Raw genomic sequence first — 57,671 nt, 5'->3', positions numbered from 1 at the left:
TGCATGAGCATTTAACGGATGGGATCATACGCAGCGAAAATATTGCAGGCAAGCAAATTACAGCCGGGCATTTAACAGGTGATTCGGTTCTTTCAGAACATATTAAGGATGGCTCTGTAACTTTAGAGAAGCTGGCAAAGCATTCAGTTAATGGTGTGCATTTGCAGGAAGGGACTATAGAGAAGCGGCATATCCAACAGCATAATGTGGAAACACGCCATTTGGCCGAAGGAGCAGTAACAATAAGTAAGCTTGCCGCGCAAAGTGTGAATACTCAACAGCTTGGAGAAGCAGCTGTAACTTCTGCTAAACTGGCTGATCTATCAGTCACTTCAACGAAGATTGTGAAGAAAGCGGTAACCGCTGAGCATTTGTCTGCCGCGTCTGTATCAAGCAGTCATATAGGTGAAAAAGCGATACTTTCCGCACATCTCAGTCCACTCATAGTAGGGAAGGAGCATTTGCAGGAGCAATCGGTCGTAACAGCTAAGCTGCAGGACCGTGCTGTGACTTCTGAGAAGCTGGCATTAGGTTTGATTCAGCAGCAGCACATTCAAGATGGGGCCGTATTGTCAAGCGCGCTTTCAAATCAGAGTGTGACCACATCGAAGCTGGCTAGTGAATCGGTATCTACCGATAAGATGACCAATTTGGCAATCACTTCAGCTAAGTTGGCACAAGCAAGTGTGACAAGCGACAAGCTCGGACGCAAAGCGGTGCTTGCTGAGCATTTAACAGAAGGCGCGGTGCAATCTGCACATTTAGCAAAGGGTGCGGTACAGGGCATTCACTTGGCTTCGGATGCGGTAAGCAGTGAAAAGATTGCCAACGGCGCAGTGACTTCTGAGAAGCTCGCCGATGGGGCTGTAAAAACGGCGCAAATAGCGGCAGCGGCAGTGCAGTCTAACCAGCTCGCTATAGGCGCAGTTGACTCGGTGCATCTAGCACCCGGAGCGATAGGCGCCGATCATTTGTCAGAGCGAGCTGTAACCGGGGCGAAGCTGGCTGCTGGAGCGGTAGTGACTGAGCATATCGCTCAAGGCGCCGTTCGAAGCGAGCAATTGGCAGCTAAGGCCATAGGAACAGCGCAGCTGGCAGAGCAATCGGTGACGGGAGCGAAACTGGCCGCATCGGCGGTAGAAGCAGAGCACATTGCTCCTGGCGCAGTGCGGATCGAGCAGGTGGCGGCACTAGCAATAGGGACAGCGCAGCTGGTAGAACAATCGGTGACAGGAGCTAAACTGGCAGCAGGAGCGGTAGAAGCAAAGCATATCGCTTCAGGAACTGTGCAAGGCGAGCATGTGGCGGCCGAAGCAATAGGTACAGCGCAGCTGGCGGATCAGGCCGTTACGGGGGCAAAGCTTGCTGCAGGCACTGTAGAGGCAGAGCATATAGCCATTGGCGCGGTGCGAGGTGAGCAGGTGGCCGCGGAGGCGATAGGCACATGGCATCTTACGGAGCAAGCTGTGACGGGAGCTAAGCTGGCCGTAGGAACGATTGAAGCATGGCACATCGCACCAGGCGCGGTGCGAAGCAAGCAGATAGCGGCGGAAGCGGTAGGTACAGCTCAGCTGGCGGAACAATCAGTGACAGGAGCGAAGCTTGCGGCAGAAGCTGTGGAGACGGGACATATTGCATCAGGCGCAGTGCGAAACAAGCAGATAGCCGCGGAAGCGGTAGGAACCGATCAGTTGGCGGAGCAGGCGGTGACGGGAGCAAAACTGGCAGTGGAAGCTGTGGAGGCAGAGCACATAGCAGAAGGCGCAGTGCGAAGCAAGCAGGTAGCGGCAGAAGCAATAGGAACCGATCAGTTGGCAGAGCAGTCGGTGACGGGAGCGAAGCTTGCCATAGGAGCAGTAGCTTCCGAGCATATTGCCGAAGGTGTGGTGCAAGGCGAGCATGTGGGGGCCGAAGCAATAGGCACGTCACAGCTGGCGGAGCAAGCTGTGACGGGAGCAAAGCTTGCCGTAGGAGCTGTAGCGGCTATCCACATCGCTGAAGGAGCGGTGCGAAGCGAACAGGTAGCCGCAGAGGCAATAGACACGGCACAGCTGGCTATGCATGCTGTGACAGGAGCGAAGCTCGCCATAGGAGCAGTGGAAGCGGTGCATATTGCACCAAGCGCGGTGCGAAGCAAGCAGGTAGCGGCTGAAGCGATAGGTACGGCACAGCTGGCGAAGGAGTCGGTGACAGGAGCGAAGCTTGCCGTTGGCGCAGTGGAGACGGAGCATATTGCCGAAGGAGCGGTGCGAGGCGAGCAGGTGGCCGCGGAAGCGATCGGAACGGAGCAGCTGGCGGAGCAGGCGGTGACGGGAGCTAAGCTTGCGGCAGGAGCTGTAGAGGCGTTCCACATTGCCGAAGGAGCGGTGCGAGGCGAGCAGGTGGCCGCGGAAGCGATCGGAACGGAGCAGTTGGCAGAGCAAGCGGTGACGGGAGCTAAGCTTGCGGCAGGAGCTGTAGAGGCGTTCCACATTGCCGAAGGAGCGGTGCGAGGTGAGCAGGTGGCCGCGGAGGCGATAGGAACGGAGCAGCTGGCGGAGCAGTCTGTGACGGCAGCGAAGCTCGCCGTAGGATCCGTAGAGGCGTTCCACATTGCGGAAGGCGCGGTGCAAGGCTTGCATATAGCGGAAGAAGCGATAGGAGCAGAGCAGCTGGCAGAGCAGGCGGTGACGGCAGCAAAGCTTGCCATAGGATCCGTAGAGGCAGCGCATATTGCCGAAGGCGCGGTGCGAAGCTTGCATATAGCGGAAGAAGCGATAGGAGCAGAGCAGTTGGCAGAGCAGTCGGTGACGGGAGCGAAGCTTGCCATAGGATCCGTAGAGGCAGAGCATATAGCCGAAGGAGTGGTGCAAAGCTTGCATATCGCGGAAGAAGCGATAGGAACGGAGCAGCTGGCAGAGCAGTCGGTGACAGGAGCGAAGCTGGTTATTGGAGCGGTGGAAGCAGAGCATATAGCCGAAGGAGCGGTGCAAAGCTTGCATATCGCGGAAGAAGCGATAGGAACGGAGCAGCTGGCAGAGCAGTCGGTGACGGGAGCGAAGCTGGCGAAAGACGCCGTGGAAGCAGTGAACATTGCACCAGCGGCGGTGCGGAGCAAGCATATAGCTGCAGAGGCGATCGGAACGGAGCAGCTGGCAGAGCAGGCCGTGACGGGAGCACAGCTGGCGGCAGACGCTGTAGAAGCGGTGCACATCGCGCCAGGTGCGGTGCGAAGAAAACAAGTGGCTGCAGAAGCCATCGGTACTGCGCAGCTGGCAGAGCAGGCGGTGACGGGAGCAAAATTGGCTGCAGGAGCGATAGAGGCGGAGCACATCGCGATAGGTGCGGTGAGCGGCGAGCATTTGAGCAGTGACTCCATTGATGGTTTGCATGTGAAGCAGGAGTCAATATCTGGCTATCACCTGCTGCCAGGCAGCATATCGATTCTTCATTTGGATTTCAGGCTGCAGGCTCAGCTCCAAACAGCAACGGTAGTGGCAGCCGTGCCAGTTCCAGAGCAAGCTCATAATGATTTGTCCTTGGAATCAGTCGGTGAAACAGAACTTCAGCCTGAGTCTGAGGAAACCATGCATATTGCGCAAGAGGAGGTTACCCCGGCTCACATATCGTTCCAACCGGTCCAGACGTCCCATGCAGCGGCAACTATTCAACAATTTGGACTCTCATCCTTCCAGCTCCGGCTTGAAGAAGAAGCAGTTAAGCTAACTATTATTTTCGACAGTTTATTTGCCAATACAGATTATGTGCTTGTAGCAACAACGAATCAGGAAGCTTGTTACGCTATAATAGAAGATAAACAAGAAGCCAGTGCAACGCTTACAATAGTCAGAAGCAAATATTCACCGGAGCTGCAAGGAGTTGTTAACTGGATAGCTATCGGTTCATTAGCTTAATAGAAATAATGCGGAAGCCATCTGTGATATAGATTGGCTTCTTTTTATTTTTCCAACAAAAAGTAAAAATCACTTTTCAAATAGTTCGAAACGTGATATTATTTCGTGTATGAATATTTCTTATACGAAATATAAAGTGATCAAATGATTTTTTACAATTCAAAGAAAGGGTGATTTTGGCCGATTTATCGCATAGTTATTGTTCAGCCTTCTGACATATGATATATTTTTTTGTATTGATATTTCGCTTACGAAATAATTAGGGGGTTGAGTGTAATGAGTCGCGCAATGGAAATCGGACATTCGATACGAAAGCTAACGAAAATTTTCAATCTTACAATGAAAGAAGATTTAAAGGAACTTGGTCTTACGAATCCACAGATCATGACGCTGGGCACTGTGTATCTGGAACGTAAAACGATTGGACAAATTTCAGAGCACACAGCGCTGTCTTATAGCACAGTATCAGGAATTATAGACCGGTTGGAGAGAGATGGATGGATTGAAAGAGTTCGTGATGAAGCGGATCGTCGTATTGTTTGGATAAGCAAGACGGATAAATTTGATTTGTTAAAAGAGAAGCTTCATTTTTTTCAAGAAAGCTTTTATGAAAAGATGCTGTCGGATCTTTCTGAACAAGAGCTTGATACTATTATTCATTCACTGGCATTACTAACTACTTATTTGGAAAAGAAGGTTGAGGAAAAGCTATGAAAAGGAAACCAGTATTGTATTTGATCCTTGGGATCGCATTGCTTGGAGCCATAGGTGGAGGTTACTCCTTCTGGTACCAATCGCACTATTACATTAAATCAGAGGATTCTAGGATTGCCGGTGATATTTATCGAGTTATGCCTCGTATTTCCGCTAAAATGACTTCCCTACAGGTCGCAGAGGGCGATACTGTAATTTCGGATCAAATTGTTGGTCAGCAAGATAACACGAACCTGTCAACCAGCCTTCTGGATCAAGCTGCTCTTCGCTCACCGATTAGCGGGACAGTCATCAAAACGATGGCGAAAGCAGGAGAAGTGGTATCCCCGGGACAGACGATTGCCATGGTTGTAAATAAGAAGGATCTTTACATTACAGCTAACATTGAAGAAGGCGACATTCATCGGGTAAGCGTTGGACAGACGGTTGAATTTACGGTGGACACTTTTTCAGGCAGCACGTTAGTCGGTAAGGTAAAGGAAATTGGCGAAGCTACGGCTGCTACTTTCTCATTGCTTCCAGCAACGAATACTAGCGGCAACTTTACAAAAGTGACCCAACGTATTCCGATCAAAATATCGATTGATGATCAACAAGGGCTATCATTAGCTCCAGGTATGAGCACAACTATAAAAATTCATTTAAAAGGCTAGGGGACATATACCATGAGAAGAAAACAATTGACATGGATCCCTGTGATCCTTTCATTATGTGCAGTTATGGTTTTACCGGCATGCGGAGCAGCTGTTTCACCGCAAGCTAACGCGGCACAAGCCATTTCTGTTAAGGCAATCAAGCTTGGACAAACAAACGAATCCGGACTAAGCGGTAAAGTTATACCAGACCAGGAAGTGAAGGTTGTCTCCAAAGCTTCAGGCAAGGTTCTGGATGTTAAGGTTAATGAAGGCTCTGTCGTGAAAAAAGGCGATGTGCTTGTGCAACTGGAAACCGATGACTTGTCACAGCAATTAAAGCAGGCTGAATCGGGAGTGATTGCCGCTCAAGCTAAGCTGGCTGATACACAGGCAGGGGCGAGAAGCCAGGAAATTCAAGGCTTGGAAAGTGCTGTACAAAGTGCAAAAGCTGCTAATGACCAAATTCAAGCAGCAACGGACACAGCTAAATCGGCTTTTGATCTGGCACAAAAAAATTATAATCGTTTAAGAAACATGTACGAAAGTAGTTCTACAGTATCGAAAGACGATATGGATAAAGGTACCTTCGAGTTTGACAAAGCCAAATCCGCTTATGATCAAGCACAAGCGCAGCTGCAGTCGTCAGCCGCACAAGTAACGGCAGCCAAAGCAAAGCTTGACCTGGCACGCAGCGGGCCTACAGGTAATACTGTAGAAGCTTTGCAGGCTGAAGTGAACCGTCTGAACGCAGGCTTGGAGCTTGCATCCAGCGCATTTAACAATGCTGCCATTACAGCTCCAATGGATGGGATCATTGTTAAACGCAGCATCCAGCCTGGAGAGATGGCTCAGCCTGGCGTCACACTGCTCAATCTTGTAAAGATGGATCAAGTGCAAATAGAGCTTAGCGTTCCAGATTCACTGATCGGCAAGCTAAAAAGTGGAGCGGATGTTGATGTTAAGATCAGCAATTTGCCGGATAGGTCTTTTGCAGGCAAGCTGAATTTCGTTAGCCCTGTATCCAACGCGAACAGCAGCACTTTCCCGGTTAAAGTAACCGTCGATAACAAGGATGGCTTGATTCTGGCAGGGATGATGGCTGAGGTTCATATGAAGGAAGCAGGACAAAACCGAATGGAAATACCTAAGGCTGCACTAGTCAAAAAAGACAACAAAAATTACATCTATATGATTCAAGACAAAACGGCCAAGGCAGTTGAGGTTACGACTCAGGATAAAAATCAGGACTGGGTGTATTTGCAGGATAACGCAAGCGTGAAAGCTGGACAACAAATTATTATTAATCCAACGGATGCTCTAACGGATGGCAGCACAGTGAAAGTCGAATAGGGGGCGATGGTGTGTCTGATGATTCTCAAAAAACGGCCGCTCCCGGAATTCCGGCTGAAGAACATAAGGAGCCGAGCTTTTGGCTTCCTCTTGTAGCTATTATTCTAGGTACTTTCGTATCTGTATTAAGCAGCAGCTTGGTGAATGTAGCCCTTCCCAAGCTGTCTACCGTATTTGGTGTACCGACGAGTACAATTCAGTGGGTTGTAACCGGGTTTATGCTGGCTTCAGCTGTTGTTATTCCCGCAAGCGGCTTTCTTGCAACACGATTGGGCAGTAAGAAGGTACTGGTATGGTCAGTAATAGGGTTTACGATTGGCTCCTTATTATGCGGATTAGCCTGGAATGATTCCAGCTTGATTGCCTTCCGTATTTTTCAAGGGTTAACGGGCGGTTTTATTATGCCGGTCGGCATGGCGGTAATTTATACGATAGTGCCTCGCAAGCAGATTGGGCTGGCAATGGGGATCTGGGGGGTAGCAGCCATGGTTGCACCCGCATTGGGACCGACCTTAGGCGGATATCTCATCCAATACTACAGCTGGAGAACTTTATTTTTGCTTAATGTGCCTATTGGTGTAATAGCGGCTGTTGCTTGCTTCTTCTTGCTGAAGGAGTCGCCGGTAAACAAAAATTTAAAATTCGATGTATGGGGCGCCGTATTTTCCGTAACTTTTTTCGGGACGCTTCTCCTTGCATTGAGTAAAGGGCAAACCGAAGGCTGGACGTCTTTGTATATCGTTAGCTTGTTTTTTATATCGGTAGTCAGTTTGGCTTTATTATTGTGGGTAGAGCTTACGACAAAATCGCCGCTTTTGAACTTAAAAATATTCAAGGATATTAAATTTTCGGCGAGCGTGCTGACAGCAGGTCTTATCATGATGGCGATGATGGGCGGAACCTTCCTTATGCCAATTTATTTGCAAAATGTACAGAACATGACGGCATTGGATGCAGGGATCCTGCTGCTCCCTCAATCTGTCGCAATGGCGCTCATGATGCCAATCAGCGGCAAGCTCGTGGAGAAACTCGGAATTGTACCGATATCAGTGATTGGTTTGCTTATACTTGGGGTAACTACTTATGAGCTGCATTCGTTAACAGCCGATACATCCCACTTGTGGATTAACGTGGTGCTTACGATTAGAGGCTTCGGAATCGGACTTTGTATGATGCCGATTTCCACCGTTGGTATGGCTGACATTCCTAAAGAACAGATTCAGGATGCTTCTCCACTCTCGAATGTGTTCCGCCAGGTTATGGCGTCCATGGGGATTGCTGTACTAACAACTATTATGAGCAGCCGACAATATTTGCATTATTTCCGTATTTCTGAGAATGTTCCTTCTACTTCAGAGCCTGCTTCCCAGTATATGTCTGCGATTACCGGGGCTCTGGCCCAGGGTGGAGTAGATGCGGCTACAGCAAGCGGAGGGGCGGCTATGTATTTGGCAGGCCTTATGCAAAAAGAGGCGATGGTCCGTTCCATAGCCGACACTTTCTATATTTCTGCATTACCAGCATTCATATGTATACCTTTAGTGTTTTTATTGCGCTCGAAAAAAAAGAAAAAAGAACAGCCGGCTGAGCAGCCTGCTCCGGTTTCCGAAGAGGCGGCAGCACCTGCGGTGGCGGGTCGACCTGTAAAGGTCGCAGAAACGGTAGAGGCGTAAAGGATTAGATTGGTCTAATATTTGATTTATATGGGGGAATACTCTAATGAAGAAAAGTCTGCCTATAATACTGAGTGCAGCAATGGCATTTTCTATGTTTTCATCCGTCGCTCTAGGCGCGGCTACTGCAAAGTCTTCAGCTGATTTTTACGATTTGAACAACCTGGATGCTGCGTCCAAAATCAAATTCGATGCCATGATTTCAGCAGGCATATTTGATGGAGTCGGAGAGGGCAACTTTGGTTTAAAAGATAAAATGAATCGGGCGCAATTCGCGAAGGTTGCAGCCTTGGTCTTCGGCTTGCCTGTGGATGCGTCTCTGAAATCATCCAGCTTCAATGATGTGAGTGCAGACGATCCGGCTAACGGTTACGCACTTCCATACATTGAGTCGCTTAAAAATGCTAATCTCACCGATGGCTACGGCGCTAATTCTTATAATCCTTCCGGAGAAGTAACCAAGGAGCAGCTTGCTGCGTTCTTGATCCGTGGTTTAAGCAAGGACGCCGAAGCGAAAGCCGCTCAGGGCGTAAATGATAACACCGTATCCGATTGGGCCAAAGGCTATGCTGCTCTTGCCAATCAATTAAAGCTTATGGAAAATGATGCTGACGGCATGTTTGAAGGAAAAACGGCAGCAACCCGTGAACAGTTGGTTACCTCTTCGTATGAAGCGAAGCAGCAATACATTCCAGGATCTATTGTTGTAAAACCGTCAGCGCCATCAACACCGTCTAACTCCGTACAACTATCAACAGGGGAAATGCCGAGCTATACTTTGACGAACAACGTACAGGCTCAGCCCAAGGGATTATTGCAAGAAAAAACAGCCAGCGGCTGGAGGTTCGGAGCTGCTGTTAAGTTAAGCAACACCTCAGGCTCAACTGTTCGTATCCCGGATTATGAGCTTCGTGTTAAAGCCTCCGATGGAACGGTGTATACATTGAAGGCAAGTACGGATAATGTCCGTTCTATTGAGCCGCAAAGCACTGTGGAGTTAAGCTATATGTCAGAAATTGATAAAATTGCTGACTTTAATTTAACTGATCTGTTATGGGTCGATGTGGATGATCAAGTGTATCCGAAGAAGGAAACATTGCTGGCGGATGCTTCAGTTGAATCATTCGTATGGCGTGGTTCTGAAGCAACTATCCAGGATCCTGCATTATTGGGAAATTGGGGCGTTACCTTCACTATTCCTGGTGAGAATTCACCGCTTAAGTATACTGCAACTAATATGACCAAACAGTTTACGGGGCAAGCGCCAACTTACATTGTGCAGGTAAAAGTGGAGAACCCGGCCAGCTATGCTGCAACGGTTCCTAGCTTTACTTTGAGCGGGCAAGCTTCGGGGCGTTCATTTATCGGTACAAGAGTAGAGCAATCTTCCGTTATTTTAAATCCGGGGGAACAGAAATATATTAATTTTGCCATTACAACGGAACCGGACACACAGCTGAATGCTTTCTACGTTCTGTCATCTCATAACTTCCTGAAACAAGGTGCGACTGCACCCGTTCAATATTTCACTGGCAGGATCGGTTTCAAATTACCGACAGCTTCTGAAACCCAAACCGCATTGCCAACGTATGTATTAGGCAAGCCGATTGCGGTTGATTCTTTAAGTAAAGCGGTCAATCCACAAATGGAAGTAGCTTTGCAAAACATTGAATGGTTTGAAAATGATGGAAGAGACTATAAAACAGCTGTAGCCAAAATCAAGTTTACTAATAAAAGCGGCAGCTTAATTCCTGTTCCTAAGCTCGGGGCAGACATCGTCTCAAGTAATGGGGTTAATTATAACGGTGTCCAAAGCACCACATCTGTAAACGACGTGCTTCCGGGCATGGGTGCTGTGCAAATGTACGCTTTCACCGTTCCAAGTTCGGAAAATGCTAATCAATTCACATTGCGTTTGCTTGAACAGCAAGGACAACAGGCTTCGGCTGGCTCACAAACTCAATCTGGCTCACAAGCACAGCAACAGCCAGCTCAAGCAACGCCGGCTCAGCAAGCACAGCCGACCTACAAAACGCCTATTGCACAGGTTAATGTAACGTTGAGTGCATTGACATCTACAGGTAACGAGTTCTCATTCTATCCTTACCAAGTGAAAATGGATAGCTATAATATCACCAACTATGCTGCGAAAAATGCGGTTACCAACAGCTACGGATATACCTACAAGCTGGAGATGGGTCTCGATATTAAAACTACGGATGCGGTGCTGGCTGATCCAGCTAATCCGAAGTTGCTATTCCAATTGGAAGGACCGGATGGCAAACGCTTGGGTTCCAAAACGTATTCACTTTCAGGCGATAGCCGCTTGATGAGCGGTAATCAATCCGTCATGTTTGATAGTGCCTCCGATACACTGGAATCACCGATTTCCATTAAAGTGTATGAATTGGTTACTACGCCATATGGAGACGCCAGACGTTTGCTGACTACGTTGAAGAACTAAGTTAAGATAGAGGCATAATAAAGTGCCTTAGGGATCCGTATTCCTAAGGCACTTTTTTGTTAATATCAGACTTTATAAGTATCTTCCTCGAAAGGGCTTCGATCAGAAGCTTTTCTTATTGATAGGATGTATCATAAGCTTTTTTTGTTCACTCCCTATTATCTGTGCTAGTGCAAGGGGATGTTGCGGCCGATTAAGTTTGATTGAGCTTAACAAAAATAACGCTTTAGTTTAGGAGGTTCTACAATGAATACCAGTCAGATTGAAGTGGAATTACAACAAGTGTTTAGACGGATATTACGAAAAGTGGTTGTTTACGGAAGGTATGTGGATTCACGTTTCTCCGGATCGCAGGTTGCAGCTTTGGAAGTTATCCAGCGACAGGGACCGATCAAGGTTACCCATTTATCGGAGAGCTTATCCTTGTCATTAAGTGCGGTCACTTTGTTATGCGATAAGCTTATCCAAAATGGCTATCTAATAAGAGATCGTGATGATGAGGACCGGAGGGTGGTTTACTTAAATATTACTATGCATGGCCGGGAAGTGCTCGAAAACATTTTGGCGTCGGAGAAGGAATTGGTTAGTCAATGGTTAAACGGACTTTCGGAGCCTGAACTGGAGCAATTCAATAGAACATTCCAACATATAGTGGGAAATGTGCAGCCGCTGGGCACCAAAAAAGCGGAGGACCAAAGCTGCTGTAACTAAAATGATGGAAAGAAGCATAAATTTGATTGAATATGTCAAATGAATCCCCTATAATATCGATGATGGAGAACGGCCCGGCAGGAATTGCTTGGATGTGGTTCTGGTAGGTCCCGTTGGTGAAATAGGGAGGGGAACTTTGATGATGAACTATTTAATTGGTATGGATATTGGCGGTACGAACGTTGTTTGCGGCTTAGTGGATACTAAGGGGAAGCTGCTTCATAAAATAAAGCAACCAACGGAAGCTTCAAAAGGCAGCAGCTATGTATTTGATAAAATCGGACTCATGATCGAGGATTTAGTATTGCAAGCTGGAATTGAAAAGTCTCAAGTATCGGTTATTGGGGTAGGAACACCGGGTTTCATTGATCCAATTAAAGGGATTACCCTATTTGCAGGCAACCTGCGTTGGACGCAGGTACATACAGCTGATGAAATCTCCAGGAGGACTGGCCTCCCTGTATTTATAGATAATGATGTTAGAATGTATGTTTACGGTGAAGCTGTTTGCGGTGCCGCTCGAGGATATGAGCATGTATTGGGTATTACGATAGGCACCGGTTTGGCAGCATCGATGATTAATAATGGACAGCTGTATTATGGAGGCGGCTACATGGCAGGGGAGCTGGGTCATATTCTTATGCCCGAAATCTCCTATCGCTGCGGCTGTGGCATGACAGGCTGCTTGGAAACTGCAGTATCAGGCACCGGAATTGCAAGGCAAGCGAGAGAACAGCTGGAGAACGGCCGGGTAAGCATTATGCAAGAATGGCTGAAGGATAGTTCTCTTGAGGCTCTTACTGCGGCGGATGTATCCAAAGCGTTTGATGCAGGCGATCCTCTTGCAGTGGAAGTGATGAATCATACGGGAATGCTGCTTGGAAAAGGTTTGGCAGCAGCGGTAACGCTCTACAGTCCGGATATTATAGTTATTGGCGGCGGCGGTGCTTTGGCTGGTGAGCGATTGTTCGCGTCTATGCGAGAGCAATTGAAGCAGTCGGTGTACAGCGGGTATTGGGATAGATTAACAATAAAAACAGCTGAGATGCTGGATGATGCTGGAATTGTCGGCAGTGCCCTGGCGGCCTGGGGGCGTCTGGGAATAGCAAGATGATTTAAATGCGATTTAATTCCTGAGCTGCGTCCGAGCACCGAAAAACTAACGTTAATTTACATGGAACTAATTAGCTGTATTTAGAAAAGACGATTCCAATTCACTTGCTGAATTTTGGAGTCGTCTTTTTTTCATTGGGATGAGCGAAGCTTTACGCCACCGCTTTAGCTTTGGAGGAACTGAATGGGACAGCTGTAATTTTTTATCGAAATATGGACGATCTTTTCCTTTATATAGTATATTATAGTAGAAGATTGACGCAATTTAATAGTATATATGTGAAATATAAGTTAAATGCCATAATAATTGTTAAAAAAGATTGAGTATTCTTAATAATCATCTAACATTCGATCGGAAACAGGTGGTAAAGGATGCATAAAGTATTAGTCATTGAAGACGATAGTATGGTCGGCGAAATGTCCATGATGTATTTGTCCGAAGAAGGCTATATGGTGCGCAGAGCCGTAAATGGCAAGGAAGGGCTTCAGCAATTGTCTGAATTTGCTCCGGATATTGTCATTATGGATATTGTGCTCCCTGACATCAATGGAAAAGACCTGTGCAAAGAGTTCCGTAAAACTTCGCATGTACCGATCCTTGCAGTCTCGATGAAAACGGAGGTTCTCGACAGAATCGATGCTTTAACTGCCGGGGCGGACGACTACTTATGCAAGCCATTCAGCATGCGGGAGCTTACAGCTAGGGTAGCTGCAATGATTCGCCGGACAGAAATGAACAGTCCTGAGTCAATGTTAAAGCCAAATCCGGTCTCAGTTCCAGTTCTGCTGCAAGGTGAAGGCAATGATCCGGTTACATTGGATTATGATCGCAGATCCATTTTTGTGAATCATACGTTTGTAGAAACGACTTATTCGGAATTTGAGCTAATGAAGCTTTTGGTTAACAACAAGGAGAAGGTTTTTACCCGGGATCAATTGATTAATACACTTCGTGGAATTGATTCTTTTGTGAATGATCGATCTATCGATGTACATATTGCCAACCTCCGTAAAAAAATAGAGAAAGACCCGAAGGAGCCCAAGTTAATCAAAACAGTTTGGGGCATAGGGTACAAGTACGTAACTAACTCTTAAGGAATGCTCCTTAAGAGTTTTTATTTGCAGAAGCGATGGGGGGACGATAGATGAGGGAGTTGTCGCTGCGTTTTAAAATGATGGTTGTCGTTGTATTGATTTCCGGAGGGGCCCTGTTTGTTGTAGGAATTAGCAATTACAGCTCCGCCAAGCAGCGGATAATGGATTCACTGAAGGAAACTGCAAACGAGAAGGTACAGTTATCCTCATATAATTTGTCAGCGTGGATAAGGAACCGAATGGCGGAAGTGGAGATCATGAGCCGGTCAGAGCAGGTGCGATTCGGAACCGATGCGGAGAGGATTGATTATTTCGGCAAGGAAGTGGAGCGTTCCAAGGGAGAGTATAAAAGAATAGGGTTCGCCGATTTAAAAGGGGACATGGACATAAGCTTGGGAGGAAAGGTTAACTTCCATTCTGAGGATATATTCACGAGAGTGATGAAGGGGGAGAGCATTGTCTCTGATCCTTTTGTCGAGAAAGCAGCCAATCAACGTCTGATCACACTGCAAGTGCCTGTATTTAATGAAAAAAATAACATCATCGGACTTGTCCATGCAGAAATTTTATTGGATAAGGCTTTCAAGAAGCTGATTAATCATCATGCAGGTAATATGGGCAAAATCATGCTGTCCACGGCAGACGGGACGGTATTCTATTTAAGTGAAGTCTCAGAAGCAGATTCTATTAATAAGGAAGCGATAGGGTCGATTTTAGCAGAGATTGTGACTAAGCCGTTGGAGTCCAGGCATGGTTTCCGGGACTTGTCTGAGAGGAAAAATCCTCTGCTGCTCTTTTTCTCAGCTGTAGAAGATACGGCTTGGTATGTAGTGCTGCAGGTTCCGACGGATGAAATGGAAAAACCGCTTCACTCATTATTTTGGAAAACGGTGCTCTCCATTGCCGCTACAGAGGTGATTATGATATGGCTTCTAACGGTAGTTTATAACCGACAAATTGTCAGGGTAAAGGAAATTTTATCCGTTACAGAAACAGTGGCCGAAGGAAATTTCAATCTGTCTCCTATTCCAATCAGTAATAATGATGAAATAGGAGCTTTGGCACAATCTGTTAATGTTATGATGGACCATTTGAGGACCTTGTTTGAGCGATTGGATACGATTATAAATCATAATGATTTTTTAATGATCGCCTTGGATGCGGATTATAAGATTACTTATTTTAGTAAAACAGCCGAGAACATGCTGGGATATACGGCGGATGAAGTGCTGAACAAGGAGACACCGCTGCTGTATATCGCTCCAGAAGAAATAACTGAGGAGGCCGAGAGACTATCCAAGCTGCTGGGACGCACCGTAACTCCAGACGTGGCGGTATTCCATGAGCTCAGGCTGCTTGAATTTTCATATGACCGGGAATGGACCTTTGTTCACAAAGACGGCAATCGATTTCCCGTGACCCATAATTCGAATGGCTTGAGTGATGGTGAGGGCAACTTCTTGGGCGTTGTAGCAATTGCAAGGGATATTACCGAGCAAAAGAGAGTTCGTCAGGAGCTTATCCAAGCGAAGCTGGAGGCTGACGAAGCGAATCTGGCCAAAAGCAGGTTTCTTGCAGGGATGAGCCATGAGATACGCACTCCCCTTAATGGGATTATCGGACTAACCCAGCTGATGCAGAAAACAGATATGACAGAGGTTCAGAAGGATTACTCTTCTAAAGTGTTGTATTCATCCCAAGCTCTCCTAAGAATTATTAATGACATATTGGATTTCTCAAAGGTAGAAGCAGGCAAAATGGAGCTCGAGAAGATCACGTTCCATCCTGAGGAGCTGATGGACAAACTATCCGGCGTATTGGGCGTTTTTCTTGGCGGTAAAGAGCAGTTTGAGCTGATGATCGAAATGGACGACAGCTTACCGGATGAGCTAATAGGAGACCCGCTTCGTCTGGAACAGGTGCTGCTCAACTTATGCAATAATGCGGTGAAGTTTACGGAAAAGGGCTTCGTTAAAGTAAAAGTGGATGTGGTTAAGAAAAAGGGTACTTCTGTAAATGTTCATTTTAGCGTGGAAGATACGGGGATCGGCATTTCTGCGGAGCAGATGGACAGCTTGTTCAAGCCGTTTACTCAAGCTGACGGTTCAACCAGCCGTAAATATGGCGGAACTGGCTTAGGATTAGTTATAGCAAGCAGGCTAATAAAGTTAATGGATAGTAACCTTGAGGTTCGCAGTGAGCTGGGTCAAGGCAGCGTATTCAGCTTTACCGTTCCCATGATGCTACCTGCTGGAGCCAAGCCAAACGATTGGAAATCGAAAATACACAAAGCTGGATTGCGAGTTATGGTCGTAGAGGATCATCCACTTATGCAGGAGCATATAAGTGCGATGCTGCGTTCCTTTTCCTACGAGCCTGTTATATTCTCAACATGGAAGGAAGCCTTTGCTGAGCTTGGGCAGCATACCTCTGGCAAGCCGTATGACTTGGCATTAATGGATATGGAAATGCCGGATATGTACGGTCTTGAAACATGGGCTGCTTTCAAACGAGAAGCGGATGCTGCGGGTATCATAACGTTAGCACATACAACGGCCTATGGGCGGGACGAAATGTTAAGCGTGCCCATGGAGTACAGGTCGGACGGTATTGTTGTTAAGCCCCTGAGCCGATCGGGCTTCTTTCAAACAATTGAAGCTGCATTAGGCCGCAGGGGTCATTCAGCCATCCAACCGTTCGTTCTGAAGCGTGGGTCGCAGATGAGGCAGGGAAATGGAAGGATGAAGCGGATTCTGTTGGCCGAGGATAATGAAATCAATCAGCAGGTGGCTATGGAGCTGCTTGCTCAGAGCGGCTACTCCGTTGATGTGGCGCGAACAGGCTATGAGGTGCTGGACAAGCTTCATTCCGAGGACTGGGATCTTATCCTCATGGATATTTTTATGCCTGAGCTGGACGGAGTTGAGACCACTCGAAGGATTCGCAGTGGAGACCGTTTAGAGCAAATACCTATTATTGCGTTAACCGCTAATGCTATTTCAAGTGATCATGAAAAGTACCGGACAGCGGGGATGAATGATATCATCACGAAACCGATAGAGCTGCATATGCTGGATTCGGTTATTCAAAAGTGGTTAAATGATGCGGCTGCTTCCTCAGAGGAAGATTGGACTTACAGTCCATCAGCAGCAGGTGTTGGCCTAATTGAGCTGTTATCGGGAAATGAGAATATCAATGTGTCGAAAGCGTTGTTTCAGCTGCTTGGAAAGGAACAAATATTACTCAAAATGTTCTCGATCTTTCTTCGCGATTATGTAGGATACACGGAACGGATAAGAGAGGCTTTGAGTGAGGGACGTCTTCAGGAAGCCCAGCGTTTCGCGCATACGCTCAAAGGTGCCGCCGGAAGCCTTTCGGCTGATCCTCTTTATAAGGCGGCGGCTAAGCTGGAAGAAACTCTTAAAGTAGCATGTATCTCAGGTAATAATAACGTTGAATTGGAGGAGGCTATGAAGGAGCTCGAGCTCTGCTTGGACCGATTAATCACAACATTGCAGGCAATATCCTAATATTTTCCTGATATATTTAGGAAAATTAACGTTTATTACTTATCTTATCTAAATGTTACTAAACAGTTTCCTGCCATAATGAAGATAACAATTCCGCTCCGTGATGTACCCAATGCTTAAGCTTGATTCGACCATCATAGGTAAAGGGGACGCTAATCGGACAAGTTTAAGTGGGGGGTTAGCATCATTATTAATTTGCTGGAAACAGGCTTGTACATGCTGGATTACACGCTGCTGGTTGGACTTTTCCTGATTGTAGAGTATCGGCTTAAACGGCAACAAAATGTGTGGGAATGGATAAAAGTTCATATAGTGACGTTTGTTTTCCTGGGGCTCACCGGAATGGTTCTTAGTCTCCTGCTATTTCAAACGGAAGTCAGAACTTCAATGGATCATGAATCTATTTTAATATTGGCAGCCAGTTTGTTCATTGTTTTTGTGATGTTCGAACATTTGCTAGCTCCTGACCATTCATCAGAAGAAGATAATAAGTCAGCGCTTTTCGTTGTACCACCAATGGAATTGTATTCTCCGAGAAGGGAGAATATCGAAGAGGCGCTGCTGACCGCATTGGAACGAAAGCAATTTACATTGTATTATCAAGCACAATATGATGCAGCCACTCGACAAATACTTGGTTTTGAAGCGTTGCTGAGATGGGAGCATCCCGAGCTGGGAACCGTATCACCGGCGGAATTTATACCTGTTGCTGAAAGCAGCGGCCTGATTGTGGGGATAGGAGAATGGGTGCTTCGCGAAGCCTGCCGTAAAAATAAGGAACTGCAAGCGAGAGGCTTCACAGGATCGGTTATGTCGGTTAACATTTCCGCTTTGCAGCTGCGTAATGTCCAATTTGCCCGTAGTGTCCGCAGTATTCTAAGGGATACTCGTCTTGAAGGAAAGTATCTGGAAGTAGAGCTTACGGAGAGCGCACTTATCCAAAGCTTGGATACATCGGCTTCCATCCTCAATGAGCTGCGAGACATGGGAATTCGAATTGCTCTTGATGATTTTGGTACCGGCTATTCCTCGCTCAGTTATTTGAAGCAGCTGCCGATTCACAACGTAAAGATTGACCGTTCTTTTGTGCAAAATTTATGCAATGAGCCCAAAGGAAAAGTGATAGTCGAATCTATCGTTGCTATGGTTCATAAGCTCGGTCTTGGGGTGGTGGCAGAAGGGATAGAAACGGAGGAGCAATTGGATTGTGTTCGCAGCATTGGCTGCGAATCCGTTCAAGGTTACTTGTTAGGCAAACCACTGCCAGAAGCGGATTTGTGCTATGTAATTCCGTCGTTCCGCAGTGGAACAGGCGCAATTTAATAAAGCCTGAAGAGTCGCATCGCGAACCTTCAGGCTTTTGCTTTATACGAATTCCTGGGGATATATACCTCGATGAGGCATTGTAAAACTTTTGTGGCAAGTTTCCGCAGGAGTTTTTTTGTGTGTGGACAAACGAAGACGATTCCAACAGCAATCGAAATCGATACCTAATTCCTTCATAAAGCATAGGCATATATTCAGATTGTTCTTTTCACCAAAGGTGAGGTATCTAATGTAAAGGTCATTGCAGAGCCCTATATGAGCCTATCCGTGCACTGGTCATCAGCCAATTTTCCGCTAATCGTGGTATTCGTCCACTTGAGGGTAGTAGCGAGCGCATATTATAGCAGCATGGCATTTGTACAGTAAGGCGAATTCCTTAGGGAAAGGGGATATACAATGAAAGGCGTTATATTGGCTGGCGGAACAGGAACAAGATTGCGTCCTCTAACTAATATTATCAATAAACATTTACTGCCAGTAGGGAAGTACCCGATGATTCATTATGCGATTGAAAAAATGGCTGAGGCCGGTATCAAAGAGCTGCTGCTCGTTACAGGAAAGCATTCTGCAGGTTTATATACCGAATACGTGGGAAGCGGTCGGGAGTGGGGAGTCGAGGTTAGCTACAAAATTCAGGAGGAAGCGGGAGGTATTGCTCAAGCCTTAGCTTTGGCGGAGGAGTTTGTTCGTCCGGATGAGAAGCTGCTCGTTATTCTTGGAGATAATTTGTTCGAGGACTCTCTACAAGAAGCAGTTGTTGAATTTAGCGAGATGAACAGTGGTGCGCATGTCTTCTTGAAGCATGTGATGGATCCTCATCGTTATGGGGTTCCAGTGCTGAAGGGCAACCGAATAGAACGAATAATAGAAAAGCCTAAGGTACCTCCATCTGATTATGCAGTGACAGGTATCTATTTATATGATAACCGAGTATTTGATATGATCCGGACGCTCCAACCATCGGAACGAGGCGAATTGGAAATTACGGATGTGAATAATGTTTATGCCGAGCAAGGGTTGTTGACCTACAGTATGTTTACAGGCTGGTGGATGGATGCGGGAACGCATCAGGCATTGGCGGAAGCCGGCGCCAAGCTGCTGGAGAGTGAGAAGCTATGACTGGGAGAACGCTGCTCGTCACAGGTGGTATGGGATTTATTGGAAGTAATTTTGTTCATTATTGGCTGGCTCATCATTCGAAGGATCGTATTGTGAATCTGGATGCTCTAACCTATGCAGGGAATCCGGATAATACGGCGAGCTTGGAGCACTTGCCCAACTACCGTCTTGTTCAAGGGGATATTGCTGATGTGCAGTGTGTACAGCGTGTATTTCAAGAAGAAGCCATTGATATTGTGGTTCATTTTGCAGCTGAATCTCATGTTGATCGAAGCATCGCAGATCCTCAGCTGTTTGTTCGCACCAATGTGCTTGGAACACAAAGCCTGCTTGAGGAAGCACGAAGACAAGGCGTTTCGAAGTTCGTTCATGTATCTACCGATGAAGTATATGGGACGTTGGGCAAGGAGGGACTATTCACTGAGTCTACGCCGCTTGCTCCAAACAGTCCTTATTCGGCTAGTAAGGCAGGATCCGATTTGCTCGCGAGAGCCTACTATGAGACGTATTCTCTGCCTGTTGTTATTACCCGCTGCTCCAACAATTACGGCCCTTATCAATTTCCCGAAAAGCTAATTCCTACTATTATTACGCGTGCGCTTCAGAATCAGCGGATTCCTGTCTATGGAGACGGATTAAATATACGTGATTGGCTCTATGTTGAGGATCATTGTTCAGCGATTGAGTGTGTCATTCAATCGGGTACACCTGGGCATGTTTACAATATTGGCGGAGGCAACGAACGGACCAATCTGGAAATTGTCAGAACTATTCTTGCGGAGATTGGGAAGCCGGAATCACTCATTGAGTTCGTGGCCGATCGGTTAGGACATGATCTTCGGTATGCGATAGACGCTGGCAAGCTGCAGCATGAGCTCGGTTGGAGGCCGCGCTATAAGCTTGAGCAAGGCCTAAAGCTTACTGTTGCCTGGTACCTTGAGCATGAAGCTTGGTGGCGCAAGCTTCTGCCGCAAGCTGCTTCCAATAAAGTGCTGAATGCAGCAGCCGATGAAGGAGATGTCTTATGAATATCCTCATCACAGGTGCTGGAGGTCAATTGGGACGTGATCTCATCAGGGTGCTGAGCAAAAAGCATAAGCTGATAGCCAAAACCCGGAAAGAGCTTGACATTACTAACGAACAATCTGTGAGAGAGGCCGTTCTTAAGTGCCGCCCTGACGTAATAGTTCATGCGGCTGCTTATACTCAAGTGGATTTGGCCGAAAGCCGGATGGAGGAGGCCTACATGGTCAACTCCTTCGGCTCGCGAAACATTGCATTAATGGCCAATGAAATGGGTGCCAAGCTTGTTTATGTAAGCACTGATTATGTGTTTGACGGCACTAAGGGGGCTGCTTACAATGAGCTGGATCGTACGAATCCGATTAGTGTTTATGGACATTCCAAGCTTCATGGGGAAAAATTTGTTCAGTTAATATGCGACAAGTACTTTATCGTTAGGACCTCTTGGCTGTATGGCAAATACGGCAGCAATTTCGTTACGAAGGTGCTTGCCAACGCTCAGCAGCACAGCGAGCTGTCCATGGTGGCTGATCAATTCGGTTCGCCGACATATACGTATGATCTCGCTCGGTTCATCGAGCAAGTGATAGAGAGCGAGAGATATGGCATTTATCATGCCTCCAATCGAGGCATGTGCTCCCGATATGAGTTTGCTGAGGAAATTCTTCGAATTGCTGGGCACAGTGCAGTACGGCTTAATCCAGTAACTGCAGACAGCTTTCCGCTGCCTGCTGCCAGACCGGTGAGATCAGATTTCGATGACAAGGCAATTCGTTATAATGGGTTCCCGAGACTCAGAATGTGGAGGGATGCCTTACAAAGCTTTATTTTGGAGGATCTGAACATCGATTCCGAAAGAATTCAAACAGATGAAATAATGAATGAAACCGATAAGGAGGAGCTCGGTAATGGGTAGTATTCATGGAGTAGTAAAAAAACCTCTTGTTAAGCATTCTGATGACAGAGGGTATTTTATGGAGGTTTTGCGTAAGGATGATGCCATATATGGGAGCTTTGGGCAAGCATCGCTATCCATGTCCTTTCCAGGTGTAATCAAAGCCTTTCATTATCACCAACTGCAGGATGATATTTGGTTTTTTCCAAGCGGACACGCGCAGGTTGTACTCCATGATATGCGCAAGGATTCCCCTACCTTCCGAAAAACAGAAGCTCATTATATGGGGGAAGACAATTCGTATTTACTGTTTATTCCTCGGGGAGTGGCTCATGGATATCGGGTGCTGGGCTTAAAGCCGGTGACGATCGTCTACTTTACCAATATGGCTTACGATGCCAGTCAGCCTGATGAATATCGGTTAGCTTACGATGATCCAGAGATCGGCTTTGATTGGTCAACGAAGTTCCGATGATAAATCACGGTGAACGATAAGGGGGGATTCAATTGCGGCCTGTCAAAAATCGAGGGGCGGCGACTGGCAGAGCCGCCGGTTTAATAGACGGTAGGAGTCAGGGCCTGGAGCACGGTTACCATCTCGGACGCTGTGAAGCGGTTCGCGCGATAGTTCCGCCTGCACCCATAACTTTAAGACAATTAAGGGTGCTCTATATTCCACAAGGATTTCCGGCGATAGACCAGGGTGTGATCAAAGCACTTGGGTCTTTGGTAAGCGAACTGGTTGTTGGTACGCCACCCGAGATGCTGACAGCAGCAGCACAGATGCGTCCCGATCTTGTGCTGGTGTTAAATGGTCTTCATGTATTTCCGGAAAATCATCTTCAGCAAATTGACACCATTCGTGCAATGGGTATTCGTACAGCCATTTGGTTTGCGGATGATCCGTACTTTACGGATGACACGATCCGTATAGCGCAGCATTATGATGTGGTTTTGACTCATGAGCAAAGCTGTGTGCAGCTGTATAAGGAGAATGGCTGCGCCAATGTCGCCTATTTACCTTTGGCGGCGGACACGGATGTGTTCAGGCCTCAGCAGGTAGGTCTGAACTACAGATCGGATGTGTGTTTTATTGGTATGGCGTTCTGGAACCGCGTCGCTGTGTTTGATCGTATTGCTCCATATTTATCCGGTAAAAAGGTAGTTATAGCAGGTGGACTATGGAATCGTATGAAAAACTACAAGCTGCTGCGCCATTCTATTCGAGAAGGCTGGACACCCGTCGAGGAAACTGCTAAATATTACAGCGGGGCCAAAATTGTGATCAATTTACATCGGGGTCATGTACAAGAAATAGACAATAGAAACAGTCGCTCGGTTCCGGGTCAATCTATCAATCCCCGGACTTATGAAATGGCTGGTTGTGGTTCGATGCAGCTTACGGATATTAGGGATGATTTAGCAAGACTCTACACACCGGGTCGAGAAATTGCGGTTTATAGATCACCCGAGGAGCTGATGGGCCAAATCGAATATTATTTAAGCCATGATCAAGAACGGAGAGCTATTGCTTACAACGGATTGAAGCGAACCTTGCAGCAGCATACTTATGTGAGACGGGTAGAACATTTGCTGCAGCTCTTGGGTTACTAAGCCGGATGATGTTGTTATCAATGAACTAGAATAGGAGGAGCAGCATGATTAAGAAAACTGCGCGCAGCCGCGCACGTGTTAGACAACAGCCCCGTAAATGGAGCAAAGGTTGGACGGATGGATACAAATTGGGCAGCGGCTACGGATACCACCACGGACGGTGCGAGGCAATAATGCGAGATTCAGCACCATCTCCTTTGGGATGGTGGAATGTGCGGGTTCTGTATATTACTTCCGGTAAAGGTTTCCCTTACTCGCCCCTCGATCAATCCATCATAGAAGCCTTCCAAGGCTTGGTTCGGGAGCTTGTTATCTTAACGCCGACTCAGGATTTCGTAAGTGCAGCCAAGCAGCTGCGTCCTGACTATGTGCTTGTTCTGGAAGGCTTGAACCTGCCGGTTGAACAGATTGATCTCATTCGTGCCGAAGGCATCCGAACCGCCATTTGGTTTACAGATGATCCTTATTATACGGATATGACAGTCAATCTTGCTTCCCATTACGATTACGTATATACGCTTGAATTGGAGTGTGTGTCTCTATACCAGAAGAATGGCTGCTCTCAGGTGCATTACTTACCCTTCGGAGCGAACTTATCGTTGTTTCGTCCCAAGTTAATCCCGATACATTATCGCAAAGATGTGAGCTTCATTGGTTCAGCCTATTGGAACCGGGTTTCGATATTCGATCAAATAGCCCCTTATTTGGCAACGAAAAACACTTACATTTCGGGTATCTGGTGGGATAGACTAAGCCATTACAATATGCTGACTCCCCATATAGATTTGAACAAGTGGATGGGGGCGGAGGAAACCGCCTGCTACTATAATGGTACGAAAATTGTAATAAATCTTCATCGTGCAACGGATGATGCAACCTTTAACTACAATAGCCGCTTGGTCGGCGCCGTATCGCCCAATCCTCGTACGTTTGAAATAGCGGCCTGCGGTACTTTGCAGCTGACTGATGTACGCAGCGACTTAGCACGTTTCTACACGCCAGGTGTCGATATTGTTACTTATAGCTCTGCCGAAGAGCTTAAGCATAAGATTGAGCACTATTTGCGCCATGAAGATGAGCGTCGGGAGATTGCTCTTAATGCACTGAAGAGAACGATGGAGGAGCATACGTATGCACATCGTGTCGCTCAAATGCTAAGGATTGTGTTTGGATAAAATGGGTATATGCCCTGTGCACCTGCCCTGCTTGCCGCATATTCTATAGGGATGCTAGCGGATAAACAAGGGTTGGCCCTTGAAGCAATCAAGGCTGACTCTGTTTATTTATACAAGCAGCTTTCCCTTGGAAAGCAGTGAGGAGGCTCGGGGATGGCCCGACTTAAAAGGATCCGGAAGATGCGGCCGGTGGCAAAGGCAGGTAGGCGTAAAAAGATACCGGGATCGCGGCTTCGTCCGCTTTCCCGGCGCAAACGCGTAGGCAAGGCTGCAAGAAAAGGTTTGTTATTGCAGCGGCGGAGAAGAAGACGTGCTGGCGGTCTGCCGCGAAGCAGAGGCGTAAAAGGGCAAGGCTTCACGATGGCCTATAATAAGGCGTTTGATCAAGCGTACAACGAAGGCTTCAGTGCAGGATTTGCAAAGGGACTTCAGGAAGGCCCATAGGAGAAAGAGTCGAACGCTATTAAGATCCGCTTAGCTATCAGCTAACATGGGTCTTTTTTAAATGTGTTGGGGTGAGCGAAGCTTACCCCTTATTTTAATTTCAGCACATCTTTAGAAATTCTTAAGAACTTTCCCCCTTAAATCCTTAGATATTTAGGATAACATAGTGACTATCGAAGGAAGATATGAGGGAGTGACTAAGGGATGCTGCTTAATATGATAGAGAAATCAATCGGCTTGGACAGATGGCTTTTTTTAAAGAAATTTTTTCAGAATCCACGTGATATAGGAAGCATCATTCCCAGCTCTACAAGTCTTACCCAAAAAATGCTGGAGCCTGTCAGGTGGGGTGAAATTAATAGCTTAGTGGAGTTGGGTGCGGGTACCGGAGTTTTTACCGAAGCAATTCATGCAAGCAAGCGACCGGATTGTAAGGTTGTCATATTTGAAAAGGATGATGAAATGCGCGGCCAGCTTCAAAGTCAATATAGTGAATTTAATTTTTGCAAAAATGCTGTGGAGCTTAAGAAGAATCTATCGGATTTAGGGATAGACAAGGTAGACTGTATTATTTCTGGCCTGCCATTTGCCAACTTCACACAATCGGATCGAAGCCAAATTATTAGCCAAATCAAAGAAACCTTGCACGAAGATGGGGTTTTCGTAACGTTTCAATATTCTCTGCAAATGAAAAAGATGCTTCAAGAGGAGTTTGCTCACATGAGGATCTATCTGGTTCCATGGAATGTGCCTTCTGCTTTTGTATATGTGTGCAGGTTAAAAACTACATTTGTGAAGCACAGCTAATGCCAAGCGAAGCTTTGCCCAAGCCCAATTCATCAGAAGCATACGGGTCTAGCTTTTTAATGAAAATTTTGGGAGGGGTCTCCAATGTCTATTAACCATCTGATAGAGTATATTCAGCATTTCGGCTATTTTGCTCTGTTTTTTGCTCTGTGGCTAGGGATCGTTGGGATGCCTATACCCGATGAGGTTGTTGTAATGGCAGGCGGTATGGTCGGGTCTTTTCAGCTCCTCCACCCAGTTCCAGCGTTTATTGTTACGTATTTAGGTGTTGTGTCCGGCTTATCCTTAGGTTATGTTTTGGGTAGGATCATGGGGCCTCCTGTTCTGGAGAGGTTGCATCCGAATATAAGTTCTGGTTGTTGAGTGTTGATTAAAAATATGCCAAAAAAGAAGGTGTATACGGATTGAGCAAGGTTGTGCTAGTCATTGATGATGAGCCGGAAATCAGGGATATCATTCATATTTTTCTGAAAAATGACGGGCTTCAAGTACTTGAGGCGGAGGATGGAGTCCGAGGGCTTGAGATTTTGCAAAAGGAGCCTATAGATCTGGTTATTCTTGACGTAATGATGCCCGGACTTGATGGTATTCAGACCTGTCTTAAAATTAGAGAAGGTCTGGACATTCCGATTATTATGCTTTCTGCAAAAAGTGAGGATATGGATAAAATATTAGGATTAACGACCGGGGCTGACGACTACTTGTCCAAGCCGTTTAATCCATTGGAGCTGGTTGCCCGCGTAAAATCACAATTTCGCAGAAGCAAAATGACAGCCGTTCCTGATAAAGAAAAAGAAATTGTCATTGACGATTTAGTCATACACATATCCCGCCATCAAGTTACGCATTGTGGTAAAGAGATTAGCTTAACACCTATAGAGTTTGGGATTTTAGAGCTGCTTGCAACCTACCGGGGGCAAGTTTTTAGCGTCGAGAAAATATATGAATCCATTTGGAAGGACCCCATCATGCAATCCGATAATACGGTGATGGTACATGTGCGCAATCTTCGTGAAAAGCTAAAGGATAATCCCCGCGAGCCTAAATATATAAAAACGGTTTGGGGAGTAGGTTACAAGATTGAATAAATTCAAAATATGGCAGCATTCCCTTCGCATTAAAATATTAGTTACCTTTTTATCCTGCATTATTATGACAGGCCTACTTCAATCAGGTATAGATTTTGTGACGCGGGACTTTAGAAAAGTGTCTTATACCCATTATGAATCTGGCAAAAATTTGATAAACGGAAAGCGGGCTCTCATAGAAACAGAGTTGAAAATTACTCATGATCCGAGCCAAGTGACGGCTCTGTTAAATAAGCATAGCGAGCAGGACCGGTTAAGCCTGTATTTGACGGAACTGGACGGTACGGTTGTATTTCATTCGGATGGGATACAGAAAAGCAGAATCGATTTATTTCAAATATTTTATGAGCAAAAGGAAATCAGCGCAAACCCTGAACCGGGAAGCCTGTATACGTCTATCATGCCTGTGAAATACAACGGTCAGAAGCTGTTTCTAGTCGTTTCAGGGCCGTTGGAAGCGGAGACGGGATACACTTATGAGGATTCTAAAATTTTGAATTTGATTCTTTTTTTCGGATTGTTTACGCTTACCTTTTACTTATTCACCGCAAGAAAAATGAAGCAATTTCAGCTGCTGAACAACGGTGTAGAGAAAATAGCCCAAGGCAAGCTTTCCGTTCGTCTGCCTGTGAATAGCGGGGATGAGTTAGGGACGTTAACCAGAAACATCAATGAAATGGCAGGGCAGCTTGAAGAGAAGATGGAGAAGGAAAGGCTGGCGGAGAAAACCAAGATTGAGCTTATAACTAATATTTCTCATGATCTAAGAACTCCATTGACTAGTATTATCGGTTATCTAATGCTGCTCCAAGCGAACATTCGCAAGGACGATTCTACCAGTCCTTATGTGCAAAGCGCTCTTAACAAATCCAATCAGTTAAAGAAGTTAATTGATGATTTATTTGAATATACCCGCCTGACAAGCAAGCAAGTGTTTCTGGAAAAGCAGCCGGTCGATATGGTAAGTATGTTAAAACAAATGATTATCGAATTTAGTCCACTTGCCGAATCCTATGACATTCATATTGAAAGTGATCTTCCCGAACAAAAAATCATGCTGCATGTGGATGCGAGGACATTCGTCAGGGCCGTTGATAATCTGCTGATGAACGCACTCAAATTCAGTGTAAAACCTGGCGTTATCCGCGTTGATCTTCACAAGGACGTATCGGGGGTTGTACTAAGTGTGGCCAATGAAGGTACGGGTATTACGAAAGAACAGGAAGAACGTTTATTCGAGCGTTTCTATAAGGGCGACGAGTCCAGGAATGGACATATGATGCCGTCCGGCTCCGGGTTGGGATTATCTATCGCACAGAGCATTGTCCAATTGCACGGAGGAGAAATATGGCTGCAACGGACGGACCATTACTATCAATTTTTTATCAGGATTCCTTATGATTCCAGTAAGGGCGATGATCGTACGGACAGCAATTGAAAGAATAATGGAGAAAGATAAATTGAAGCACATACAGCAGAGATAGCCGATCAAGCAAGGGGTCAAGTATGTATGTTTGACTTGTATGGAAGTGGGAGAAATACCGCTTAATGTGGTTCGTGACTTCGATATAGGATGGACGACGGGGATCCTGAGGTGCCGCCGCAGTTTAGGTGCGAAGCCTGTGATGGAAAGATGTACCCGGAGTACTACCAAGGGGTACATGGCTATGAATACCGCCTGACCGATAGGTTAGGAGCAGCAAAGAAAGAGGTAGCAGAAGGCAGTAAGTAGAACCGTAAGAGGGAACGGGTGTGGGATGGAGGAGCGATAGCGTCCGCCTTTGAAGTTCGGGTTCCTACCGCTATAAAACATAAATTCAAAGGAACACGACTTCAACAGCGGCCGGAATCCCATACCCGATTCCCTCCCAACGCACAAACGTAGATTGTACACCAAGGACGCCGCAAGGCGTTTTTCTTAACTAAATTGTACGAATGATCAGGGGGTAAATGTCGTGTCGGTATAGTTGTCTACCTACATATATTGTTACTACTAGGAGGTGAATCCGCCAATCTACTTATAGAGGCAGGCGGTAAAGTGATGAGCAAACCTACACTGATGCTGTTTTCTCATGTTTGCGGCAGCAGCTTCCTTACAGGAGCTGAGAAATATGTATTGACGCTGGCCATTGAGGCAAGTGAGCATTTTGATTGCACGCTTGTCGTGCCACAGCGTGGGATTCTGCTGACAGAAGCGGCACAAAGAGGCATTCGAACCCTAATACACGACATACCGTTAGTGTGGTCTATGCATGATCCCGAGGCTGATTTATCGACCCAGATGGAGCGGAAAATTAAAAACCACGAGCATGGCGGAGTTATAAATCTGCTTCATGCCCATCAGCCGGATATTGTTCTCGTCAATAGCTGTGTCAATCCTATGCCCGCCATTGCAGCCAAAACCTTAGGGATACCGGTTGTATGGTGCATCGCAGAAAAAATAGCCCAACACACCCACACCCTTCTTTCGCTTGAACTGATTAACCGCTATTCGGATTGGATTATCGGCATGTCTGACGCATCGCTTCGTCCTTTTCGGAAGGCAGGTCTCGATAAGAAGCTCCGTCTGGTCCCGCCGACCTGGCATATGGAGCATCTCGAGCCGGAAGCATGGCCAATCTATCGGGAGAGCATGCGCAGTGATATGCATATTGAAGAAGGCAGCCGGGTCATCGGTTATATTTCATCGAGCTTGCGTCCGGAGAAAGGGATAGATCATTTCGTTCAGATGGCGTTATCCATATGTGATACTGTAGCGGACGCTCATTTCTTAATCGTGGGGAATTCTACTGACTCTTATTACTCGACGCACTGTCAACGTTTAATTGACCAGTCGGGTCATGCTTACCGGTTTCACCGCGCCCATTTCCAATCGCGAATTGAGCGGGTTTACGCGGCGATGGACCTCGTTGTCATTCCTAGTCTTGTTGATGAGGGATTTGGGATGACGGCGCTTGAAGGGCTTGTATTTGGCAAAGGTGTGATCGCCTACCGCTCCGGAGGGCTTGAGGAAATATTACGCTCGACCGGCAATGCGGCTTGGCTTGTAGAAAAAGGAGATACAGCTCAATTAATTGCAAAAGTTAAAGAGTGGCTGCAAGACGACAATCACAGGATAAAGGCGTTTAACAACCACCTGCCAGCAGCGGAAGCTGTATTTGGCCTTGAAACTCATCGCTCTCGTTTGCAGCGCTTGCTTACTCAGATGAAAGAGAAAATTTCGGCTGCCGCAGAAGACAACAAGAGCCGCATGCTGCCGCCATTGCTAATGAATGCCGTTTATAAAGGTAAAGCTACATCTACTGTATTTTTACTTGAAAATGGGATGAAAAGGCCGTTTGCTTCCAAAAGGGCATTCAGCTTTTACAAATATCGCTGGTCGGATGTCAATTTGGTTTCAGATGCGGTACTGCATCGCTTCCCTACAGGCAAGTCAATCTCAACGGAGCTGCCTTTTCACGAGCATCGCCCCTCCATCATGATGGTCAAAGGAAGGGGGCCAACTGTGTATTTGCTTGTTGGTGAACAACGATGCCCCTTTTCCTCTATGGCTGCTATGAGACAGCGTGGCCTCGACCCAGATAGAATCGTTAGGGTTCCTGATGCTGAGCTGAGGATGCTTGATATCGGTGAACCGCTTCGACAGCTGCACAAAGACATACATCCAAAGCGGCCAATTAAGAAGAAAAGGAAGCTGCTGCGGGGGAGGCTGGGCAGTAGATGCGTTGCCGCACGAAGGCGGAGGAAATGCCGATGTGTGCCCAAATGTAAGCGGCGCAGATCAACGGTGTGCAGAAAGCGGCCAACCAGCCGTAAGGGCAAGGTCAGGAAGATGCATCGCAAGGGTAAACGGACTGGCGGCATAAGGGGCAAGCGGGTTTCTAGGCGAAGCAGAGGAACAGGGAAGCGGCGTAAAGTGGCTTGAGTTAAGGAATGAATTTTCAGCAGCATAAAAAGGCAACCGTAAGTCGGGTGAGGTAATCGATAAAATTAATGGCTGCACTTGAACCTGGGCAGCTTTTAGTGTAAAGTGATTAAAAACATTTGAATAACATTAGCTATGACCAAGGATACAGGTACATTCACATCGCCCCAGAGAGGAGACCCGCAGGCTGAGAGGTTTCCCGAAACGTGATGATAACTCCCCCCTTGCAGCTGCAGTGGTGAACATTTGAGTATCCACTTCCGGTATATTCCGTTATCGAAATGAAGAACTGCCGTTTTTTGCTGTGACGGTCAGTTGAATTTGGGTGGTACCACGAGCGCATTCGTCCCTTACGAATGGGCTTTTTTGCGTTTTTTACATGCTTGCAGCGGCAAGCTTTTCTACAAAACTTTTAGGAGGTCTATGAATTATGCGTCAACAAACATTATTGCTCCCTACTTTAAGAGAGGCTCCTGCAGAAGCGGAGGCAATGAGCCATCAGCTGATGATAAGAGGGGGTTACATTCGGCAGGTAGCTGCGGGGATTTATACCTATTTGCCATTAGGCTTGCGTGTGCTCAAGAAGCTGGAACGAATAGTTCGCCATGAGATGGATCGAGCCGGGGGGCAGGAACTGCTTATGCCTGCTATGCAGCCTGCTGAGCTCTGGCAGCAATCCGGCAGGTATTCAGAATATGGGCCGGAGTTAATTCGGTTCAAAGACCGCCATGACAGGGAGTTTGCACTTGGACCGACCCATGAAGAGGTAGTCACTACATTGATTGCAAATGAAATTAATTCGTACAGGAAGCTGCCGCTTACTTTATACCAGATTCAAACTAAATTCCGCGACGAACGGCGTCCGCGATTTGGGCTTCTGAGGGGCAGAGAATTTTTAATGAAGGATGCTTATTCATTTGATATGGATTGGGAAGGTTTGGACCGTACTTATTGGAGGATGCACGAGGCTTATAGCCGGATTTTCACGGAATGCGGATTACATTACAAGGCGGTTGTTGCGGATGCGGGAACAATCGGAGGCGACGGCGGTACTCATGAATTTATGGCGCTTGCCGAGATTGGAGAGGACACAATAGTTAGCTGCTCACTTTGCAGCTATGCCGCTAATCTTGAGAAAGCAGAAGGTAGAGCAGTTGAAGGTCAAGAGATTAATTCGGTCGACCGATCAGCATCCCCTTCTACATCCAAATTGGAAAAATTTCATACACCCGACATCAAAACGATCGAACAGCTGGTGAAGGCTCTAGTAGAACCGGCTTCGCAATTTATTAAAACACTTCTATTTATGACTGCAGAAGGAAGTCCGGTTGTCGTACTGGTACGGGGTGATCATGAGGTTAATGAGATCAAAGTGAAAAATCATTTGGGCTGCGGTGAGCTGCAGCTTGCTGACGCTGAGACCACATTGAGGATAACAGGGACTCCTGCGGGATTCGTAGGGCCCATCGGGCTTCCGGCGGGCATCCCTATTTTAGTGGATCAGCAGGTCAGCGTTCTATCAGGGGCTGTAGCCGGGGCGAATGAGCAAGATTATCACCTTCGGCATGTTCAACCGGGTATTGATTTTTCTCTTGAGCGGACTGGTGATTTCCGCAATGTGACAGAAGGCGAGCCATGTTCGTGCTGTGAAGGCTCTCTCGTGTTCAACCGGGGAATTGAGGTCGGGCATATATTTAAACTCGGCACCAAGTACAGTGAGAAGCTGGGAGCGAAGTTTCTGGATTCCAACGGACGCAATCAAACGATGATTATGGGATGTTATGGGATTGGCATTTCCAGATTGTTGTCCGCTGTCGTTGAGCAGCATCATAGTGAAGCAGGGCTGTTGTGGCCGCAATCTATCGCACCTTATCAGGTTCACATTATTCCTGTTTCCAGTAAAAGCGAAGAGCAGATGAAGCTAGCCGAGGCGATATATGAGCAGCTGCTTCAACAACGGATTGAGGTTCTACTTGATGACCGTAACGAAAGAATCGGGGTGAAACTAAAAGATTCCGATTTCATTGGATGTCCCGTGCGAATTGTTATTGGCAAAGAGGCTGGGAACGAATTTGTTGAATACAAGGAGCGTAATGATGCGGAACCGCGCCTGATATCCGTTGAAGAAGCAATAAAGCTTGTTAGTCCACTTAAGCAGTGAGAGGGTGTAAACGTCTTTTTATTATCCAAGCTGGAGCCTTTTTCTCCTCCCTTATGCTATAGCCCTTGCCCTTGTGACAGATGCACATAAAATAATATGGGAATGCTTCTTACCCCAATGCAAGCGATGGGAGTTGAGTCTACGGATGCGTCCAACACGCAAGAATCATTCTGCGGGCATGCGGGCAATCCGATCCAAAGTGTCCGTCATCATACCGATCATGAATGAAAGCAGAACGCTAAGAGCAGTAATCCGCGAAGTAAAAAAGCTGCAGCCGAACATTGAGATCATCCTGGTTGTCAATGGTTCGACGGATGGTTCAGCGGCTATAGCTCGTGCGTCCGGTGCACGCGTCATCTTCTTTGATCAGCCGTTGGGCCATGATGTGGGTCGAAGCGTTGGGGCTCGTTATGCAAGTGGGGACATCTTATTGTTTCTCGATGGTGATATGGTTTTGTCTGCTGCACAGCTGCTTCCTTTTCTCAGAGCAGTGGAGCGTGGAGCCGATATCGCATTAAATCGATATAACGGTCCGGTGAACAAGCATAATGTACATCCGGTGGTGCTGGCGAAGCATGCGCTGAATGTTGCATTAAGACGCGCTGATTTGAGAGGGGCTTCTATGACGACCATTCCGCACGCGATGAGCCGCAGGGCGCTGGCAGCTATTGGAGCCGAAAATTTGGCTGTTCCGCCGAAGGCGCAGACCATAGCGATCCAACAGCGTTTAAGAGTAGAGGCCGTGCATCTGGTTCAGGTAGGTCTGAAAAATCCGATACGGCGTACAGGGAGAAAAGGCGGGGACCCGCTGGGCAGGTTAATTGTGGGTGACCATTTGGAAGCGATATGCTGGTATACTCAGGCAACGAATGAGCGCGGTTGGTACTCAGATCTGTTAAGAAATCGCAGTATGGTGAGGTGATCAAACTTGCAGCGTAAAAATTTGCTGGTGATGCGAAAGCGTCCCGCTGGTCCGCGAACCGGCATTAGCTCTAAACCGAAGCGCAAGAGGTTCGTAAGACTGAAAGCAGCGGGGGCTAGGGGCCGCGGTAAAGCAACAGGGTTCAGGAAGCGCCGTGTCCGCGGCTTGACAAGACGGCCTCTCGCTGCCGGCTCCGTTCGAATCTCCTCAGCCGCTTTTCAAGCGGGCTTCCGCGCCGGGCTAGCGGATGCAGCCCATCTATCAATCGAGCATGAAGGCTACCAGAAAAAAGCGCTGAACCGCCATTGGGTGCAGCGCGCCCGCTCTATGCGTTGGATCGGACCGCCGTGGAGAAGGTACATGGATGCATCCAAAGGCTATGTTAGAGGCTTTTTTCGAGGGAAAAAGCAGCATGCCCACGACTGGCTTATGCTGCCGACAACACAATCGGTAGCAGCAATTGTTACCGTAATGAATGAGGAGCGCACGATTGGAAGTATCATGGATCAGCTGAATCGGCTGCCTTTTGACGAAGTGTTCGTCATTGTTAATGGTTCAGTGGATCAAAGCTTCCATAGAGCGAGAGGACGATCTCATGCTGTCATATTGTCTTATCCTGAACCGCTAGGCCATGATGTAGGCCGGGCATTGGGAGCCAAGCTGGCGCAATCAGACATTTTGTTGTTTTTGGATGGAGATATTTTGCTGTCGGCGGAAGCTATGATTCCTTTTATCGGGGGAATTGAATGCGGATTGGATGTGGCTCTTAACAACATCACTCCTTACATGAGGGTGTTCGCCAACCGTGACTCTGTAACGTATATTAAGCAATTTTTGAATGCCTCGTTAGGGAGGCCCGATCTTGAAGCGAATTCGATGACAGCGGTACCTCATGCTCTTTCTCGAAAAGCGGTGACAGCGCTTGGGGTATCCAGTCTAATGGTGCCGCCAAAGGCGCAGGCTCTGGCCGTACATCATGGTCTGCGTATCGGCATCTCCGGAAGCGTTGATGTTATTAGCAGCAATAAGCGTCGTACCAATAATACAGGAAAAGGCAATCGTGTAGCCGATCTGATCATTGGCGATCATTTGGAAGCACTGAAGCTGGCGGGAGAGCTCGCTGGTAATCGGTTAGCTTTCGTAGACTCATTAAGGAATCGCGCCAAAGCTGGAGGTGAGGCCTGATGCAGATGACCAGTATCATCATTCCTAACTACAACGGCCTCCATTGGCTGAAACGCTGCATAGAATCCATTCGCCAGCATACCCATGTGCCGCATGAAATTATTGTTGTAGACAACGGCTCCAAGGACGGGTCGCTTGAATTTTGTCTGTCTCACCGGGTTAAGCTGGTTTCGCTGCCATTCAACCGAGGTTTTCCGATGGCCTGCAATATTGGGCTTCGTGCGGCGAGTGGGGATGCGCTGCTGCTGCTGAATAACGATACGCTTATGACTCCGAGAGGGTTGGAAAATATGCTGCGTTGCTTATACAGCGGTGAAGATGTGGGGATCGTTGGTCCAATGAGCAACTTTGCAAGCGGCAAGCAGCAAATAACGGAGCCATTCACCAGTGTAGATGACATGGCGGCGAGGATGAATCAGCCGGACAGCGCCAAATGGTTGGAGGTTGGACGTATAGTTGGTTTATGCTTCCTTATTCGCAGAGAGCTGGTAAATCGAATTGGGCTGCTGGATGAACGGTTTTCACCAGGGCATTATGAGGACGATGATTACTGTCATCGAGCCAAGCAGGCTGGTTACCGGATGCTTATTGCGGGAGATTCTTTCATATACCATCATGGCAGCGTAAGCTTCCAAAAGGAAAATGAACAATCGGTTATGCAGTTAATTAGGCATAATCGTCAGCAGTTTATTGATAAATGGGGCGTAGAGCCTCTGCAATCTGTTTAACGTTGTACACACCAAGGTTGATGGGGCGGCTTATTGCAGCAACTTTTTTGAGTAAAGTTCCCTTGTCTCTAGGCGCTTGCCTTGGTCCGCCCCGGGCGCCGCCGCATATGTTATGGGAGTAGCAAGAAGTGGAAGTTAAGGTCGGGTGCTTATGAAATAAGCATCGCATTCGCCAGACACTATATTCTTGCGATGTAAGTTTTTGCTGCTTACGCAAAAGCTCTTAGGAGGGTCAACCATGCAGAGGCAAGTGACGAATATCATCAAGCATATGGCGGATTCGCAACAGGAAATGGCCAAAATATTGGAGGCCAAACGGCATATTGCCGTCCGCATGGCACAGATCGTACATGATATCCCAGAACTAAATCCATCCTTCGATGATATTGATATGCTGACGGAAAACTCAATGAATGTGTCCAAAAATATCGCGGCCTATCTGAGCAGCCTGGCTGATTTGGAGGATGCGTTGGCAGATAATTTGGCTTTTGTCATGAAGGAAGTTGATATTCCGGATGGGGAAGAATAGCAGCGTATTTTTGGATGGAAAAGAGGGTTAGTCATGAGCAGAACCGATTCGTACCATAAAATGCTGCAAGCAGCAGCGGATTTTCAATCGAACATAGCGTTAATTCTTGAAGCCAAATCTGTGGAGGCAGCCCGTTCCTGTCAATGGATTTGCCAGCATCTGACCTCGGACCATTTTGAAAGCCATAGTGACCAGATTAAAAAAACCATCGAAATTCATGAGCAGATGCTTGAGGTCATTGACGGCATGACGAAGATGGAATTGGCCTTGGCCAAAAACCTGCAGGTGCTGCTCGGACAGAGTGAAGATTCCGATAATAGCGGTGGTGGAGGTACCGAGGGCGGTTCGGGTGATTTGGGCGATATGTTCTCATTCGGGGGAGACAGCAAATGAACTGGCATGAGGAGGAGAATCGGACCAAGCTTCATATTCTAAATTCATTGGCGCGGAGCCAGCGGGCGCTGGCCCGGATTATTGAAAGTATGGCGGATATGGCTGAACGTTCCGCCTCCTCTGGGACAGCAGCGGATAAGCTGGTCGAACAGCTGGAAGCGATAAGTCGTTATCAACGCCAATTAACTGAGAAAATATCGGGCATCCGCATCCGCAAGTTCCGACCAGGCGTACCTGGTGAACCGTGGCTTAGCCGCAAATTGCGGCGGCCTTCGTAAAAATCGTGAGCGTCAAGAAGCGTTGGCAGGGAACGTTTCTTTTTTTGCTGCGGATATATTTTTTCTGTAGCATGGGCATGCTGTGGTGAATACGCTATAATATAGTGTTTTGCCTATCCTAGCGAGGAAATGGAGGATGCAGCATGAGTACACAATTGCTCTCCGAACAAGTGGGTTACCCTCTCGCCGCTAAGCTGCAGTACCGTGATGTAAGGAAGTTTCTGGAGCAAATTGAATGGAGCGTCAATCATACGGCGACACTTATCCGTTCTTATGCATTGTTGGTCAAATTAGCACCTGATGAAGATCAGGCCGATGAAGTGAAAGCGATGATGCAGCAGGAAAAACAGCAATTCACTTTATTGGAAACGTTATACCGGGAGCTTTTGGGTGGGGAGCCTTCAGTGCAGCCACTGCCCCAAACTTTTACAACCTATAAGGATGGCCTGCGGCAAACCGTGAGCTTGGAGCGTGCAGCTATTCGGCATTACCGCGATACTTATTTATTGACACCGAGTCTTAGGGTTCGGGATTTATTTTTTTATGCGCTTAGCGATGGGACGGATCATATGGTTGGGCTTATGATGCTTCAGCAGTGTGGGGAATAGCTTAGCTTAGGTGAGATAGATATGCCTGTTCAAAAAGTGGCTGAATGATTGAATGATGCTATATTTCGTTATTGCAAAAACAGACAGTCTTCGGGTATAATCGACTAATAAAGGTAAATTATGGAATGAGTATATGGTAATTTCATATTCATAGGACGGAAGCACCGCCATTCAGAGGGTTTTAAACCTATGTTTGGGGTGCTTTTTTTATTATGAATTTTGGGGTTCACTGACCTATAAAGGAGCGAAATTGTTATGAAAAAAATCTTTTTGTCCATTACCGCGGCTCTGTCATTCTTGGTTGCAAGTCAAGCCTACGGTGCGCCAAACTTTAGTGATATTAATAGCCATTGGGCAAAGGAGAGCATAACAACAGCCGTTTCAAAAGGATATGTAGATGGGTATCCCGATGGTACCTTCAAGCCAGACGCGAATGTGACCCGGGCTGAATTTATTAAGTTAGCGGTAGATGCTATGGGATATAAAAAATCAACATCCCCATCCGGAAGCTCTGCATGGTACGGCCCGTTTCTGGATGCAGCTATTGCTAATGGATTGAGCGAGAAGGATGAGTTTGCGGATTTTGATGGCGCTATTACGAGAAGAGAAATGTCACGTATTGCCGTTCGCGGTACTGGACAAGCCAATTATGATCCTTTGAAATGGATGTACTTGGCGACAAGCAAGGGGATTATTAACGGACTGGACAATCAAGGTACGCTTGGGGAGGATCAGCCGACTACGAGGGCGCAGGCGATTACGGTTATTGAACGGATGCTGAAGTTAAAGGCAGGAGAGAAGCTGCCAACGGATAAGTACGCGACTTCTGCAGCTGAGATTGTCTGGCATAAGACGAATATTTTTACGATGATGCCTCAGTTTTTTGATATCAATAAACAATTTCCAGCAAATCCTTGGAAAGCGGATAATTTATTCGTGCAAACGGCCGATGGCAACTATCGTGGGGAATTGGATGGACTTGTTGCGATTGATTTGGGGGACTCAAATGATCCGAACATGGGTTTGTTGCCCGATATGGGTACCTTGAGTTGGCACAATCTCGTGCCAAATACAAAAGGTTATCCGGTAAAAGATTACAGGGACAGCTATGGTTTATATTTTCAGGGACGAACTTTATATAACAATGACGAATCGATATATGTAAAAGGAGGCAGCTTAAATTTCTCAATGTCTGGAATCCAAACTCCAGACCGTCAAGCATTTGTTAAAGGAGATCTAAATCAACCTGGTTCCATTTTTATTAGTCAGCTTGGTGATGTTCCAGCCTTAATTATCCCCAAATCAGGTTATAAATTAGGTGGTGAAATTACAATCTCATTACTGGCACCCGTCTATGGGGGGAATAATGTTTCACGGAAATATGTGGTAAGAGTTGCTACCGATCCAACTGATTAAGGGGAGTGGATTACCAGCTATGAGAAAATTTGCATTAATCATGATTCTTCTAATGCTGTTTGAACTGTTCCCCATTAATCGGTTAATGAACGATAATATTGCTCAAGCAGCAGCAGAGGCATCGATCCCACTAACCTTTAGTTCGGATGGTACCTTAGCTGGCTACCAAACCATTTATAGCAAGCACAAAACCTTAACAACGGATACGATTCATATTTCTGCCAGTACTGGGAAATTAATCGATCAGGTGAAGTTGTTTAAAGACGGTGTTCAAACAGGGACGATTCCGGAAGCATCTAATAAAGTCTCTTGGAATGGAACTGCTAATCTAATTGGATCACCTGTAAATGTAATTTCTGAATTTAATGAATCAGCACAAGGCTATTATGCGTGGTACCGCTATAAGGTTAACGATCCAACACACGGTAATGGTTGGTACGAAAATGGGGGAAGTTGTGCAGTTCCAAGCTTTTCTACCGAAACTGAACTTGTGAACGGGACAGCAATGCCTAAATATCCCGGATGCACCGATGATCAGTTATCTTTGAGTGCTTCAAGAGATAAGACATATAAAGCTGGCACAACTGATTTACCTTCAACCATCGTTGATGTCAGCTCAATGACCTTTGATGTAACAATTAATGATGTCGATAATGTCACTGGCCCGGATGGGGAAGGATTAGCAAGCGGTAAAACCGATTACACAACCGTAGTAAATTCCAACCGAACCGTTGCCCATGATTCGGATAACTATACGGTATGGTATAAGCAAGTCTTTGATCATGAGGGCGTATTCAAGAATCTTGGACTGCCTGGAGCAAAATTAATGGTCTACTATGCAGCTTTTTACGTAACCATTCATGCCAAAACCTATACTTATCCCGATCATATAGAAACAACCTATAAAGACGCTCCGGTTGATACAAAATCGGATCTCGTTGTCGATTCCATCACCCCCCCAGCAGCTTGTATAAAAGTTGGGGAGTCGAAAGCCTATACATATAAAATCAACAACCAAGGCGTGTCAACGAATCAGTCCTTTAAAGTAAAAATTTCAGCTGACGACACGGAAGTTGTCACCCATAGCTATCCATCGGGAATAGCTACGAATCAGCCCGCAACAGGAACCTTTAACTATACATTTTCCTCAGCAGGCACGAAGTCATTTACCGTCTTTGTGGATAGTAATAACGATATCAATGAAGAAGATGAAAACAATAATACCAAAATTATTGATGTCACGGCAAAAAGCACATGCGACAGCACTCCACCGGTTGATCCAACCGTCACCATCACCGGGGATTTTTCCATGAGTAAGACTACCGTGATATGGAGGTCAGGGAACCTATTAATACCTGAAAACATTCAAATAACGGGCAATTGCTCCTATGCTTCCCATCAATTCGTCTATACTCAAACAGCTGGTAATCGGTATTATACGCCTAGACCCTTAACATCCAAAGATGATGTTCATCTTTTCGAATTTGATACTGGAATGAAGGTATACGGAGGAAATATTGGACTTGGCGTTGTTAATGTCTCGATGACAATTAATACAACATGCGGCCAGACCAAAACAGTTGGTCCCAAAACGTTTACGATCATAACAGATCCAAACAAAGAGACGCCGACCATTAAAATCGATTGGTTCCGCAGCGGCAGTAATGAACCAACGAGATCCGTGACGCAAGATGAGTTTGTCGATATTAAAGTGACCGAGGAGTCCAAAAATACGGAAAACCGTCTATGGGACTTTTCAAAGACTGTATGGACAAGTAGTTTGCCAGCCGCCAACAATTGGAACGCGCCATATAACAAAAAAAACTATGTGGGTTTTAAAGCAACGGTTGAGGGGTACCATGAAGTTTGTGCAACCGCCTATGATATCGATGAAATGGCATCGACTCCTTCATGTACGACCTTATACGTAGAAGGGAAAAAGCCAATCCCGGTTATCAAAGGAGCTACATCAGTTAAGGAAGGACGCAAGTTGTCTCCACCGCTTGACGCTCTTAGCAGTTTCACGAAAGTTCCTGGTCGCTCCATTAACCATAGCCTTGATGAATGGACGAACTGGTTTGGACCAGATACAAGGTATATGACACCGGGAGAGGAACTGGTAGAGCTGCATGTGTATGATAATACAGGTCTGAAATCAGAGACTCCAGATCGGCACAGCATTACGGTTTATCCGGATGCGCCTCCTATCATAGACTTTGAATACATGGCTACGATTACGAGGGTTCAAAAATGGTTTAAGAATTTGGCTTACAGTCCTGATGGAGATTCGATTGCCAAGTATACAGTTTCATATGGCTACGATCGTTACAATAGTGGGATGTGTAATCCACTCGAAACAAATATTTCCAATGACAATGAATATTTTCCTTTCGAGCCGAATCGTGTAGGCAATTATTGCTTTCGAGTAGAGGCCGTAGAAGCCAAAGTCGATGGAGCAGGAGGGAAAAGTGCGTTCAAGGATTATATGGTTCAAGTCATCAATGATAATCCTGAAACTGAATTTACTGTTACAGGTATTGCAACCGAACCTATGCCCGTCAATGTGACTGCCTATCCTGCTAACGCACTGGTCAATTGGACGAACACAAGCTTAGATCAGCCTTCGATCTTCAATAGCTGGAACGTGACCTCAGATGGCAGGCTGATCAGCGCAAGACGCTTTTCGAATCCGTTTAAATTCTCATTGCCATTGGGTTCCGGAAACTTTGCACTAAACAAGAAGAAAATAAAGATAGATGGTTATGGACAGAATCACAGCCTCAATATTGTGTCCATAGGAAATAATGAATTTATAAACACCACTCCCGGCTTAGGGCCTGGTTCAGCTAACTACTATCTAGTTGGACCTTCGCATAATCCAATAAAGATTCCGACAAGCTTTCTTCAAAGTGGTTTGGTTGTGAGGCAAGACATTGGAGAATTACTTATTATTCGTTCTGAATCTTGGGTTTCCAACCCGTATTACTATCAAAGGGAAAGCTGGGAACGATACAAGCTGAGTGATTTACGGAATTTGGTCGTCACAAAAAATGATTCTGGCGTCTATACGAGATGGTCATCTTCTAATTATAATAACTCAACGAACGTAGGTACTAGCGGTTCACCACCGACATTTAGCAATGGGGAGAACACCTTAGTTGGTTACGCCAGATTGAAGTTTAATTCAGACTATAAAGAGATCAATACGGCAACAAGAACAATTAAATCCTTCAAACCGGATCATTTAGTAACTCCGTACAAAACAGAAACCTATGATACAGTCCCAGCATCGGGTGGTAATTTGAATTTGTTTAATAACTCTACAAGTTCCCAGTCCATGTTATATCTCACGAGTAGCTCCATACTAGACAAAGCAGCAGATGCGAAAGGAAATTATTACTCATACGTAGGAGGCGCGTTGATCCGTTGGGATGGGAATACGGGGATGCCGAGCTATGCGAAAACGGCGATATCGGGAACGGATTGCACGGCATTCTTAGGTATTTCGTCTGATGCCAAATATGCTATGTTCAGCTGTGGTACGAATTACTATTGGGATGATGATTATGGCCGATATCTTCCGCGTAGTAGCGGTACACAAACCAAGCCCTACGACTATATGGACTTGCTAAAAGAGCAGGAAGGTACCTTCCAAAATGGATATGCTGTCAAGGCAACGACTGTAACAGGAACACCGTATTATGATAACGATACGGACAATGCCTGCAATTGTTGGGTAACACCGACCTATCAGGTTAACAATTTATATGACGCTGGGGCTAACCAAATTATAAATACGCCTACTCCTGTGATGCCGGATCCAAAGAAAATTTTGTTTCAGAACAATAATCAATATCTTGATTTTACCGATCCCGTGCCAGCGGAGCAAAACACTATTTATTTGAATGAGTACGTTCCTAGTGAAGATCAAACACCGTACAGCAATGAATTTATGACGTATGGACAATTATTGAATCCATCTTCGCAGCGAGTCGTTGGAGGCACGATTGCATGGAATTTGCTTATGCATGACGTTAACTATTCCAATTATCACGCAGGGGTAAGTTTTCGGATTCAGGACTCCAAGAATATGTACAGAGTCGAATCCCATTATAAGTATATTAAGCTCGTCAAGATCGTAAATGGCCGTAAGACCGTATTAGGGAAGGTAAACCGTACAACTTTATCCGAGACGTGGATGAACTACAAAGTGAAACTGACCACCAGCCATATTAAGGTCTATGAAAATGGCGGGTTAGTCTTGGATTTGTACGACAATACCTTCAGTCAGGGAACGATGGGGCCTTACTCCGTGGCTGACAACGCTGAATTTAAAGGCATAACGTATTTATGGACGGATGCTGATTTAGTCACACCAACACCAGGCGTAGCGATTGTGGATACGGATGTAACGTATGACACTACGTATACAGATCCCGAGCATGATCCAGCTTTCGTTCCTGGTACTCAATGGCAATATGCACATGTCGATACAACGAAGTTTTTGGATGCAGGGGATGGGAAATCCGGACTGTCTGTTCATCATGGACAAGTGGTAACAAGCCCAATTCTGAACTTTGATAAAGTGGGCGTGTATAAGGTCGATTATCACGTTCCCGATGATCCGCATCCGGATCACTTGTTGGCTTGGGGTGATCCGACATTTGCCGAACACTCCAAATATTCGGACTGGTACGCGCAATACCTGATCGTTCACCGCAGACCGATTGCTAAATTTACGTTAGGGCTGGATGGCAACAATTTCGTCACTTGGACCGATTACAGCTATGATCCAGACCGCTGCTATAACGTGAGCAGCTGCCAAATCGGTTATGAGACAGCACAAGGTATTTTACACGGGATCACAAAGAAAAAATTTTATTACATTACACCAAGCGGCGCACGCGTTGATGCCAAGCTGGTTAAGCCGCTGGAAACTGGCGTTTATACCGTAGCTATGGCGGTTGCTGATGAATATAATGCTTGGTCTGATTGGTACGAAGAAAGCATTATGGTTACGATACCGGTAGCGCCGAACAATCCACCAACCGTATTCCTTACCTTTCCAAACGGTACTTACGCAGCACCAAGTCCAGTTAGCTTGCTGCCGACGATTCACTGGAATCAAGCTGATCCCGATCCAGGCACCATTTATTCTACTTTCGACTTATCAACGAAAGATGAGTGGGGCAACTGCGTGGAATGTGTAACCAATAGGGTGATGGATACACCATTGGGAAACTGGGTGTGGACGATGGATGTCCCATTAACAATGGGACAGAAATATCAGTCCCAGGTTCGGGTTAGCGATGGTGAGGCATGGTCTGCCTGGAGCAATATTGGCTGGATGGCAACTAATAGCCCCCCGGTAGCTTACATGAGCTATCCTTACGGCTCACAAACAGTACCAACCATCGTTAACACTGTAAGGCCAACGTTAACATGGAGCCAAAGCGATCCGGATCCAGGGGCTGTATTTTATTACTTCCAAATCCAGGTTACCAATGAAGCCAACAATATGATGATTGCCGACAGTGGTAAAGTATGGCAGGGGACAGCGGCAACTGCGGGGAGTTATCTCGTACCAACGGATATTCCCGCAGGTCAGAAGCTGCGCGTTCGTGTAAAGGTATGGGACCAACTCGGATCTGAATCCGACTGGTCTCCTCAGACCTGGATGATGATCAATCGTGGACCAAAAGCAGATTTTTTGTGGACGCCTCAGCCTGCTTTTGAAGGAGACGAAGTGACACTGCTAAATCGTTCCACTGACCCTGATGGAGATCCTTTAACATTCAGCTGGCAAATCAGTGGCTCGGAATATGATTCGACACAGATTTCAGCCGATGCAATTATTCCAGCGACAGCCACGGACTTTCATCCCGGAGATTACATGGTCACTTTAACGGCAACAGATCTATATGGAGCCGCGGATACTGTGACAAAAACAGTAAGAATAGGGGACTTGCTCTTGGAAGCCTTTGTTAAGCATACAGTAGTGTGGGAGGAAAAACGGAAATCTTACAATCTGCTCAGCACAGGCGACACAGAGCGGCCGAGACCTTCGGATATGTTTTGGTCAGGGGAGGCATTCGTGCTTGAAGCAGACACCAATGAAGCCGCGGTGAGAGTAAGTGTGCGTATGTCCTATATGGAGCTGCGAACCGAGCTTAGTTCTACTAATCATACAATATGGACAGGGAAGCTGCAGAGGGATGATTTTGAGAACTTGCCTGACGCTATGTATACATTTCAGTTCACAGCTGTCTGGCCGAATGGACATACGGAGACAGCAAATCGAACCATAACGGTGAAAAATGCCTGGATTGATTTTGCAAGTAGCGTAAGAAAAGAATAAATCTGCTATCCCATTTATAGTAAGCTGCGTTATCCATATTGGCAAAAGACGTTGAGAAATTGGAGCTGTTGTTTATAGCAATATTATTTTTATCCCGAGGCTTATTGCTTTTTCGGTGTATAATGGCAGTAAGTAATCGAGAAGCGAGTCGGGGGATCGGATCATGTCGTTGCCTGCACAAAAACACGTATTTGAACAGGAGTTTGCTTTGTCCCGTCACAGAGTTTGGGAGCTGCTGAGTAATACGGACCATTTGAATCGCGTCATAGGACTTTTCCCAATTCGCACCAAATCGTTTCGTTTTCAAACTACCGATTTTATTCAGGAGCTAACGGCTAAAGTTGCAGGGGTTGTTCCAATGAAGTGGCAGGAGCATCCTTTTCAGTGGATAAGGAATGAAAGATATGATGTGGTTCGTGAATATCGGGGAGGGCCACTAAAACGTTTCTTTGGCGGTATAGAGCTGCGAGATGCGGAAACGGTTTTATCTGATGGTTCAAGAGCAACGATTGTGAAGCTGTTTGCTGAGTTTACTCCGGCAAATGCAGCAGGGATTGTAGCTATTCCTATCGTTGGAATTAGCTCGATGCGCAAAACTATGAAATATTTGCATAGCTGTGTAAAGCTGGCGGGACAAGAAAAAGAATATTTGCTGCCGCAGCCGAAATCCAACTTTGTCATAAATAATGCGGAGCTGGAACTGCTGCTGAGTGGGTTGGGACAAGGTTTTGAAGACTCGCGAATGCTCTTATGTTTTAAGGAGCATCTGAAGGCCAGCGGAGACAATGAAGTAGTGGATATGCGGCCCTATGAGCTTGCTGCTCGCTGGGGAGTCGATCGCGAGGCTGTGCTGCGATTGTTCTTATATGCAACCAAGCTAGGGATAACGAATCTTAGCTGGCATCTGATTTGTCCGAACTGCCGTGTACCGAAGGCGGGAGCTGTAACGATGTCGGGGCTTCAGCCCCAGTACCACTGTGATTTTTGCGGCATTAATTATGAAGCTGCTTTTGATCGATATGTTGAGCTTTGCTTTTCGGTGCATCCCAATATCCGTCGTGCATGCAAGCAAATATTTTGCATTGGTGGGCCGATGATTACACCTCATATCCATGTTCAATTGGAGATACCAGCTGGTTCATCCAAGACTATTTTTTATCCGGATGTGAAAGAGGAGCTAAGGCTTCGTGTACTGCGCTCCAATCATACGCTGTATTTTCAACAAGAGAACAAAGAAAGCCTTGAAGATGCAATATCACCTTTCCAGGAGCAGTTATTTGATGGTTCGAATTCAACTACTGAAGATGAAACAGTGCTCCATTATGATGGAAGCCAATGGTCTTTTCTTGCATTTCAAATGGCGAAGCCAGGAAGTGCTTTGAAGCTTGTTAATAAGAGCTCTTCTACGATTATTGCAGTGCTTGAGAATTGCAGCTGGAAGGATGCGGTCACCGCTTCCAAAGTTACGGCGATGCATGAATTTCGCAGCATGTTTTCCTCTGAAGTGCTTGCTCCGGGGCAGCAGGTAGGTATCGAGAGTGTAACTCTGTTATTCAGCGATCTATTGGGCTCAACCGCTTTTTACGAGCATGTAGGAGATGCCCATGCATATGGGCAAGTACGGAAGCATTTTGACTTTTTGCAGGAATGGGTGCACAGAAATAAAGGGACCATTGTAAAAACAATTGGCGATGCGGTAATGGCCGTGTTTGAATATCCCGAGAATGCTGTGAAGGCAGCGCTGGACATCCAAACACATGTGGACGAGTTTAACAAGAACTTTCCATCTGAGACGCCTATTGTAATCAAAATCGGGCTGCAGCATGGTCCTGCAATTGTCGTTAATTCCAATCATATTTTGGATTATTTCGGACGAACGGTTAACCAGGCATCACGAACGCAGGGATTAAGTGTAGGACGTGATATTATAGTTAGCAGGGAATGCGTCGAGCGCCTGGGAGTGAGAGCATTATTAGACACATATCCTTCGAACGTGGAGCTGTTTGAGCAGACACTTAAGGGAATCGAGGGAGTGCTGCAGCTTGTACGAATCTGTGTCTTGAAATCAGATGAGCACTCCACAAATGCAGATGCAGAACAAGAGGGTGCGGCATCAGCAGATGTACTACTTTGACCTAGAGAATACTTGAAAAGAGTTGAATGTGAATGTCACTTGGTAAGCTGAAGCTGTTAACTATTCTTCTCCCACCACTCATCATAGGCGGCTTCGAATATATACGTCATGATTACTTGCTCGAGTATTTGTCGATGGAAGCAGGGAATTTCTATATCACTCTTATTACACTGCTGCTTTCTTATTTGTTTGCGACATGGATGTTTCGCAGTATAGTCCGCAGCAATGAGAAGTTGGCAGCTGAACAAGCCCGCCGTGCTGTTTATGTAGAGCGGGAACGACTAGCGCAAGAGCTTCATGATAATATTGCACAAATCTTATTTTTTCTAAATGTCCAGTTGAAAAAAGGTGAGCTTCAAGAGGCCCGCTCAGCTGTTTCAGAGATTGATGAGCAGCTGCGGCAGGCGATATTTAATCTCCGTACCTCGCCTGAAGAAGGAACATCTCTCACAACACGTTTGGCCTCTTGGCTCGATGAATGGTGTAAAATTACCGGTATCGCTGTCGAGCGGAAGATTGATTTTCCGGCCAATCTGGTGCCGCTGTCGGCGGAGGTGCAGATTTTTGCAATGATTCGTGAAGCATTCACAAATATTCGTAAGCATTCCCAGGCGGATCACGCTTATATTGAGCTTCGGGCAGAGAATGGCAACGGCTGGGGATTCGAAATTCGCGACAATGGTGTTGGTCTTGGTAGAGGGGAGCAGGCGGACGCGAACCGCTATGGTCTTTCTCTTATGCGTAAGCATGCCGCTCAGCTAAATGCAGATATGACAGTAGAAACATTGGCCCAAGGGGGAACCTCAATTCGAATATCCGGGCCGGAAATAAGAGGTGCTGCAAGTTGGAAATGAACTATAGGGTACTAATAAGCGATGATCATCCATTGGCACGCAGGGCTGTTCGAGCTTTGCTTGATGGGGAAGCGGGATTTGAAATTGTTGGGGAAGCAGAGAATGGAGAGCAATCCGTTCAATTATGCCGTGAGCTGCTGCCTGATCTAGTTCTGATGGATATTCAAATGCCGGGGATGAGTGGACTAGAGGCTACACGCCGAATAAAGCAGCTTAGTCCAAGAACCAAAATTGTGATTCTGACGGTTTCTGATGATGTGGGCGATTTGTTTACAGCTATACAGAATGGAGCTCAGGGATACTTGCTGAAAAATATGGATCCCGACGAGTGGATCGTATACTTAAAAGGACTGCTGGACGATAATAGTGAAATATCCAGAGGAATGGCAGATCGATTATTCCATCTTTTCCGATCTGGCAAAGGTCAGGCTCATGCAGCGATGGAGTCCAAGCCAAGCGTGCTATCTCTTCGCGAAGAAGAAATTCTCATGTGTGTGGCCAGCGGCCAGAGCAACAGGCAAATCGCGGAACAACTGATGATAACCGAAAATACGGTCAAAAATCACATTAAAAATATATTAGCCAAGCTGTCGCTCGAGAACCGGGTCCAATTGACCGCATACGCTTTCCGCCACGGCTTGACACCGTTTGGTCATAAATAAATGTACAAATAGCCCGAAGGAGTCATATTCATTGCATCTTGGATGCAGTAGAGTAAGACTAGGAAATCACGATACCTGAGGGGATGTTTACTATGAAAAAAACAAGTCGGATCATTTTATTTTGCTTGCTGTTCTCTATGATTGGAGCGGGAGCTGCCAGCGCACATGTCACTGTATTGCCTAAAGAAGCTGTACAAGGATCTTATGAGAAGTTTGCTGTTCGAGTGCCTTCTGAAAAGGATATACCGACAGTTAAAGTGGAAGTGAAATTTCCATTGGACGCAGTTTCCGTATCCCGGTTTGAGCCGAAGCCAGGCTGGAAATACGAGCTGACGAAAGACGCTTCAGGCAAAATTACCGGTGTTATTTGGACTGCTACCGGAGAAGGCTTGTCGTCAACAGAATTCGGGGAGTTCTACATGCAAGGAAAAGTAGCAGATGCTGCAACGGCCATTAGTTGGAAAGCCTACCAAACCTATAAAGACGGAAGTGTTGTAGAATGGGTAGGGGCGGATGGCTCTGATAAACCGGCATCTGTCACTAAAGTGACTCCTAAGCCTTCAGGCGCGACTGCTGACAGCCATGGCAATACGAATGCTTCTACCCCTGCGGCAGCTGCTGGGGATGCAGCAAAAGCAGGAACTGCCGCTGCTCCAGCGATGCAGAATCAATCACAAACACCGTTGTACTTATCTATAGCAGCGTTGTTATTAGGACTTGTGTCACTCTTGATTGCTTTATCCAAACGCAAAGCAGCTCGTTAATCATTAGCGGTGATGTAGCAAATCAAAAACCTGGTCAGAGTTAAGTAAGCTCTGACCAGGTTTTTGGTTTATTTTTGCATAAGAAGGCAGCATATTTGGGGATGCTTGGAATGAACGCAAATCCAATCATGGAGGTATTGAACCATGTTCGGCAAGCTGAGAAGGAGTAAAACCTGCCTCACCGTGGTGCTTTGTCTGCTCTTGTTCCTGTCTGTTAATACTACGGCCTTTGCTTTTGGTAAAGGAGCTAAAGGGCCTGATGTGTATACAATCCAAGGGATGCTGAAATCGCTGGGCTATTTTCCGGGAAACATAACGGGATATTATGGTGCGGTTACGGAATCCAGCGTTAAGCTATTTCAAAAGGCATATGGATTGCCGATTACAGGGACAGTAGATGATCAGACGCTTCAGTCGATTCTATGGGCTTACGGCAATGCTAAAATTGCCAAAAAGCAAACTCCAACCCCTACGCCTGTACCCAAGCCGGAAGTTAATCCGACTCCCGAATCAGAATCTGAACCCAAACCGGAGGTTAATCCAACGCCCGAATCAGAATCTGAACCCAAACCGGAGGTTAATCCAACGCCCGAATCAGAATCTGTACCCAAACCGGAAGTTAATCCGACTCCCAAACCCGAACCTGCGCCTGCCCCGGATTCATCCACTGGGGTGACAGCTCAAGAACGGCAATTGGTCGATCTGATCAATCAAGTGAGACAAGAAGCGGGGCTAGCCCCATTAACTATTAATATGGAATTATCTAATACAGCGCGGCTGAAAAGTAAGGATATGGTGGACAACAATTACTTTTCCCATCAATCTGAGACCTATGGCTCGCCCACTGATATGATGAAGCAATTCGGAATCAGCTATTCGTCAGCGGGAGAGAATATAGCCTGCAACCAAACTGTAACAGCGGCACATCAAGCATTGATGAACTCTCCTGGCCACAAAGCTAAAATCTTGAGCGCGGATTTTACAGAGATCGGCATCGGTATTGTCGATGGCGGTTCATGCGGCAAAATGCTTACCGAACAATTTATCCGTAAATAGGTTATACCCATTAAACTTATCCATATAAGACATATCAGCCGTCAAACCATTCCGAAACCGCTAAACGGTTCAGGGTGGTTTTTTCTATTCAACCTATAGAAATCGCCTAGTGAGAGCTACATCGACCTGAGATTAAAAATCGGTTATCATAGATGAATATTAAAACTTATTTTTATGGAAAGGAAGTATAGTATGCCATCCAAGATATTAAAAGAGTTCAAGGAATTTGCAATGAAGGGCAACATGATAGAATTAGCTATTGGTGTAATCATCGGAGGCGCTTTTGGCAAGGTAGTGACGTCTATAGTTAATGATATAGTTATGCCGCCGATCGGATTGCTGCTTGGCCGAGTAGATTTTAAAGAACTGTTTATCAGCTTGAACGGGGTTCACTACGAAAGCTTGGCAAAAGCCAAGGAAGCTACGGCTCCGACGCTTAATTACGGTCTTTTTATTAATACAATACTAGATTTTTTAATTGTGGCCTTTGTAATATTCATTGCAGTTAAGCAATTGAACAGGCTGCGTAAAAAGCAGCAGGACAAGCCTGAGCCGAAAAAGATTATGGTGGAATGCCCGGAATGTTTATCAGAAATTCCTGAGCAGGCAGTTCGCTGTAAATATTGTACAGCTCGACAAGAGCCGGCTTTAGAAAAAAAGCAGCTTACGAATTAAGAGGGAATCGTTAATCCGGAAGGCGCAATGATGAACATGAAAGCTTTAAGAGACTCGCAATTGCGCTTGCTATGGACTGCAAGGATAGATTATCCGGAAGGCAGCCGTGTAGAAGCGCATCAACATGGTGACTACGATCAGCTGCTTGTAATATTATCCGGCAACAGCGGAGAAGTATGGATCGGAGAGCAGCGTCATCCGGTTAAAGAAAGCTCGGCCTACTTATTTCTCAGGGGGATACCGCATAGCTTTCAGTTTGAAAAGCAAGCTGTAACCCTTGATTTTAAATTCCATTTGACAGACGAGCGGATGATAGATGCGTTCGCTGAGCAATCCTCGTATTACCCTTGCAAAGGCACTGCTTTACCTGAAATTAAGCAATGGTATAAGATGTCCTTGCTGCAGATGCGCAACCCGGACTCCGTTCATCCTATGCGAATAGAAGCCGGGTTTAAAAGCACTCTAATATCGCTTCTTCATGAAGCTGGATCTGCCTTGGAGCAATCGGGTCCTTATGCTTCGGTATATCCTTCAACTAATGGTAACGAACCGATTGTCCATTATGTTAAGGAGAACTTTGCCCAGAAAATTACACTCCAGTTGTTAGCTGATCAATTTGGCTTTAATCCGAATTATTTGGTCAAAATATTCAACGATATAACGGGAATGCCACCGATCCAGTTTTTGCAGGAAATTCGACTCGAGAAAGCTATGGAATATTTGGAATTTTCTGCATTGCCGATTACGGAGGTAGCTGAGAAAGTTGGCTGGACGCTTCCGTATTTAAGTAAGATGCTAAAAAAACGGCTTGGGGTGACACCTTCCCAATATCGGCAATCTCTTGTTAATGCAGTCGGTAAGGACATTATTTTGGAGCTTGATTTTGCCAACGAGTGGAGAATCGAGCAGCAATATTAAAACTCACGAGAGCATCCTGTCATACTTTATTAGGCAGGCTGCGCTTTTTTTTGTGTGGAATCGGGTGTAAGAAATGAAGATAAGCAAAAAACAACTGAGGATAATCTATATTCGGTGGGCAGCCATTGCTTTATACTTTTAGTGGAGCTAAAACAACCTATCAGGAAAAAGGAAGAGTTTGCGCTGTTGAGATGCAGCTAAATATGGTTTGAAGGGAAAGGATACTAATTATGAATACACTCATTAAGGGTACACTGCAGAAGCGCCCTTCTCTATTTGACGATGAATGGATTCGAAAGCATGCCAATGCATCGCTGGCAGCGTGTCCTATCCATATTACAGATGCTGTTGCTCCGCAAAGCGAGGGCGGACCTCATGACTATTATTCCAATGGTGACTATTGGTGGCCGAATCCCGATACAACGGATGGCCTACCTTATATTCGTCGGGATGGTGAAAGTAACCCTGGCAATTTTGACAGCCATCGTATGTTTTTACGCAGCATGAGAACTCATGTCGCTAACTTGGCCGCCGCATATGTAATAAGTGCGGATGAGGCTTACGCACAGAAAGCGATCCAGATGCTGTGCGAATTTTTCCTGGATGAAGCGACCAAGATGAATCCGCATCTGCTGTACGCACAAGCGATCCCCGGCATTTGCTCCGGCAGAGGCATTGGTATCATCGATACGCTGCATCTAATCGATGTGCCTGCTGCCATAGAAGCCCTCCAAGCTTCGCCTTCTATGACCAAAGAAATCTATTTGGGATTGAAGCAGTGGTTCAGCGATTATTTGGTCTGGATGAGTACTCATGAGAATGGAATAGAGGAAATGAATGCCGACAACAACCACGGAGTTTGTTGGTTTGTTCAAGCCGCGGCCTTCGCTCGGTTTACCGGCAATGAAGACATGCTCTCGTTCTGCAGACAGCGATATAAGGAATTGATCCTCCCTGATCAGATGGCACTGGATGGAAGCTTTCCACGCGAGCTTGCGCGCACGAAGCCTTACGGTTACGCTATCTTCGTGCTGGATAATATGGTCACATTATGCCATATTCTATCTACTCCAGAGGACAACCTGTGGACTTATGAGCTGCCGGACGGACGTGGGATAGCCAAAGGACTGTCCTACCTGTTCCCATACATGAAGGATAAAGCTTCTTGGCCGTATCCTCCCGATGTTGAGCATTTTGACGGATGGCCAGCTAAAGTATCTTTGCTATTATTTGCCGGACTCGCGTTGGAGCAGGAGGACTTCATCGAGCTGTGGATGAGTCTTGATCCTGATCCTTCGGATATGGAGGTTCGTCGGAATATTGCCATCCGTCAACCACTGCTGTGGCTGAGGTAGGATAGAAGCTCTTGTCAAACATAGGTCGGCAATGAGAAGGCCAATGAAATGCCCATTTTTCCGCATCACTGCACCATTAGTTACTGCCCTTCATAAACTAACTTGACTGTATCCCTACACCTTGAAATGATACAAAAACCCGGGCAAGGAGGGGTGACACTTGAAGGGCAGCGACCAAAAAAGCAAATTTTTACTAACCAATCGTGAACGCGAAGTATTCGAACTGTTGGTGCAGGACAAAACAACCAAGGATATCGCACAGCAACTGTTTATCAGCGAGAAAACGGTGCGTAACCATATATCCAACGTCATGCAAAAACTAAATGTAAAAGGTCGTTCACAAGCAGTTGTCGAGCTGATAAAGCTTGGGGAGTTACAAATCTGATATTTTTTCACACTCAATACGCCCAGCCTTCTTTCTACGTGATCCTTACGGATGCGAACAGAGAAGGTTCTTTGCTTTTTTTTAAATGTAATAACTGATTATTCATTTTCTCAGGTCCATCCATATTTCGTTTTTGAACTCGGTTGCTTAAATGGGTTTCATAAAAAATTTTGCAGGAGGGGAGAACTGCGAGTCTCTTACGTTCGAAGGACGTGGAGTGGTGGGTGAGCGGATGGTATCTGGTACGACCAAGAGTAGCGATAATAAATAAACCGATTTTATCCATTTTTTTCACGTTCCATCAATGAAATCATACGCAGGTTAACTTAATTAGTTACGGATGATATTTGAATATTGAGGAACATGAGGAGGGCATATCTTATGGGTGAAATTGAGAGGGAATTATTCGAAATAGAAAAGGCTGCTTATGTGGGGCAAATTAGGCGGCTACGGGAAGAGAATGAAAGGTTGCATAAGGCGATTGATCGAGTTGGGTTTTATTGTGCCGGCACAGAATTTAATCATGTGAGCAAGTTTGTGCTTAGGATAAAGTGAAACCGAAATACATAGTATTTTTGCCCTTGAAGGGCAGCGACCGAAAAAGCAAATTTTTGCTAACCAATCGTGAACATGAAGTATTCGAACTGTTGGTGCAGGACAAAACAACCAAGGATATCGCAAAGCAATTGTTCAAGCGAGAAAACAGTGCGTAACCATATTTCCAAGGTCATGCAAAAACTAAATGCAAAAGGTCGTTCACAAGCAGTTGTCGAGCTGACGTGGTACTAATTTGAATCAACATGAGTATGTATGAAAATAGCCCCAGGACGAAAAAAGAAACCATAAATGGAAATCAGACCTACAACGTTTTAAGCTGTAAGTCCGATTTACTATATGTGAATAGTGATCTAGGATGTGTCTTAAGATTAACCGTCGCAGATTAACGCAGCCTTAAAAACAGATAATTATTAGCTTAAAAAATACGCCAACCGTAAGTCCTATCGTCTCACAAATTTATTTGATAACACCTTGTTTCAATTTTTAGGGTCTATAGTTGCAGTCAGCAGCGGTAGGCATGATTAAAAACTTAGTTATGGAAGTAGCTGATCTTGGTAATAGCCGTACGTGACTGCCAAAGAGAAGCCGTTGTGTTAACTCAGAATGTGCTTATTGCTTGAGTTCGCCGCAGCTTAATTGAACCAGTATCGTTGAAGTCAGTGGGGATGCAGAGCCACGTAAGAAAAAAGAACAAATTGAGCGCAACCTCAAAATCAATGTTTGCCCCTCCTCCTACCATCAGCCCACACAAAATCCTGCGAAAATGCAGTTATTTTTCTATCGAAATTGCTGTTAAGAGAAAATACCTGCGAAAGTACATCTATTTTCATGGAAATCGTTCCAGCTCAGCTGAGAATGAGAAAATAAATGCACTTTTGTATCAATTCAAGAAAAGCATCAATAAAAGACTAAAAGGATGTAAAAATGCAGGTTTTTGGGAAGAGGCGATGGCATCGGATCTAATAAAGTTGTGTGTGCCGTTCTTAAGGTTTCGTATTGAGCTTGAGCAGAGCTGTGCACGCAACGGATACGCAATCGAATGACTTCGTCAAGCGCCCGAGCGCCGAGCGCCGAACGCCGAACGCCGAACGCCGAACGCCGAACGCCCGAGCGCCCGAGTGCTCGTTGTGGCGCTGCAGGTCGGTCGAACCTAGGATTTCCGTTCTGAGCCCCAAAGGAGCAGCCTTTTCGCTGCCCCCTAGCAACCCAATCATCAATTACGTTGCAACAACATATAACCGCTTATGCTTGAAGTTTTTTTCTGGAATACTACTTTAAAGCCAATGTCATGGTCTAATAAGCAGTTTAAGGCATTGATAAGCAACCCATTCTTTACCAAAGTAAATCTGCAAGGTTGTGCATTGCCAATAATACGAGCAGCAGTAATTCTGCGTGCAGATCCAGGAACCAGGGGGTTTCTTGTCCAATTGATCAATACTAAGTCAGGTTGACGAACAGCTTTTACACTAGCCATTTCGATCACCTCATTTCCGTTTAGACTCTCTATATAAAATGCACGGTAAATTATAATGTGCTTAGCTAAGAGTATTTGTTCGCCCCTACTCCGCTTGGAATACTCGCTATGAAACTTTGCTGACTTTACTCTGCATGATAGAATAAACCTAATGAAACATGATATGTACTTAATATTTGATCCTTGGGAGAATCCTTATGCCTGTGATTAAAATGGCTGTCCACATTCAAGCTCCTGTACAAGTTTGTTTTGATTTAGCAAGAAGTATAGACATACATATGAAATCAGCGTCCCAAACTCAAGAGAAAGCTATCGCCGGAAGATTGAGCGGGCTCATAGAATTAAATGAAACCGTCACCTGGGAAGCAGTCCATTTTGGAATTAAACAAAGGTTGACTGCAAAAATTACTGAGTTTGATTCACCGCACAGGTTTGTCGATGAGTTGGTTAGCGGGGCTTTTCAGCGCTTCTGGCATGAACATCAATTTATTTCTCAAGATAACGGAACTTTGATGATTGATACTTTTGATTATACATCCCCATTTGGCATTATCGGCAAGGCTGCGGACGTTATATTCCTCAAGCGATATATGCTCAGCTTTTTGACAAAACGCAACGAATTTGTTAAAAAATGCGCAGAGGAGCAGGTGCTGTGACTACAAATGCAAATGGATGGGAGAGACCCTTACTAAACATCAAGCCGTTAGGCATGCAGCGGGAGCTTCTACAAATTGTGGCGATGCTGACGATGCTAATTGACCATATAGGGTTTGTATTTTTTCCGGAGCAGTGGGGATTGCGTGTTATCGGCAGAATATCATTCCCGCTCTATGCCTTTGGAATTGTTCAAGGATATCTGCATTCTGGGGATGTTAAAGGTTATATCCGTCGATTAGGGCTGCTGGCCCTTCTATCGGAAATCCCGTTTATTATGGCTTTTAATGTATGGAAGATCAATGTCATTGGGACCTTTTTCGTTTGTATTTTGACATTATATTTGCTTGATCGAATTTCTTATAAAATAGGGAAAACATTAGTTCTATGCGCTTCGGCAGCAACGCTGATTTGGATTCCGGCCGATTATGGCATTTATGCTCTATTGCTCATTTTTATATACCGTTATGTTTCTGCGAATTTGTCCATACCCCTCCATTTCTTACTAAATATATATTACTGGTGGAGTGAAGGAGTGTTGTATCAGCATTTCAGCCTCATATCTACCGCTTGGTTAACGCTTGGAACGAAGCTGGATATGAGGATTTCAGTTCCACGTTGGTTGTGGTTGTCATTTTATCCGGCCCATTTAGTGATATTAGTTATCATTAAGGAGTTGTTTTTCTAATGGCGTTTGCTGAAGTTTGGAAAAAAACATAATGAATATCTGGTATTCATTGTAGTATAGTAAAGAAAATATAAAAAAAACTATACTGTATAGGTGATAGACTTATATGAGGATCAAAGGAAAAGGAATTAACTTGCCAAAAGTTAGGGAGGCATTAAGAAAAAATAAAATGCTCTCGGGTTATGAGTTATGTAACCGCAATCTTTTGGATGGCTCTGCCGTGCCGACTATGGTCCATGATGGAAGTATTGTGTTATATGTGAATGCTGCTTTCGTCCGTATGATGGAAGGCTTCAGTCCGGAGGAATATACAGGAAAATTC

The 57,671-nt window shown here is 45.9% G+C and carries 46 protein-coding genes and 2 pseudogenes (2 of these 48 cut by a window edge); 47 read left to right on the top strand and 1 reads right to left on the bottom strand.

The features are described 5' to 3' along the window. From NV381_RS00730 to NV381_RS00515, 44 genes and pseudogenes are all read left to right on the top strand, one after another. A protein-coding gene (locus NV381_RS00730) for a WIAG-tail domain (RefSeq protein ID WP_258211332.1) crosses the window boundary here: on the top strand, window positions 1–3,893 show its 3' portion. It extends 904 nt beyond the left edge of the window; 3,893 of the gene's 4,797 nt are visible here — the last part of the coding sequence; the start codon falls outside the window, past its left edge; the stop codon is at window positions 3,891–3,893. Window positions 3,894–4,169: 276 nt separating this feature from the next. Next, window positions 4,170–4,607 carry a MarR family winged helix-turn-helix transcriptional regulator gene (locus NV381_RS00725; protein ID WP_258211331.1) on the top strand — a complete coding sequence of 146 codons (438 nt, stop codon included), beginning with the start codon at window positions 4,170–4,172 and terminating at the stop codon, window positions 4,605–4,607. Then, on the top strand, window positions 4,604–5,260 hold the full coding sequence (locus tag NV381_RS00720; protein WP_258211330.1) for an HlyD family efflux transporter periplasmic adaptor subunit: 657 nt from the start codon (window positions 4,604–4,606) through the stop codon (window positions 5,258–5,260). Before NV381_RS00725 ends, NV381_RS00720 begins: the two co-directional genes overlap by 4 nt. A gap of 12 nt (window positions 5,261–5,272) precedes the next feature. After that, complete coding sequence (locus tag NV381_RS00715; protein WP_258211329.1) at window positions 5,273–6,592, top strand: efflux RND transporter periplasmic adaptor subunit; 1,320 nt, start codon at window positions 5,273–5,275, stop codon at window positions 6,590–6,592. Between the two features lie 11 nt (window positions 6,593–6,603). Continuing rightward, entirely contained in the window at window positions 6,604–8,265 is a 1,662-nt protein-coding gene (locus NV381_RS00710; protein WP_419182228.1) for a DHA2 family efflux MFS transporter permease subunit, read from the top strand. A 46-nt stretch (window positions 8,266–8,311) separates the two neighbouring features. Next, window positions 8,312–10,729 (top strand): S-layer homology domain-containing protein, encoded by a 2,418-nt coding sequence (locus NV381_RS00705; RefSeq protein WP_258211328.1) that lies wholly within the window; start codon window positions 8,312–8,314, stop codon window positions 10,727–10,729. 246 nt (window positions 10,730–10,975) lie between these two features. After that, window positions 10,976–11,440 carry a MarR family winged helix-turn-helix transcriptional regulator gene (locus NV381_RS00700; RefSeq protein ID WP_258211327.1) on the top strand — a complete coding sequence of 155 codons (465 nt, stop codon included), beginning with the start codon at window positions 10,976–10,978 and terminating at the stop codon, window positions 11,438–11,440. 139 nt (window positions 11,441–11,579) lie between these two features. Beyond that, entirely contained in the window at window positions 11,580–12,554 is a 975-nt protein-coding gene (locus NV381_RS00695; RefSeq protein WP_308861577.1) for an ROK family protein, read from the top strand. A gap of 371 nt (window positions 12,555–12,925) precedes the next feature. Beyond that, a complete protein-coding gene (locus NV381_RS00690; protein WP_258211326.1) occupies window positions 12,926–13,648 on the top strand; it encodes a response regulator transcription factor in 723 nt (240 codons plus the stop codon). 50 nt (window positions 13,649–13,698) lie between these two features. Next, on the top strand, window positions 13,699–17,178 hold the full coding sequence (locus tag NV381_RS00685) for a response regulator (protein WP_258211325.1): 3,480 nt from the start codon (window positions 13,699–13,701) through the stop codon (window positions 17,176–17,178). Window positions 17,179–17,394: 216 nt separating this feature from the next. Next, window positions 17,395–18,501 (top strand): putative bifunctional diguanylate cyclase/phosphodiesterase, encoded by a 1,107-nt coding sequence (locus tag NV381_RS00680; RefSeq protein ID WP_258211324.1) that lies wholly within the window; start codon window positions 17,395–17,397, stop codon window positions 18,499–18,501. A 399-nt stretch (window positions 18,502–18,900) separates the two neighbouring features. Continuing rightward, the gene (locus tag NV381_RS00675) at window positions 18,901–19,623 is read left to right on the top strand and encodes a sugar phosphate nucleotidyltransferase (RefSeq protein WP_258211323.1); all 723 of its coding nucleotides are present in this window, start codon (window positions 18,901–18,903) and stop codon (window positions 19,621–19,623) included. Continuing rightward, window positions 19,620–20,651 carry a dTDP-glucose 4,6-dehydratase gene (gene rfbB, locus NV381_RS00670; RefSeq protein WP_258211322.1) on the top strand — a complete coding sequence of 344 codons (1,032 nt, stop codon included), beginning with the start codon at window positions 19,620–19,622 and terminating at the stop codon, window positions 20,649–20,651. Before NV381_RS00675 ends, rfbB begins: the two co-directional genes overlap by 4 nt. Next, window positions 20,648–21,562, top strand: coding sequence for a dTDP-4-dehydrorhamnose reductase (rfbD, locus tag NV381_RS00665; protein WP_258211321.1), 915 nt, complete (start codon window positions 20,648–20,650; stop codon window positions 21,560–21,562). Before rfbB ends, rfbD begins: the two co-directional genes overlap by 4 nt. Next, window positions 21,555–22,016, top strand: coding sequence for a dTDP-4-dehydrorhamnose 3,5-epimerase family protein (locus tag NV381_RS00660; RefSeq protein WP_258211320.1), 462 nt, complete (start codon window positions 21,555–21,557; stop codon window positions 22,014–22,016). The genes rfbD and NV381_RS00660 overlap by 8 nt, the downstream gene beginning before the upstream one ends. Window positions 22,017–22,048: 32 nt before the next feature. Then, a complete protein-coding gene (locus tag NV381_RS00655; protein ID WP_258211319.1) occupies window positions 22,049–23,155 on the top strand; it encodes a CgeB family protein in 1,107 nt (368 codons plus the stop codon). A gap of 44 nt (window positions 23,156–23,199) precedes the next feature. Continuing rightward, complete coding sequence (locus NV381_RS00650) at window positions 23,200–24,330, top strand: CgeB family protein (protein ID WP_258211318.1); 1,131 nt, start codon at window positions 23,200–23,202, stop codon at window positions 24,328–24,330. A 153-nt stretch (window positions 24,331–24,483) separates the two neighbouring features. After that, complete coding sequence (locus tag NV381_RS00645) at window positions 24,484–24,774, top strand: hypothetical protein (protein ID WP_258211317.1); 291 nt, start codon at window positions 24,484–24,486, stop codon at window positions 24,772–24,774. A 204-nt stretch (window positions 24,775–24,978) separates the two neighbouring features. Next, entirely contained in the window at window positions 24,979–25,581 is a 603-nt protein-coding gene (locus NV381_RS00640) for a class I SAM-dependent methyltransferase (protein ID WP_258211316.1), read from the top strand. Window positions 25,582–25,665: 84 nt separating this feature from the next. Next, window positions 25,666–25,917 (top strand): annotated as a pseudogene (locus NV381_RS00635) (DedA family protein); the annotation flags it as partial. Window positions 25,918–25,985: 68 nt separating this feature from the next. After that, window positions 25,986–26,669: a response regulator transcription factor gene (locus NV381_RS00630; RefSeq protein WP_258211315.1), complete on the top strand. Its 684-nt coding sequence runs from the start codon at window positions 25,986–25,988 to the stop codon at window positions 26,667–26,669. Further along, window positions 26,662–28,107, top strand: coding sequence for a HAMP domain-containing sensor histidine kinase (locus tag NV381_RS00625; protein WP_258211314.1), 1,446 nt, complete (start codon window positions 26,662–26,664; stop codon window positions 28,105–28,107). Before NV381_RS00630 ends, NV381_RS00625 begins: the two co-directional genes overlap by 8 nt. Before the next feature lie 603 nt (window positions 28,108–28,710). Beyond that, window positions 28,711–30,594: a glycosyltransferase family 4 protein gene (locus NV381_RS00620; protein WP_258211313.1), complete on the top strand. Its 1,884-nt coding sequence runs from the start codon at window positions 28,711–28,713 to the stop codon at window positions 30,592–30,594. Between the two features lie 430 nt (window positions 30,595–31,024). After that, window positions 31,025–32,755 (top strand): proline--tRNA ligase, encoded by a 1,731-nt coding sequence (locus tag NV381_RS00615; RefSeq protein WP_258211312.1) that lies wholly within the window; start codon window positions 31,025–31,027, stop codon window positions 32,753–32,755. Window positions 32,756–32,900: 145 nt separating this feature from the next. Continuing rightward, the gene (locus NV381_RS00610) at window positions 32,901–33,677 is read left to right on the top strand and encodes a glycosyltransferase family 2 protein (RefSeq protein ID WP_258211311.1); all 777 of its coding nucleotides are present in this window, start codon (window positions 32,901–32,903) and stop codon (window positions 33,675–33,677) included. 6 nt (window positions 33,678–33,683) lie between these two features. Beyond that, a complete protein-coding gene (locus NV381_RS00605; RefSeq protein WP_258211310.1) occupies window positions 33,684–34,862 on the top strand; it encodes a glycosyltransferase family 2 protein in 1,179 nt (392 codons plus the stop codon). Beyond that, complete coding sequence (locus tag NV381_RS00600) at window positions 34,862–35,590, top strand: glycosyltransferase family 2 protein (RefSeq protein ID WP_258211309.1); 729 nt, start codon at window positions 34,862–34,864, stop codon at window positions 35,588–35,590. Before NV381_RS00605 ends, NV381_RS00600 begins: the two co-directional genes overlap by 1 nt. Before the next feature lie 238 nt (window positions 35,591–35,828). After that, the gene (locus tag NV381_RS00595; protein ID WP_258211308.1) at window positions 35,829–36,119 is read left to right on the top strand and encodes a nucleoside-diphosphate sugar epimerase; all 291 of its coding nucleotides are present in this window, start codon (window positions 35,829–35,831) and stop codon (window positions 36,117–36,119) included. 33 nt (window positions 36,120–36,152) lie between these two features. Beyond that, the gene (locus NV381_RS00590; protein WP_258211307.1) at window positions 36,153–36,512 is read left to right on the top strand and encodes a hypothetical protein; all 360 of its coding nucleotides are present in this window, start codon (window positions 36,153–36,155) and stop codon (window positions 36,510–36,512) included. Further along, complete coding sequence (locus NV381_RS00585) at window positions 36,509–36,790, top strand: hypothetical protein (RefSeq protein WP_258211306.1); 282 nt, start codon at window positions 36,509–36,511, stop codon at window positions 36,788–36,790. The genes NV381_RS00590 and NV381_RS00585 overlap by 4 nt, the downstream gene beginning before the upstream one ends. 143 nt (window positions 36,791–36,933) lie before the next feature. Then, window positions 36,934–37,398 (top strand): ferritin-like domain-containing protein, encoded by a 465-nt coding sequence (locus NV381_RS00580; RefSeq protein WP_258211305.1) that lies wholly within the window; start codon window positions 36,934–36,936, stop codon window positions 37,396–37,398. A gap of 255 nt (window positions 37,399–37,653) precedes the next feature. Then, on the top strand, window positions 37,654–38,814 hold the full coding sequence (locus NV381_RS00575) for an S-layer homology domain-containing protein (RefSeq protein ID WP_258211304.1): 1,161 nt from the start codon (window positions 37,654–37,656) through the stop codon (window positions 38,812–38,814). A gap of 19 nt (window positions 38,815–38,833) precedes the next feature. Next, window positions 38,834–45,172, top strand: a complete 6,339-nt coding sequence (locus NV381_RS00570; protein ID WP_258211303.1) for a CARDB domain-containing protein — start codon at window positions 38,834–38,836, stop codon at window positions 45,170–45,172. 163 nt (window positions 45,173–45,335) lie between these two features. Beyond that, window positions 45,336–47,306: an adenylate/guanylate cyclase domain-containing protein gene (locus NV381_RS00565; RefSeq protein ID WP_258211302.1), complete on the top strand. Its 1,971-nt coding sequence runs from the start codon at window positions 45,336–45,338 to the stop codon at window positions 47,304–47,306. 32 nt (window positions 47,307–47,338) lie between these two features. Next, window positions 47,339–48,160 carry a sensor histidine kinase gene (locus NV381_RS00560; protein WP_258211301.1) on the top strand — a complete coding sequence of 274 codons (822 nt, stop codon included), beginning with the start codon at window positions 47,339–47,341 and terminating at the stop codon, window positions 48,158–48,160. Further along, on the top strand, window positions 48,157–48,822 hold the full coding sequence (locus NV381_RS00555; RefSeq protein ID WP_258211695.1) for a response regulator: 666 nt from the start codon (window positions 48,157–48,159) through the stop codon (window positions 48,820–48,822). The genes NV381_RS00560 and NV381_RS00555 overlap by 4 nt, the downstream gene beginning before the upstream one ends. Window positions 48,823–48,914: 92 nt before the next feature. Then, window positions 48,915–49,586 (top strand): YcnI family protein, encoded by a 672-nt coding sequence (locus NV381_RS00550; protein ID WP_258211300.1) that lies wholly within the window; start codon window positions 48,915–48,917, stop codon window positions 49,584–49,586. A 144-nt stretch (window positions 49,587–49,730) separates the two neighbouring features. Further along, entirely contained in the window at window positions 49,731–50,642 is a 912-nt protein-coding gene (locus tag NV381_RS00545; RefSeq protein ID WP_258211299.1) for a peptidoglycan-binding protein, read from the top strand. 204 nt (window positions 50,643–50,846) lie between these two features. Next, window positions 50,847–51,317 (top strand): large conductance mechanosensitive channel protein MscL, encoded by a 471-nt coding sequence (mscL, locus tag NV381_RS00540; protein ID WP_258211694.1) that lies wholly within the window; start codon window positions 50,847–50,849, stop codon window positions 51,315–51,317. A 36-nt stretch (window positions 51,318–51,353) separates the two neighbouring features. Continuing rightward, window positions 51,354–52,235 (top strand): AraC family transcriptional regulator, encoded by an 882-nt coding sequence (locus NV381_RS00535; protein ID WP_258211298.1) that lies wholly within the window; start codon window positions 51,354–51,356, stop codon window positions 52,233–52,235. 230 nt (window positions 52,236–52,465) lie between these two features. Then, complete coding sequence (locus tag NV381_RS00530; protein WP_258211297.1) at window positions 52,466–53,590, top strand: alginate lyase family protein; 1,125 nt, start codon at window positions 52,466–52,468, stop codon at window positions 53,588–53,590. Window positions 53,591–53,750: 160 nt separating this feature from the next. Continuing rightward, a complete protein-coding gene (locus tag NV381_RS00525; protein WP_089200926.1) occupies window positions 53,751–53,975 on the top strand; it encodes a helix-turn-helix domain-containing protein in 225 nt (74 codons plus the stop codon). Window positions 53,976–54,356: 381 nt separating this feature from the next. Further along, complete coding sequence (locus NV381_RS00520; protein ID WP_258211296.1) at window positions 54,357–54,530, top strand: hypothetical protein; 174 nt, start codon at window positions 54,357–54,359, stop codon at window positions 54,528–54,530. Window positions 54,531–54,556: 26 nt separating this feature from the next. Beyond that, window positions 54,557–54,764: pseudogene (locus tag NV381_RS00515) on the top strand (helix-turn-helix domain-containing protein). 982 nt (window positions 54,765–55,746) lie between these two features. On the opposite strand, the gene NV381_RS00510 reads toward NV381_RS00515, so the two are convergent. Continuing rightward, a complete protein-coding gene (locus NV381_RS00510; protein WP_258211295.1) occupies window positions 55,747–56,007 on the bottom strand; it encodes a hypothetical protein in 261 nt (86 codons plus the stop codon). 197 nt (window positions 56,008–56,204) lie between these two features. Here NV381_RS00510 and NV381_RS00505 point away from each other — a divergent pair, with 197 nt between their 5' ends. The 3 genes from NV381_RS00505 to NV381_RS00495 form a co-directional block, all read left to right on the top strand. Further along, on the top strand, window positions 56,205–56,663 hold the full coding sequence (locus NV381_RS00505) for an SRPBCC family protein (RefSeq protein WP_258211294.1): 459 nt from the start codon (window positions 56,205–56,207) through the stop codon (window positions 56,661–56,663). Continuing rightward, window positions 56,660–57,349, top strand: coding sequence for a conjugal transfer protein TraX (locus tag NV381_RS00500; protein WP_258211293.1), 690 nt, complete (start codon window positions 56,660–56,662; stop codon window positions 57,347–57,349). Before NV381_RS00505 ends, NV381_RS00500 begins: the two co-directional genes overlap by 4 nt. Window positions 57,350–57,455: 106 nt before the next feature. Then, window positions 57,456–57,671: the 5' end (the start) of a PAS domain S-box protein gene (locus NV381_RS00495; RefSeq protein WP_258211292.1), read on the top strand. The gene runs 2,352 nt beyond the window's last position; 216 of the gene's 2,568 nt are visible here — the first part of the coding sequence; it begins with the start codon at window positions 57,456–57,458; its stop codon lies off the right edge, out of view.

Source organism: Paenibacillus radicis (ex Xue et al. 2023), from assembly GCF_024722015.1.
Lineage (GTDB): Bacteria > Bacillota > Bacilli > Paenibacillales > NBRC-103111 > Paenibacillus_S.
Note: the sequence above shows the minus strand (reverse complement) of the source record. Positions and strands in the feature narration are given on the sequence as shown.

Coding starts and splice junctions, on each gene's coding strand:
- NV381_RS00505 (WP_258211294.1), top strand. CDS start 56,205: ATGCCTGTGATTAAAATGGCTGTCCACATTCAAGCTCCTGTACAAGTT.
- rfbB (WP_258211322.1), top strand. CDS start 19,620: ATGACTGGGAGAACGCTGCTCGTCACAGGTGGTATGGGATTTATTGGA.
- NV381_RS00550 (WP_258211300.1), top strand. CDS start 48,915: ATGAAAAAAACAAGTCGGATCATTTTATTTTGCTTGCTGTTCTCTATG.
- NV381_RS00610 (WP_258211311.1), top strand. CDS start 32,901: ATGCGTCCAACACGCAAGAATCATTCTGCGGGCATGCGGGCAATCCGA.
- NV381_RS00715 (WP_258211329.1), top strand. CDS start 5,273: ATGAGAAGAAAACAATTGACATGGATCCCTGTGATCCTTTCATTATGT.
- NV381_RS00675 (WP_258211323.1), top strand. CDS start 18,901: ATGAAAGGCGTTATATTGGCTGGCGGAACAGGAACAAGATTGCGTCCT.
- NV381_RS00595 (WP_258211308.1), top strand. CDS start 35,829: ATGCAGAGGCAAGTGACGAATATCATCAAGCATATGGCGGATTCGCAA.
- NV381_RS00560 (WP_258211301.1), top strand. CDS start 47,339: ATGTCACTTGGTAAGCTGAAGCTGTTAACTATTCTTCTCCCACCACTC.
- NV381_RS00680 (WP_258211324.1), top strand. CDS start 17,395: ATGCTGGATTACACGCTGCTGGTTGGACTTTTCCTGATTGTAGAGTAT.
- rfbD (WP_258211321.1), top strand. CDS start 20,648: ATGAATATCCTCATCACAGGTGCTGGAGGTCAATTGGGACGTGATCTC.
- NV381_RS00590 (WP_258211307.1), top strand. CDS start 36,153: ATGAGCAGAACCGATTCGTACCATAAAATGCTGCAAGCAGCAGCGGAT.
- NV381_RS00700 (WP_258211327.1), top strand. CDS start 10,976: ATGAATACCAGTCAGATTGAAGTGGAATTACAACAAGTGTTTAGACGG.
- NV381_RS00705 (WP_258211328.1), top strand. CDS start 8,312: ATGAAGAAAAGTCTGCCTATAATACTGAGTGCAGCAATGGCATTTTCT.
- NV381_RS00565 (WP_258211302.1), top strand. CDS start 45,336: ATGTCGTTGCCTGCACAAAAACACGTATTTGAACAGGAGTTTGCTTTG.
- NV381_RS00580 (WP_258211305.1), top strand. CDS start 36,934: ATGAGTACACAATTGCTCTCCGAACAAGTGGGTTACCCTCTCGCCGCT.
- NV381_RS00555 (WP_258211695.1), top strand. CDS start 48,157: ATGAACTATAGGGTACTAATAAGCGATGATCATCCATTGGCACGCAGG.
- NV381_RS00645 (WP_258211317.1), top strand. CDS start 24,484: ATGGCCCGACTTAAAAGGATCCGGAAGATGCGGCCGGTGGCAAAGGCA.
- NV381_RS00620 (WP_258211313.1), top strand. CDS start 28,711: ATGAGCAAACCTACACTGATGCTGTTTTCTCATGTTTGCGGCAGCAGC.
- NV381_RS00725 (WP_258211331.1), top strand. CDS start 4,170: ATGAGTCGCGCAATGGAAATCGGACATTCGATACGAAAGCTAACGAAA.
- NV381_RS00660 (WP_258211320.1), top strand. CDS start 21,555: ATGGGTAGTATTCATGGAGTAGTAAAAAAACCTCTTGTTAAGCATTCT.
- NV381_RS00510 (WP_258211295.1), bottom strand. CDS start 56,007: ATGGCTAGTGTAAAAGCTGTTCGTCAACCTGACTTAGTATTGATCAAT.
- NV381_RS00685 (WP_258211325.1), top strand. CDS start 13,699: ATGAGGGAGTTGTCGCTGCGTTTTAAAATGATGGTTGTCGTTGTATTG.
- NV381_RS00545 (WP_258211299.1), top strand. CDS start 49,731: ATGTTCGGCAAGCTGAGAAGGAGTAAAACCTGCCTCACCGTGGTGCTT.
- NV381_RS00615 (WP_258211312.1), top strand. CDS start 31,025: ATGCGTCAACAAACATTATTGCTCCCTACTTTAAGAGAGGCTCCTGCA.
- NV381_RS00720 (WP_258211330.1), top strand. CDS start 4,604: ATGAAAAGGAAACCAGTATTGTATTTGATCCTTGGGATCGCATTGCTT.
- NV381_RS00575 (WP_258211304.1), top strand. CDS start 37,654: ATGAAAAAAATCTTTTTGTCCATTACCGCGGCTCTGTCATTCTTGGTT.
- NV381_RS00520 (WP_258211296.1), top strand. CDS start 54,357: ATGGGTGAAATTGAGAGGGAATTATTCGAAATAGAAAAGGCTGCTTAT.
- NV381_RS00570 (WP_258211303.1), top strand. CDS start 38,834: ATGAGAAAATTTGCATTAATCATGATTCTTCTAATGCTGTTTGAACTG.
- NV381_RS00585 (WP_258211306.1), top strand. CDS start 36,509: ATGAACTGGCATGAGGAGGAGAATCGGACCAAGCTTCATATTCTAAAT.
- NV381_RS00640 (WP_258211316.1), top strand. CDS start 24,979: ATGCTGCTTAATATGATAGAGAAATCAATCGGCTTGGACAGATGGCTT.
- NV381_RS00535 (WP_258211298.1), top strand. CDS start 51,354: ATGAAAGCTTTAAGAGACTCGCAATTGCGCTTGCTATGGACTGCAAGG.
- NV381_RS00530 (WP_258211297.1), top strand. CDS start 52,466: ATGAATACACTCATTAAGGGTACACTGCAGAAGCGCCCTTCTCTATTT.
- NV381_RS00650 (WP_258211318.1), top strand. CDS start 23,200: ATGATTAAGAAAACTGCGCGCAGCCGCGCACGTGTTAGACAACAGCCC.
- NV381_RS00600 (WP_258211309.1), top strand. CDS start 34,862: ATGCAGATGACCAGTATCATCATTCCTAACTACAACGGCCTCCATTGG.
- NV381_RS00690 (WP_258211326.1), top strand. CDS start 12,926: ATGCATAAAGTATTAGTCATTGAAGACGATAGTATGGTCGGCGAAATG.
- NV381_RS00695 (WP_308861577.1), top strand. CDS start 11,580: ATGATGAACTATTTAATTGGTATGGATATTGGCGGTACGAACGTTGTT.